The organism is Aquimarina litoralis (assembly GCF_019295435.1).
Lineage (GTDB): Bacteria > Bacteroidota > Bacteroidia > Flavobacteriales > Flavobacteriaceae > Aquimarina > Aquimarina litoralis_A.
In genome coordinates, this window is the sequence record NZ_WEKL01000029.1 from 1 (window position 1) to 57671 (window position 57671).

50 protein-coding genes (1 of these 50 running past the window's edge) are annotated in these 57671 nt (G+C 32.5%); 27 read left to right on the forward strand and 23 right to left on the reverse strand.

Annotated elements, in window-relative coordinates; genetic code table 11:
- A partial coding sequence (locus GBO31_RS15330; RefSeq protein WP_219009242.1) for an NAD(P)H-hydrate dehydratase occupies window positions 1-1535 on the reverse strand: 1535 nt, incomplete at its 3' end.
- A gap of 396 nt (window positions 1536-1931) precedes the next feature.
- Between GBO31_RS15330 and thrA the strand changes: the two genes are divergently transcribed.
- Genes thrA through thrC form a run of 4 tightly spaced genes read left to right on the forward strand, consistent with a single transcriptional unit; the run spans window position 1932 to window position 6989 of the window.
- A complete protein-coding gene (thrA, locus tag GBO31_RS15335) occupies window positions 1932-4376 on the forward strand; it encodes a bifunctional aspartate kinase/homoserine dehydrogenase I (RefSeq protein ID WP_219009243.1) in 2445 nt (814 codons plus the stop codon).
- Window positions 4377-4382: 6 nt separating this feature from the next.
- Entirely contained in the window at window positions 4383-5318 is a 936-nt protein-coding gene (locus tag GBO31_RS15340) for a homoserine kinase (RefSeq protein WP_219009244.1), read from the forward strand.
- Window positions 5319-5320: 2 nt separating this feature from the next.
- Window positions 5321-5686, forward strand: a complete 366-nt coding sequence (locus GBO31_RS15345; protein WP_219009245.1) for a RidA family protein — start codon at window positions 5321-5323, stop codon at window positions 5684-5686.
- A 13-nt stretch (window positions 5687-5699) separates the two neighbouring features.
- Window positions 5700-6989, forward strand: a complete 1290-nt coding sequence (thrC, locus tag GBO31_RS15350; protein ID WP_219009246.1) for a threonine synthase — start codon at window positions 5700-5702, stop codon at window positions 6987-6989.
- 66 nt (window positions 6990-7055) lie between these two features.
- Here thrC and GBO31_RS15355 read toward each other — a convergent pair whose 3' ends face one another.
- Entirely contained in the window at window positions 7056-7949 is an 894-nt protein-coding gene (locus tag GBO31_RS15355; RefSeq protein ID WP_219009247.1) for a M28 family metallopeptidase, read from the reverse strand.
- 109 nt (window positions 7950-8058) lie between these two features.
- Between GBO31_RS15355 and GBO31_RS15360 the strand changes: the two genes are divergently transcribed.
- From GBO31_RS15360 to GBO31_RS15380, 5 genes are all read left to right on the forward strand, one after another.
- A complete protein-coding gene (locus GBO31_RS15360; protein ID WP_219009248.1) occupies window positions 8059-8649 on the forward strand; it encodes a hypothetical protein in 591 nt (196 codons plus the stop codon).
- Window positions 8650-8739: 90 nt separating this feature from the next.
- The gene (gene gshB / locus GBO31_RS15365) at window positions 8740-9771 is read left to right on the forward strand and encodes a glutathione synthase (RefSeq protein ID WP_219009249.1); all 1032 of its coding nucleotides are present in this window, start codon (window positions 8740-8742) and stop codon (window positions 9769-9771) included.
- Window positions 9764-10600 carry an N-formylglutamate amidohydrolase gene (locus GBO31_RS15370; protein ID WP_219009250.1) on the forward strand — a complete coding sequence of 279 codons (837 nt, stop codon included), beginning with the start codon at window positions 9764-9766 and terminating at the stop codon, window positions 10598-10600. The genes gshB and GBO31_RS15370 overlap by 8 nt, the downstream gene beginning before the upstream one ends.
- Before the next feature lie 51 nt (window positions 10601-10651).
- Window positions 10652-11809 (forward strand): flavohemoglobin expression-modulating QEGLA motif protein, encoded by a 1158-nt coding sequence (locus GBO31_RS15375; RefSeq protein WP_219009251.1) that lies wholly within the window; start codon window positions 10652-10654, stop codon window positions 11807-11809.
- A gap of 83 nt (window positions 11810-11892) precedes the next feature.
- On the forward strand, window positions 11893-12846 hold the full coding sequence (locus GBO31_RS15380; protein ID WP_219009252.1) for a DUF547 domain-containing protein: 954 nt from the start codon (window positions 11893-11895) through the stop codon (window positions 12844-12846).
- Between the two features lie 159 nt (window positions 12847-13005).
- Here the strand turns inward: GBO31_RS15380 and GBO31_RS15385 are convergent, their stop codons facing one another.
- The 3 genes from GBO31_RS15385 to GBO31_RS15395 all read right to left on the reverse strand — a co-directional run bounded on the left by GBO31_RS15385 (window position 13006) and on the right by GBO31_RS15395 (window position 18722).
- Window positions 13006-14052, reverse strand: coding sequence for a SusE domain-containing protein (locus GBO31_RS15385; protein WP_219009253.1), 1047 nt, complete (start codon window positions 14050-14052; stop codon window positions 13006-13008).
- A 108-nt stretch (window positions 14053-14160) separates the two neighbouring features.
- Window positions 14161-15777 carry a RagB/SusD family nutrient uptake outer membrane protein gene (locus GBO31_RS15390; RefSeq protein WP_219009254.1) on the reverse strand — a complete coding sequence of 539 codons (1617 nt, stop codon included), beginning with the start codon at window positions 15775-15777 and terminating at the stop codon, window positions 14161-14163.
- A gap of 11 nt (window positions 15778-15788) precedes the next feature.
- A complete protein-coding gene (locus GBO31_RS15395) occupies window positions 15789-18722 on the reverse strand; it encodes a SusC/RagA family TonB-linked outer membrane protein (RefSeq protein WP_219009255.1) in 2934 nt (977 codons plus the stop codon).
- A 799-nt stretch (window positions 18723-19521) separates the two neighbouring features.
- On the opposite strand from GBO31_RS15395, the gene GBO31_RS15400 reads away from it, so the two are divergent.
- Together GBO31_RS15400 and GBO31_RS15405 are read left to right on the forward strand one after the other, a co-directional pair.
- Complete coding sequence (locus tag GBO31_RS15400; protein WP_219009256.1) at window positions 19522-20208, forward strand: sensor histidine kinase; 687 nt, start codon at window positions 19522-19524, stop codon at window positions 20206-20208.
- Between the two features lie 8 nt (window positions 20209-20216).
- A complete protein-coding gene (locus tag GBO31_RS15405; protein ID WP_219009257.1) occupies window positions 20217-20942 on the forward strand; it encodes a LytR/AlgR family response regulator transcription factor in 726 nt (241 codons plus the stop codon).
- Between the two features lie 8 nt (window positions 20943-20950).
- On the opposite strand, the gene GBO31_RS15410 is transcribed toward GBO31_RS15405, so the two are convergent.
- Entirely contained in the window at window positions 20951-21433 is a 483-nt protein-coding gene (locus GBO31_RS15410; protein ID WP_219009258.1) for a hypothetical protein, read from the reverse strand.
- A 181-nt stretch (window positions 21434-21614) separates the two neighbouring features.
- Window positions 21615-23201 (reverse strand): phytoene desaturase family protein, encoded by a 1587-nt coding sequence (locus tag GBO31_RS15415; RefSeq protein WP_219009259.1) that lies wholly within the window; start codon window positions 23199-23201, stop codon window positions 21615-21617.
- Window positions 23202-23508: 307 nt separating this feature from the next.
- Here GBO31_RS15415 and GBO31_RS15420 point away from each other — a divergent pair, with 307 nt between their 5' ends.
- Complete coding sequence (locus GBO31_RS15420; RefSeq protein WP_219009260.1) at window positions 23509-24024, forward strand: hypothetical protein; 516 nt, start codon at window positions 23509-23511, stop codon at window positions 24022-24024.
- Window positions 24025-24096: 72 nt separating this feature from the next.
- On the opposite strand, the gene GBO31_RS15425 is transcribed toward GBO31_RS15420, so the two are convergent.
- A complete protein-coding gene (locus GBO31_RS15425) occupies window positions 24097-24966 on the reverse strand; it encodes a DUF5694 domain-containing protein (RefSeq protein ID WP_246615888.1) in 870 nt (289 codons plus the stop codon).
- Between the two features lie 207 nt (window positions 24967-25173).
- On the opposite strand from GBO31_RS15425, the gene GBO31_RS15430 reads away from it, so the two are divergent.
- Both GBO31_RS15430 and GBO31_RS15435 read left to right on the forward strand, forming a co-directional pair.
- Entirely contained in the window at window positions 25174-26214 is a 1041-nt protein-coding gene (locus GBO31_RS15430) for a sensor histidine kinase (protein WP_219009261.1), read from the forward strand.
- Window positions 26215-26232: 18 nt separating this feature from the next.
- Complete coding sequence (locus GBO31_RS15435; protein ID WP_219009262.1) at window positions 26233-26949, forward strand: LytR/AlgR family response regulator transcription factor; 717 nt, start codon at window positions 26233-26235, stop codon at window positions 26947-26949.
- A 98-nt stretch (window positions 26950-27047) separates the two neighbouring features.
- Here GBO31_RS15435 and GBO31_RS15440 read toward each other — a convergent pair whose 3' ends face one another.
- The 4 genes from GBO31_RS15440 to GBO31_RS15455 all read right to left on the reverse strand — a co-directional run bounded on the left by GBO31_RS15440 (window position 27048) and on the right by GBO31_RS15455 (window position 33395).
- The gene (locus GBO31_RS15440; RefSeq protein WP_219009263.1) at window positions 27048-27785 is read right to left on the reverse strand and encodes a YARHG domain-containing protein; all 738 of its coding nucleotides are present in this window, start codon (window positions 27783-27785) and stop codon (window positions 27048-27050) included.
- Between the two features lie 104 nt (window positions 27786-27889).
- Complete coding sequence (locus GBO31_RS15445; protein WP_219009264.1) at window positions 27890-28939, reverse strand: tetratricopeptide repeat protein; 1050 nt, start codon at window positions 28937-28939, stop codon at window positions 27890-27892.
- A 131-nt stretch (window positions 28940-29070) separates the two neighbouring features.
- Entirely contained in the window at window positions 29071-31620 is a 2550-nt protein-coding gene (locus GBO31_RS15450) for a toxin-antitoxin system YwqK family antitoxin (protein ID WP_219009265.1), read from the reverse strand.
- A 335-nt stretch (window positions 31621-31955) separates the two neighbouring features.
- Window positions 31956-33395, reverse strand: a complete 1440-nt coding sequence (locus GBO31_RS15455; RefSeq protein WP_219009266.1) for a glycosyltransferase — start codon at window positions 33393-33395, stop codon at window positions 31956-31958.
- Between the two features lie 244 nt (window positions 33396-33639).
- Between GBO31_RS15455 and GBO31_RS15460 the strand changes: the two genes are divergently transcribed.
- Both GBO31_RS15460 and GBO31_RS15465 read left to right on the forward strand, forming a co-directional pair.
- Window positions 33640-34725, forward strand: coding sequence for an adenylate/guanylate cyclase domain-containing protein (locus tag GBO31_RS15460; RefSeq protein WP_219009267.1), 1086 nt, complete (start codon window positions 33640-33642; stop codon window positions 34723-34725).
- A gap of 162 nt (window positions 34726-34887) precedes the next feature.
- Window positions 34888-35967 carry an adenylate/guanylate cyclase domain-containing protein gene (locus tag GBO31_RS15465; RefSeq protein WP_219009268.1) on the forward strand — a complete coding sequence of 360 codons (1080 nt, stop codon included), beginning with the start codon at window positions 34888-34890 and terminating at the stop codon, window positions 35965-35967.
- Between the two features lie 293 nt (window positions 35968-36260).
- Here GBO31_RS15465 and GBO31_RS15470 read toward each other — a convergent pair whose 3' ends face one another.
- Complete coding sequence (locus GBO31_RS15470) at window positions 36261-36539, reverse strand: GIY-YIG nuclease family protein (protein WP_246615889.1); 279 nt, start codon at window positions 36537-36539, stop codon at window positions 36261-36263.
- Between the two features lie 508 nt (window positions 36540-37047).
- Window positions 37048-37425, reverse strand: a complete 378-nt coding sequence (locus GBO31_RS27045) for a DUF3592 domain-containing protein (RefSeq protein ID WP_246615890.1) — start codon at window positions 37423-37425, stop codon at window positions 37048-37050.
- A 663-nt stretch (window positions 37426-38088) separates the two neighbouring features.
- On the opposite strand from GBO31_RS27045, the gene GBO31_RS15480 reads away from it, so the two are divergent.
- The 10 genes from GBO31_RS15480 (at window position 38089) to GBO31_RS15525 (ending at window position 46049) form a co-directional block, all read left to right on the forward strand.
- Window positions 38089-38448, forward strand: a complete 360-nt coding sequence (locus GBO31_RS15480; protein ID WP_219009270.1) for a hypothetical protein — start codon at window positions 38089-38091, stop codon at window positions 38446-38448.
- Between the two features lie 8 nt (window positions 38449-38456).
- Window positions 38457-39368 (forward strand): IS3 family transposase, encoded by a 912-nt coding sequence (locus GBO31_RS15485; RefSeq protein ID WP_219009271.1) that lies wholly within the window; start codon window positions 38457-38459, stop codon window positions 39366-39368.
- 388 nt (window positions 39369-39756) lie between these two features.
- Complete coding sequence (locus tag GBO31_RS15490; RefSeq protein ID WP_219009272.1) at window positions 39757-40146, forward strand: hypothetical protein; 390 nt, start codon at window positions 39757-39759, stop codon at window positions 40144-40146.
- 526 nt (window positions 40147-40672) lie between these two features.
- The gene (locus GBO31_RS15495; RefSeq protein WP_219009273.1) at window positions 40673-41407 is read left to right on the forward strand and encodes a hypothetical protein; all 735 of its coding nucleotides are present in this window, start codon (window positions 40673-40675) and stop codon (window positions 41405-41407) included.
- Window positions 41408-41486: 79 nt separating this feature from the next.
- Entirely contained in the window at window positions 41487-42416 is a 930-nt protein-coding gene (locus GBO31_RS15500) for a hypothetical protein (RefSeq protein WP_219009274.1), read from the forward strand.
- A 4-nt stretch (window positions 42417-42420) separates the two neighbouring features.
- Complete coding sequence (locus GBO31_RS15505; RefSeq protein ID WP_219009275.1) at window positions 42421-42888, forward strand: hypothetical protein; 468 nt, start codon at window positions 42421-42423, stop codon at window positions 42886-42888.
- A 29-nt stretch (window positions 42889-42917) separates the two neighbouring features.
- The gene (locus tag GBO31_RS15510) at window positions 42918-44153 is read left to right on the forward strand and encodes a polymer-forming cytoskeletal protein (RefSeq protein ID WP_219009276.1); all 1236 of its coding nucleotides are present in this window, start codon (window positions 42918-42920) and stop codon (window positions 44151-44153) included.
- Entirely contained in the window at window positions 44141-44455 is a 315-nt protein-coding gene (locus GBO31_RS15515) for a hypothetical protein (RefSeq protein ID WP_219009277.1), read from the forward strand. Before GBO31_RS15510 ends, GBO31_RS15515 begins: the two co-directional genes overlap by 13 nt.
- Window positions 44452-44916, forward strand: a complete 465-nt coding sequence (locus GBO31_RS15520) for a PulJ/GspJ family protein (RefSeq protein WP_219009278.1) — start codon at window positions 44452-44454, stop codon at window positions 44914-44916. The genes GBO31_RS15515 and GBO31_RS15520 overlap by 4 nt, the downstream gene beginning before the upstream one ends.
- A 2-nt stretch (window positions 44917-44918) precedes the next feature.
- On the forward strand, window positions 44919-46049 hold the full coding sequence (locus GBO31_RS15525; RefSeq protein WP_219009279.1) for a type II secretion system F family protein: 1131 nt from the start codon (window positions 44919-44921) through the stop codon (window positions 46047-46049).
- An 11-nt stretch (window positions 46050-46060) separates the two neighbouring features.
- On the opposite strand, the gene GBO31_RS15530 is transcribed toward GBO31_RS15525, so the two are convergent.
- From GBO31_RS15530 to GBO31_RS15570, 9 genes are all read right to left on the reverse strand, one after another.
- Window positions 46061-46513: a hypothetical protein gene (locus GBO31_RS15530; RefSeq protein ID WP_219009280.1), complete on the reverse strand. Its 453-nt coding sequence runs from the start codon at window positions 46511-46513 to the stop codon at window positions 46061-46063.
- 520 nt (window positions 46514-47033) lie between these two features.
- Window positions 47034-47936, reverse strand: coding sequence for an aldo/keto reductase (locus GBO31_RS15535; RefSeq protein ID WP_219009281.1), 903 nt, complete (start codon window positions 47934-47936; stop codon window positions 47034-47036).
- Window positions 47937-47970: 34 nt separating this feature from the next.
- A complete protein-coding gene (locus tag GBO31_RS15540) occupies window positions 47971-50982 on the reverse strand; it encodes a glycoside hydrolase family 3 N-terminal domain-containing protein (protein ID WP_429725812.1) in 3012 nt (1003 codons plus the stop codon).
- 6 nt (window positions 50983-50988) lie between these two features.
- Complete coding sequence (locus tag GBO31_RS15545; protein WP_219009282.1) at window positions 50989-51474, reverse strand: ABC transporter ATPase; 486 nt, start codon at window positions 51472-51474, stop codon at window positions 50989-50991.
- Between the two features lie 120 nt (window positions 51475-51594).
- Complete coding sequence (locus GBO31_RS15550; RefSeq protein WP_219009283.1) at window positions 51595-52386, reverse strand: (Fe-S)-binding protein; 792 nt, start codon at window positions 52384-52386, stop codon at window positions 51595-51597.
- Window positions 52387-52442: 56 nt separating this feature from the next.
- On the reverse strand, window positions 52443-52889 hold the full coding sequence (locus GBO31_RS15555; RefSeq protein ID WP_219009284.1) for an LNS2 domain-containing protein: 447 nt from the start codon (window positions 52887-52889) through the stop codon (window positions 52443-52445).
- A 66-nt stretch (window positions 52890-52955) separates the two neighbouring features.
- On the reverse strand, window positions 52956-54275 hold the full coding sequence (locus tag GBO31_RS15560; RefSeq protein ID WP_219009285.1) for a (Fe-S)-binding protein: 1320 nt from the start codon (window positions 54273-54275) through the stop codon (window positions 52956-52958).
- 12 nt (window positions 54276-54287) lie between these two features.
- Window positions 54288-55238, reverse strand: a complete 951-nt coding sequence (locus GBO31_RS15565) for an MlaD family protein (protein ID WP_219009286.1) — start codon at window positions 55236-55238, stop codon at window positions 54288-54290.
- 85 nt (window positions 55239-55323) lie between these two features.
- On the reverse strand, window positions 55324-56460 hold the full coding sequence (locus GBO31_RS15570; protein ID WP_219009287.1) for an N-acetylmuramoyl-L-alanine amidase family protein: 1137 nt from the start codon (window positions 56458-56460) through the stop codon (window positions 55324-55326).
- Window positions 56461-56659: 199 nt separating this feature from the next.
- On the opposite strand from GBO31_RS15570, the gene GBO31_RS27050 reads away from it, so the two are divergent.
- Window positions 56660-57671 carry the 5' portion of a putative LPS assembly protein LptD gene (locus GBO31_RS27050; protein WP_246615891.1) on the forward strand. 1769 nt of this gene lie beyond the right edge of the window, so 1012 of the gene's 2781 nt are visible here — the first part of the coding sequence; the start codon lies at window positions 56660-56662; its stop codon lies beyond the right edge, outside the window.

Sequence of the window (57671 nt, forward strand, 5' to 3'; positions counted from 1 at the left end):
GCAGATTGTTGTGGAATTGGTTGCGGTTTTTTAAACAATTCTAAATATGATTTACCAATATGCCCAACGATATCACTTGCCAACAACCCTTGATATCCAGTATTTTGAATTGCTAAGTCACCAGCACTACCATGCAAATAAACGCCAAAGACTGCTGCATGTAATGGATCATAACCTTGAGCAATTAATCCGGTAATAATTCCGGTAAGTACATCTCCACTACCCGCTGTAGCCATTCCTGGATTCCCAGAAGTATTCACATAAATTTGATCTTTGTATATAATCAAACTATTAGCACCTTTTACCACCACAATACAATCATAGGCGTTAGAGAATGCTTTTACTTTTTCAATTTTATCAAAATCATCTTTCCAATCTCCGACTAATCGTTTCAGTTCTCCTGGATGAGGCGTTAACACAGATTTAGGAGGTAGATATTGTAAAAGTTCCTTTTCTAGGGATAATATATTAATAGCATCTGCGTCAATAACTAATCCAGATTTATGATTCTTTAAAAAGGCTTCAAAACCTTTGATTGTTTTCTCATGAGTTCCAAGACCAATTCCTATTCCAATTGCTGTAGGAGCTATATCATATTTTATTTCCGAAATATAATCATCTTCATCATCTGTAATCACCATTGCTTCAGGAATAGAGGTCTGTAGAATTTCATAACCACACTCAGGAATAAAACTTGTAGCCAATCCTGCACCAATTCTCAATGCAGCCTCTGTAGCTAAAACAACACTACCCATTTTCCCATAACTACCACCTACAATAAGACAATGACCATAATCACCTTTATGAGCAAATTTATGTCTTGGTCTATATAAAGAAAGTACCTCATTTTTACCTATTAACTCTGCAAAACCAGGTGTTTGCGAAATAAATTCTCTACTCAAACCTATATCAATTACTTCAAGATCTTGAGAATATTGACCAGTTTCAGGTAAGAAAAAAATCAATTTTGGCAATTGAAAAGTAACTGTTGTGGATGCATAAATAACTCCTTCTTTATCATCAGGCGCTTTATCCGCATACAAACCTGAAGGTACATCAATAGACAATGTAAAACTTCTGGCAGCATTAATATGCTTAATTAGATTAATGACCCAAGGAACAATTGGTCTATTTAATCCAATTCCGAAAATGGCATCAATTACCATATCTTGAGGACTAATTTCTGGTAAATCTTCTTCTGATTTTAGCTGTGTTGGCCATTCAGAAGCAATTTCCTTTAATCTATCGTAGTTCACTAAAAAGTTCTGAGATCTTTTATCACTAAAATTAACAATATAGGTTTTTACATGATATCCATGTTCTACTAATAATCTGGAAATAACTAAACCATCTCCGCCATTATTTCCAATACCACAAAAAACATGAATTGGAATTGGTGCACCTTGTAATCGTTGATGCAATACATTAAAAATTTGAGTTGAGGCTCTTTCCATTAAATCCAATGATGTAATGTTTTGAGTTTGTATGGTTATTTCATCTGCTTTTCGCATTTGATCTGCGGAAAATATCTTCACAAGCTTAAATTTTGATTATTAAATAGAAATATACAATAATGTAATCAATCTTTTACTTCACTTTTTTAAGAATGCTTTAACGAATCAATGTATAAATTAAAGGATCAATAAAAGTTTATGATTACGGACGTTTTTTATTTTGTTCAAAAGTAAAAAATTATACATTTGAACTTAAATATAAAGCAAACTAATGTTTAGTACGGTTTCAATCTCGGTTTTACTTTTCGCGTTAGGAACAACGGCGTCAATCGCTTATACTTCATTTACACGTACTACAACAATTATTACCCTTAGGGGTTAATTCATATATATAACATAGAAATCAAGTAGGTAGTTTGTTTTACGTAAAGAAACTCCCGAAAAAGCTTTATCAATTCATCATTATAAAAAAATATTATGAACGTTCTGAAATTTGGAGGTTCCTCTGTTGCAAATGCTGCAACTATAGAAAAAGTTATAGAAATTATAGAAAAACAATCCGCTAACAAACCTCTTTATGTGGTGGTTTCAGCACTTGGCGGTATAACAGATCTTTTAATCAAAGCTGGTGAAGAAGCTTCTTCTAACAATGAAAAATATAAGAATACACTGGCAACTATTGAAAATAGACATTTAGAAGTCGTCAAAGAATTAATTCCAGTAGTTTCTCAAAGCTCGATTATTAGCAAGGTAAAATCTGAACTAAATAAATTAGAATCTTTATGCGAAGGAGTATTTCTGTTAAGTGAGCTGTCACCAAAAACAGAATCTGTGATTACAAGCTTCGGAGAAATGCTATCATCTTTTATTATTTCTGAAGCTGCTAAAGTAAAAGAACTAGACATCGTTCTTAAAGATGCTAGAGATTATATAGTCACAACAGAAGCTACTAAAGTGACTATTGATTATGAAGAAACAAATTTTAGTATACAACGATATGCACAGGATAACAAGCATCAAATTAGTCTGTTTCCTGGATTTGTAGCAAGAACTTCTGAAGGAGAACCTACAACACTTGGAAGAGGTGGTTCTGATTTTACTGCCGCAATTTTGGCTGCTGCTGTAAAAGCCGAGAAATTACAAATATGGACTGATGTAAGTGGAATGTATACTGCCAATCCAAAACTGGTAAAACAAGCTAAGCCAGTTGCTCATATTTCATATCAAGAAGCTATGGAATTGTCACACTTTGGAGCTAAAGTAATATACCCTCCTACGATACATCCAGTTTTAGATAAGGATATTCCTATAGTTATTAAAAACACTTTTCAACCAGAAGATAAAGGGACTTTAATTACAAGAGAAGTCACTAATAGGCTTAAACCTGTAACAGGAATTAGTCACATTGACGATATTTCCATCATATCATTAGAAGGAAGTGGAATGGTTGGTATTCCGGGATTCTCTAAACGTTTGTTTGAAGCCCTGTTTTTGGAAAACATAAACGTTATACTCATCACGCAAGCTTCATCAGAACACTCTATTTGCCTTGCTGTTGATGCGGTAGATGCAGAAAGAGCTAAAGCTGTTTTGGATACCACTTTTGAGTTCGAAATCACCAAACATAAGGTGGATCCTGTAAAGATTGAGAATAATACTGCTATTGTAGCATTAGTTGGTGATAATATGTATCATCATCAAGGGCTTAGCGGTAAAATGTTTAGTACTCTTGGTAAAAACAATGTAAACATTAGAGCTATTGCGCAAGGAGCTTCAGAAAAGAATATTTCGGTGGTGATTGGTAAAAAGGACATTAAAAAAGCACTTAATATTCTGCACGAACGCTTTTTTGAAGTGAAAACAAAACAGTTAAACCTTTTTATAACTGGAGTTGGAAATGTAGGTAGTAAATTATTGGCTCAATTAGAACAACAAAAGAGTTATTTAAAAGAAAAATTGAGATTGAAAATCAGAGTTGTTGGAATATCAAACTCCAGAACAATGATTTTTGATGAACAAGGAATTAAGTTAGATGCTTGGAAAGAAAAATTAGCAGAAGGAGAACCAGCAAACTCTGAAACGTTTTTTAACACTGCTAAAGAAATGAATATTCGTAACTCTATTTTTGTGGATAATACTGCAAATCCAGATATAGCAAAAGTTTATAAGCACTATTTAGCAGAAAGTATGGCGGTAGTAACTTGTAATAAAATAGCTTGTGCAGACGAGTATGCTAATTACTCAGAATTAAAAGAACTTTCTCGTAAGTTTARTGCATCGTTTCTATATGAAACTAATGTGGGAGCTGGTTTACCTATTATTGACACTCTTAATAATCTAGTTGCTTCTGGGGATCATGTCCATAAAATTCAGGCAGTATTATCAGGAAGTCTGAATTTTGTCTTTAATAACTACAAAGAAGGAACAAGTTTTTATGATGTTGTAAAACAAGCCCAACAAGAAGGATATACAGAACCGGATCCTAAAATTGATCTTAGTGGTGTGGATGTGGCAAGAAAGATTTTGATCTTAGCTCGTGAAAGTGGTCAAATTATGGAACTGGAGGATATTGATAAAGAAGCATTTTTACCACAAGAAAGTTTGGATACATCATCTGTGGATGATTTCTTTGAAACTTTAAAAACATATGAAGCCCATTTTGAAAAAATTCTTGAAGAAGCAAATCAAAAGAATTGTCGATTAAAATATGTAGCTCAATATGAAGATGGTAAAGCAAAAGTAGGATTGCAACATATCCCTGCAGATCATCCTTTTTACAACCTAGAAGGAAGTGATAATATTGTTCTTTTCTATACGGATCGTTATCCTGTACAACCTTTAATTGTAAAAGGTGCTGGTGCAGGAGCTGAAGTAACCGCTTCTGGTATATTTGCCGATATTATAAGAATTGGTAAAAAATAATAAGTTATGCAATCACAAACAAAAAGTATAAGAGTCTTTGCTCCTGCTACAGTAGCTAATCTTTCTTGTGGCTTTGATGTCCTAGGATGTTGTTTGGATACGGTAGGAGATGAAATGGTGATTTCTATAACTTCAGAACCTGGTGTTCGCATAACAAAAATAGAAGGTGCTGACTTACCTTTAGAAACTAGAAAAAATGTTGCTGGTGTTGCTGTGGAAGCTTTACTAGAAGCTTACGAAAGTGAGGTTGGAATTGAGATAGAAATCTACAAGAATATCAAAGCTGGTAGCGGTATTGGAAGTAGTGCCGCTAGTAGTGCTGGCGCAGTTTGGGCAGTTAATCACCTTTTGGACAACCCTTTTAGTCCTCAAAAATTGGTAGAATTTGCAATGGAAGGAGAAAAATTGGCAAGTGGTAATGCGCATGCCGATAACGTTGCTCCTGCTCTTTTAGGAGGATTTACTTTGGTGCGAAGTTATGCTCCTTTGGATGTTATAAAATTACATACTCCAGAAGATTTAGTGATGACCGTAATTCATCCCCAAATTGAAGTAAAAACATCTGATGCCAGATCTGTAATTAAACAAAAGGTAACTTTACAACAAGCAATTCATCAATGGGGAAATGTTGGAGGACTAATTTCTGGGCTTTTTACAGAAAATTATGATTTAATTGGCAGAAGCTTGGAAGATGTTATTATAGAACCTATGCGTTCCATACTTATTCCAGAATTTAAAAATGTAAAAAAAGCAGCCATGGACAAAGGTGCATTAGGCTGCGGAATTTCTGGTTCTGGGCCTTCAATATTTGCGCTAAGTAAAGGTATGGAAACTGCTAAACTTGTGGCCACTGCCATTAGAGAAGTATATTCCAAAACAGGATTGGATTTTGACATTCATATTTCTAAAATAAATAGTAAAGGAATCAAAATAATCGAATAATTATGCAGGAAATTAAAAAAATAGCAACAGGATCACCTTGGGAAGATATCGTTGGATATTCCAGAGCTATAAAAATTGGAAATAGTATTGAAGTTTCTGGAACTACTGCGCCTGGTGATAATGAATACGAACAAACCGTTGCGATTATAGAATCAGTACAAAAAGTATTAATAGAATTGGGGGCTACTTTAGATAACGTAATCCGAACAAGAATATACTGTACAGATATTTCTAAATGGGAAGAAATCGGTAAAGCGCATGGAAAATATTTCGGCGAAATAAAACCCGTAACGGCAATGGTAGAAGTATCTAAGTTAATCGATCCTAACATTTTGGTGGAAATAGAATTTTCTGCCTTACTTAATTAAAAAAGCATAATTAATGCAATATTATAGTTTACATAAAAAAGCTCCCAAAGTATCTTTTTCTGAAGCTGTTGTAAGAGGATTAGCTCCTGATAAAGGATTGTATTTCCCAGAAACGATCACTCCTCTACCCGACTCTTTTTTTGAAAACATTGAAAATTCGGACAAGGTAGAAATTGGATATCAAACAATTAAACAATTTGTAGGTAATGAAATTCCTGAAGCGGATTTAAAAGAAATACTAAAAGATGTATTAAGCTTTGATTTTCCTGTAGTTGATATTACCGAAAACATTGGTACTCTAGAACTTTTCCATGGCCCTACAATGGCTTTTAAAGATGTAGGTGCACGTTTTATGGCAAGATGTTTGGGATATTTCAATAGAAATAATGAAAATAAGGTTACTGTTCTGGTTGCTACTTCTGGTGATACTGGAGGCGCTGTAGCACAAGGCTTTTTAGGTGTAAAAGGAGTTGATGTAGTCATCTTATATCCCTCTGGAAAAGTAAGTGACATTCAAGAACGACAATTAACTACTCTTGGACAAAATATTACAGCTCTAGAAGTGGATGGTGTTTTTGATGATTGCCAGGATATGGTAAAAAAGGCCTTTTTAGATCATAGTATTACAGACCATATGCAGTTAACTTCTGCAAACTCAATTAATATTGCAAGATGGTTACCACAATTGTTTTATTTTGTTTTTGCATATAAACAGTTAAAGACCAAAGGAAAAGAAATTGTATTCTCTGTGCCAAGTGGAAATTTTGGGAATATCTGTGCAGGAATTGTGGCTAATAAACTAGGGCTTCCTGTGAAGCATTTTGTTGCTTCAACTAACGTAAATGATACTGTTGTTAGGTTTATGGAGACAGAAAAATACGAGCCTAAGGCTTCTAAAGCTACAATCTCTAATGCTATGGATGTAGGAAACCCAAGTAACTTTATTAGAATACAACAACTTTTTGATAACAACTTCACTTCCTTAAAAGATCAATTTTCTGCATTTAGTTTTGATGATGATTCGACTAAAGAAGCAATGAAAGAAATCTATGAAAAATCCAACTATATTGCAGATCCACATGGTGCAGTAGGATATCTTGGACTAAAAAATTATGATTTAAAAAATGATGAATACGGTGTGTTTTTGGAGACAGCACATCCTGTTAAGTTTTTGGATATTGTTGAGGACACCTTAGATCTAAGTGTAGAAATACCGCCACAGATACAAAAAGTAATGGGCAAGGAAAAAGTAAGTATTAAAACAAATGATTACTCAAAACTAAAAGAGTTCCTTCTTAGCTAAGGAACTCTTTTATATATTTTATGAAATTATTTGTTTCTCCTCTGCATTTAGAGAAGTTACACAGCATTAATATACTTTATTAGCAAATGACTTCATTACCTTATAAACAATATATGAAGTTGATGCCAGATATCTAAAATTCACAGTAGTATACTTATCTTCCGCCTGACGCACATATGGAGAATTATCACCATTCATTAACTCTGCTGTGATGGTAATAGTTTCATATCCTAACTTCGAGAAAATTTTTGATTCTGGAGTGGATACTCTTCTTTTAAAAACAGGAACTCCAGATTCTAATCGGTAAGCAGACTCTAAACTGATATTGGATGATAATAATTCTATAGCTCTATCCTCATCATTATCCCATCCTACATAATCCGCTCGATGCATAGAGCTAACATTATACTTATCTTCTTTTAATTTTTGTACGAACATCCTACAACCAATCATATTGGTTTCCTGCTGATCAAAGAATACGACTATAAAGTTAACTTTTCTTTCCTGTAATTTTGTAAGCTCCTCCGCTACATATAAAGCAAGAGCCACTCCTGTAGCATTATGAACCGCACCAGGACTTCCTTTAGCAGTATCATAATGAGCGGTTAGTACCACATATTCATCACTACCATTGGTAGCAGGAATTTCTGTGTAAATGTTATTTCCATTATACGTATTTCCTTTCTTATCCTGAACATTGTAGTTATTCTTCTGAGGTTTCAGCCCAATACCTTTAATATAATTCGACAAATAATCGGCTGTAATTCGTCTTTCAGAAGGTGTAGCACGACTGGCAAGTTTTTTCTTCCCTTTTATCGGTACATGTCCTGTTAACTTTCCAACAATATCTTTTTGAACATTAATAATTGCAGCTTCTTCTTGATCCGTTAAGGCCTGAGCCATTGAGATCTGAACGCCGAAAATAAATAATAGTAGTATTTTAAACGTATATAATTTCATTTTTAGTTTTTTGTATTCTTAATTTTTTCCTTCCTTCTAACAAATTTATAAAATTCAATAAATAATTTTACAATTAGTATTTTTATTCCCTAAAAAAAGTGTTTTTTATATGACATTTTCAAAAATCATACCATATTTTGCTATTATCTTTTTCTTTTTACAAGGATGTAAACGGGAAAATACCACACTCAACCCATTATTAGCTCCAGATAATTGGAGAAAGGAAACTTTAGTGTTTCCCTTATCTTTTGCTCCTACTCTTTCTTATAAAGGTACAGAATATGTACGATTTGCACCAGGATGGGGTAAAAAAGGTACAGAAGACTATTTTACGTACGCGTTTTTATGGTATTTAGATGAGAAACCCACATTAGATAGCAAAACTTTAGAAACTGATATGGAAGCTTATTTTAATGGATTAATGCAAATAGTTTCCAAATCTGAAGAAAACTCTTCTACAACAATTCCTAAGGCAAAGGCATTTTTTGAGCAACTTGACGAGTCTTCATATGCAGGTAAAGTAATAACCTATGACGCTTTTATCACCAAAAAAGAAGTTACGCTTAACGTAATTGCAACCTATAGTAATTGCCCTGAACTAGAAAAACATTTGGTTTTATTTAAATTGTCTCCTCAAAAGATAGATCATCAGGTTTGGTCAAAGTTAGATGCTATTCAGTTGGATTTAGATTGCGATTAATATTATGATTGATTGGAGAAATTAAATATCGTTTTTAAATCATCTAATCATAAAATTTATTATTTTTCTTCTCTAAAATACTTACAGCTCATGAATGTTTGTTTTCTAATGTATCCTTGGGAGGAGATTGATCCTGAAAATGACACAAGTCTTACTCTAATTCACGAATTTGCGAAGCGAAAACATGGCGTTGCCTTAGCAACACCTTCGAATCTTACTATACGTGATAGTGTAACCTACTCTTTCTGTAAAGTTCTAAATAGGCAAGATAAAGTATCATCTTCTATGAAATCTTTTTACGGAAAAGCCTCTTTTAGAGATGAAATGTTGCCATTAGCAGGTTTTGATGTTATTATATTAAGAAGTAATCCTCCATTAGATATGATAATGCTTAATTTTTTAGACTCCATTAAGGATGATGTATTTATCATGAATGATATTGACGGTATTCGAAGATCGAATAACAAATTATATACTGCTGCATTTGATGATATAGACACTCATTTTATTCCAAGAACTCATGTTACGAAAAACAAGGATTATTTAATAAAAATGATCAAAGAGTCAACGGATGATAAAATGATTCTTAAACCACTTAATGGTTTTGGAGGTTCTGGTGTTATTTTGATAGAAAAGAGAGCGATGACAAGTATTCGATCATTGTTAGACTTTTATATTGATAATAAAGATGGAACAACAAATTATGTTATTCTTCAAGATTATATCGAAGGAGCCGATCAAGGCGATGTACGTATTTTAATTCTTAATGGAAAACCAATTGGTGCCATGAGAAGAATTCCTGGGGAGGATGATCATAGATCCAATGTTACTGCAGGTGGTTCTGTTGTAAAACATTCTCTTACAAAGCAAGAAAAAGAACTTTGTAGACTTATTGGACCTAAATTAGTTAAGGATGGTTTATACTTTGTGGGTATTGATGTGATCAATGGTATGCTTGTCGAGGTAAATGTTATGAGTCCTGGAGGGATTACATATATCAATAAAAAATATAAAGTAAGACTGCAAGAAAAAGTTGTCGATTTTATCGAAGATAAAGTAGTGCAGAGAGTCAATAGATTTGATAGAAAAGCAAAACTTCGAAAAACTGTTGACGATGCTTAAACTATCTATAGCAGATATCATAGCTAAAATACAAGCAGAAGAACCTTTTCATGCCGTTACCGAAGATTACTCTTTTACTATTAAGATTGATTCTTACGCTTATTATATATGTGCTGCCGTACATGATGGGCATCAATTCAGAAAAGAACTTTGGGAACATTGTATACATACCGAGTATGAACGTTGGTATGAAGAAGATCCAGCGACTAAACAAATGGTTCAAAGTCATCCAATCATAATTGCAGGATGTGATTCTAGGTTTGAATATGATCTAAATAGAGATCCTGAGAATGCTATATACAAAGATGCTTGGGGAAAGCAACTCTGGAAAAAGCCCTTATCGGAAGATATCGAAGAACGCTCTTTATCAAAACATCAAAATTTTTATAAGGTAATTCAAGAGCTTGTTCATAAAATTGAATCAAAGTATGGTGCTTCTATTATTTATGATATGCACTCTTATAACTGGAAACGTTGGAAACGAGAAGTACCTATTATTAATTTAGGCACTGCTAATATTGATCAAGATCGTTTTGGAGCTTTTGCATCTTCTTGGTGTGATAGTTTATCAAAGATTAAATTACCATATCATGAAAAAACTTCTGCCGCCATTAATGATACATTTCAAGGGAATGGGTACTTTCTAAAATATATTACTAAAAACTTTAAGAATAGCTTAGTATTGGCTACTGAGTTTTCTAAAATTTATTGTGATGAATTATCATATGTTATGTACCCGGAAGTAGTTGATTGCATAGAAAACGAACTCAAAGAGAAGATTCCTGAGCATGCCTCCTCATTTTATAAAAGCTTTATTGATCTAAAATAGTGTTTCTGAAAGCTTAATCTATTATTTTTGCAACCTAGCTAAAATTATGATATGATAGAAGATGTAGTAGATATATATACAGATCTATTTAAAATTGATCAAAATCTGGATAGATTAGTAAAGAATATTGAACTTCTTAATTATCTTAATCCACTTAATATAGAACAAGAAAAGAAGAATTTCTTCGCCAGTAAGTACCGTTTCAATCCAAAATTTAAGTATCGGAAAATTAAATTTGATCCTTATCGATTACAAAGATTATTTTTTAGTCAACGATTAGAGCGAATTGAAGATGAAGAAATTAGAATTCTATATCAAGATATTATTTACGAATATTCTGGATTAATCCATTGCATTGAAACTATAGGAAGCGGAAAAAACTTTTATTATAATTCCTTAAAAGTATTTGGAACTCCTAAAGAGCGTGATGTAGAAAACGCTAGATTTATCTTGCATTTTGAAGACGAAGAACCTGGAGAGGAAATGCTAAAAAAACATTCTGCAATAGATGCAGAAGCGTATTTTAAAAAATTTGCTGAACGATATGATTTTGATTTTACTATTAAAAAATCGACAAACATTTCAGCTTCTGCAATGGTACTAAATGCCTCTGAAACGTTATTATTAAAGAAAAACTATCGATTTAGTGATAATGAGCTACAAGTTTTGGCCAATCATGAAATTGGTGTTCATATGGTGACTACCTTTAATGGGAAAAGCCAACCTTTAAAAATTTTCTCTAATGGTTTTGTTAACAACACAGAAACTCAAGAAGGTTTAGCAGTTTTTAGTGAATATATGTCTGGTTGTCTAACATTGAAACGAATGAAGGAACTAGCTTATCGTGTAATTGCTGCGGATAGTTTAATCAAAGGGTATGATTTTAAAGATACTTTCGATTTACTGTATAGTCAATATAAATTAGATCGAGAAGCCGCTTGGCAAATCACTTTAAGAGCACATCGCGGAGGTGGATTTACAAAAGATTATTTATATCTAACCGGACTTAAAAAAATATACGATTACTATCATACCAACGATGACATAAATCTTCTACTAACTGGTAAAGTAACCTTAGAGAACAAAGTAACTATTAAAAGACTACAAGAATTAGGATTAGCCAATACGGGTACACATATTACAGACTCTTTTGCAGCAAATTTGAATACTAACAAAAAGTTAGATTTTATTCTTAGTAATTTGAAATAGTACATTACAGCTATATTTGGCACATCATAGTTGCGTGTGGGAATAATTACCCTTATATTAGGTATACCTAAAAGTCCCAAACTATGAAAATTGCCCTTCAATTTCTTTTACTTAGCATTATTTATGGATGTAATTCTTCTTCACAAGAAAAGAAGATTAACTCAAAGGAAAATGTAGATACATTAGCTGTAAATCAAATTATTGACGAGCAAAAACAAGATCAAAAAATAATAGACACTGCTATTACTGATACTTTTTCTATCAAAAAGGACACACTTGAGGGAAAGATTGTTGATTCCATCCAAGATGATATCACTTCAACATCAGAAAAAAAGGAAATAATAGTCTCAAAAAAGCCAAAAGAAAAGAAAGATAAAAAAGTACAAAAAATAAGACCTAATCATACGATATGGGATCAACTAACAAAAAAATATGTTTCCTCAACAGGAAAGGTAAATTATAAAGGTTTTAAATCCAATATCTCAAAAATCGATCAGTATTTAGCCCATCTACAAAAGGTATATCCAAAAAAGGGTTGGACAAAAAATGAAAAATTAGCCTATTGGTTTAATCTATATAATGCGGCCACTATTCGCCTGGTAGCTAATACATATCCAGTAAAGAGCATTAAAGATATTAATTCAGGGAAACCGTGGGATAAAAAATTTATCAAGTCTGGTTCGAAAGTATATTCGCTAAATCAAATAGAAAACACAATTGTACGCCCCAATTATAATGAACCTAGATTGCATGTAGCTTTTAATTGTGCTGCTGTTTCCTGTCCTAAGCTATTGAAAGGTGCATTTTTTCCTTCAAAATTAAATTATCAGTTAGAAAAGCTTTCTAAAAACTGGATTAATGACACTTCTAAAAATAAAATTCAATCAGATAAGGTAGTAATCAGCAAAATATTTGAATGGTATGCTGTAGATTTCAAAAAAGGAGTAATTCCTTTTATCAATACATATGCGACTACTAAAGCAAAGGAATCCGCAAAAATTCAATATTTAGAGTACAATTGGAATCTTAATGATTAAGGAAATATAAAACATTAAAAAAGGGACTATTTCGTGGTCAATAGTCCCTTTTAAGTTGAAATGAAAACTAATTCAACACAAACAAACAGGTTTTACTAAAAACAATTAAAAAATAAAACCTACTTACTATCATGAATAGTACTCGATATTCTTTGTTGATTAATTTTGTTTCAAGCCATATTCCAATGTAGTAGGGTTAAATGTAACAGTATAGTTTCCAGCGGTTATTGGTATATTATTATTAAGTGTTCCTGGTTCTAATATCCCATCATTTTCTGTATCTCCGTAGTTGATTTCCCAATCGTTATTAAATCTAATTTTTAAATTTCCATTTTGTAGCGTAACCTCAGCTGTCCAATTGTCAAATAAAGGATTATACGTCAATGGCATATCGGGTCCATCCCAACCATTTACTGTAGCATCTCCAACCAATCCCCAAGAATAAGGTTCAATAGAATACTCAAGGGAATTCTCATTAAATAAGATTTTATAAGTCCCTGCAGATACTAAAATATCATTACCTCCTGATTCTAATGTAGTATCCGGTTCATTATCTCCATAATTTATCGTCCAATCATTATCAGCTCTAATTTTAATAGCTCCATCAATAAGATCGACGTATGCTACAAACGTTCCTGCGGGTTCATTGCTATCTGTAGATTGATAAAAAGGCATATCAGGACCATCCCAACCATTAATCGTAGCGCTTCCTACTAATCCCCATCTTGATGACAAATCCAATGCCGACATATACGGAGTTACCATTATGGATTCAACATCAGAAAACCAACTAGTATCATTGGATAATACAGTTTCTACCTTTACAAAAACTTCTGTTTCCTCTTCTGGTTCAGCTCCAAGGTTAATTAAAACCTGATTAAGCTGTGCTGTGGTAAAAGTTATTGCAAAACCATTAGTCACTGAAACAATCTCTGGCGAGCTAAAATTACCTTCTTCCAAATCAAACAAGAGTTGATAACTAATGGATCCTGCATTGAATCCAAAATCTGGTTCTTGGAATGTAATCGTAAGCACTTCTTCATCTTCATTAGCATTGTCCAATTGCAAATTGTTAACCGAAAATACAGGAGCTCCTGTTGTAGCATCCGAATTAGCCACTATTAGATCATCATTATTTTCACAAGAAGTAATACTCATCAGAATAACAAGCATTACAATTATTCTATTAATAACTATATTTTTCATCAGTTCTTTTTATTATTTTTTATTGTCAAATGAAAGTCTCCACCGATCATTGCTGGAACTATCCAGCAAATTTGTTTGGTTCATTTCATTATTTAAAAAGGTATTTAATTAATATCCAGGAGTTGGAACTAGATTTGGGTTTGCGTTTAACTCTGCACTAGGCATAGGATAAAGATCCCTAAACTTTTCCGTTGTTCTTCCGGCAGCAATATTTCCTTTCCAAGGCCATACACCTTGGTCTGAAAATTGACTAAAACGAATGAGATCTGTTCTTCTGTGGCATTCCCAATACAACTCTCGTGATCTTTCATCTAGAATAAAATCTAATGTCAAGTCTGCAATAGTGACATTTCCACTTGTATCGCCATAAGCGCGTTCTCTAAGTTGGTTAATATAGCCAAGTGCTGTATTAGCATCTCCTCCTCCTCCTCTAAGAAAAATTTCAGCATACATTAAATAAGCGTCTGCTAACCTAAATACTGGAAAATTAACATCAACATTGTTACCAGAAGCGTCAGAACCGATATCACCATTTACATCAATATTTCTATATTTTGTTACAGCATATCCTTGTGTAAAATCAAATGGATTTTGTATTTCCAATGTTTGTCCATCAGTATGAAACTTAGCTCTGGTATCTGTGTTTCCACTAATATCATCAAACTTACCAACAAAAGCACTAGTACTTCTTAGACCTGCCCATCCATTATTGACACCAAATTCTGTAGCATTCATTGTACCACCAATCGAAGCATGAACTAGGTATGTTGTTCCTCCAAAAGATCCATTGGCAATTCCATCAAAGAGAACTGGATAAATGATTTCATCTTCCGCTCCATTTCGATCATTATCTGCTAAAAACAAATAACTATAATCTGGAACTAATGAATATCCAGCATTTAGAATTCTCTCTGTATATTCAAATGCATCTGCATAACGATTTGTATTGGCATATACTTCTGCATTTAAATATAACTTAGCTAACAACATCCAAACAAAAGCCTTATCCGCTCTTCCGTATTCATTTTGACGAGGATTAGGCAAACGACTTTCTATATCCAATAATTCTGATTCTAGATACTCAAACATTTCTGCTCTTGATGTTTGTTCTGGAAAAAATGCACCTACTGGATCATTTTCATCAACCAAAGGTATATCTCCAAACATATCTATTCCATGCCAGTAGCTAAAAGCTCTCATAAAACGAGCTTCATCCCTAAATCCTGCTATTTCTTCTCTTAAGGCAGCATCAACATTCCCCCTACTATCCAATACTGATGGTTCTGTTTCTCTTAAGAACTGATTTACTAATCCTATTTGAAAATAAACTCTAGCATACATTGCGGTAATAAAAATATCAGAAGATGTCCATACATGATTATGGATATTGTGTATCGTTTGATCATTCCATGCTATAATAGATTCATCAGTAGCAAGTTCTTGTGTTGTAAAAAGCAAGCGAAGGTAATTGGAAAAATTTCCATTAATTCCAGCTATATCATCAAAATTACCACTGGTATCCTGACCTGTTAATGATATTCCTCCATAAATCTTGGCTAAAAACTGTTTATAAGCATCTGGGTTCTGAAAAGTAATTTCAGAAGTCTGCGAACTTAATGGATCTAAATCTAACTCGTCTGCGCAAGAAGCCAGTAATAATAGCATTAAAACGATAAGTAATGCCGAAATACTGGTCAAGCTGTTTAATATTTTAATTGCTTTCATATTCGTTTTTTTTAAAAGTTCATATTTGCTCCAAATACAATATTTCTTGGTCTTGGGAAGAAGTTGTTATCAATACCTCCAGCTATTTCAGGATCAATACCATCATAGCCTGTTATAGTAAATACGTTTTGTAAGGTAAACTGAAGACGTAAACCGATTTTATCGTCTTTAATAATATCTCGGAAATTATAACCAAGGGTGATATTATCCATTTTTAAAAATGAAGCGTCTTCTAAATAATAATCTGATAGTAATTGATTGTTTCTAAAACCAGTTTCTAGTATAGAGACATGGACATTTCTATTAGACCCTAATGACTGTAAACCAAATTCATTTCCTGTAGAAGAGGCTACATTATTATAGACATAATTGCCTAAACTTGCTCTCATGGTAAAACTTAGATCCCAGTTTTTATAGGTAGTACTAGAAGATAATCCGAAAAGATAATCTGCAGCTGGATTTTCTCTAATAGCTAAATCTTCAGAATCAATAACACCATCATCATTGATATCTTCATAAACACCTTCTATAGGTCTTCCGTCGGTATCATAAACCTGTCTATATAGTAAAAATGAACGTTGTGGTGATCCGACTCTATGAATTTGTACCGTATTTCCTATACCACCTGTAATAAACCCTGTAGGAACGCCAATGAAAGAAGGATCATCAACGATATTTAGTTTTAGAATTTTGTTGGTAAGATATGAGGCATTAAAACTTACATTCCAATTAAAATCAGTACTTCTAACAAGATCCGAGCTTATCGTAAATTCAAATCCACTATTTTCCAAATCTCCAATATTAGTAGTTAATTGGTTAGTAAGGTTTGTTCCTGAAGGAATTGGGATAAGGTTTAAAACATCATTGGTTTCTCTGGTAAAATATTCAATACTTCCTGAAATTCTATTATCAAGAAAACCATAGTCTAAACCGATATTATAAGTTTCTGATTCTTCCCATTTAATGTTTTCATCAAAACCTTGTGGACGTACAGTGTTATAAAACGTGCTTCCTAATTGATATTGCTGATTATCTGCTCCATTGACATATACTGGCAGATAGCCAAAGTCAACACCTATCTCTTGTTGTCCAGTTTCTCCATAACCTAATCGTAGTTTTAAATTGGAAATAGTTTTAGAATCCTTTAAAAAACTTTCCTCGCTAATATTCCAGGCCAAGGCAGCGGCAAAAAAATTACCCCAACGATTATCCTCGCTAAATCTAGAAGAACCGTCAGATCGATAACTAACCGTTAGTAAATATCTACTATCATAAGAATATCTCAACCTAGTTACATATGATTCTATGGCATTTTGCGTTTCAAAACTGTTTGCTACTGGAGTACCGACGGTTGGAGTATTGCTGTTAAAGTTTTTCCTGTAAAATTTCTGAAATGTATGTCCTGCTGTGAGCTCTATACTACTTCTAATACTTTCAATATCCTTTTTATAATTTAAAAAGAAATCAATCAATGTACTTCTTCTTATACTTCCATAATCTCCCACTGTTCCTTGAGTAAAGAACCCTACAGCAGAAGAAGCAGGAGTATCCGTGACTCCATTAACTTCGTTATAATCAAATCCTAAGTTAATATTAGCATTCAATCCCGGTAAAAAAGGAGCATTGTAATCTAATTTGATATTACCCAATGCTCTTTCTGTTTCAGCCGTATTATTCAATTGTTGTAATAATCCCACAGGATTTCTAGGTGCTAACGGTAGTGGATCTCCATTTGGTTGCAACCATTCCCAGAAACCACCAAAGTTTTCTGAGCCACTAAACACCGATTGCGTAGGATCAAATAGTGAGGCTGATCCTAATGCTCCACCATTTGCAAAATCATCTTGAGTAAGTGCTCCACGAATGTTTAGATCTATGGATAAACTATTATCAAACAATTTTTGCAACAAATTAATAGAAGCAGAACTTCTTTCGAATCTAGACGTTTTTACCAATCCTTCTTGGGTGGTATATCCAGCAGATACTCTATATGATGTACTTCCAAAACCCTGCGAAAGTGTAACATTAGTATCTGTTCCTAGTGCTTCCTGAAAAATTTCATCTTGCCAATCTGTATTACTATTTCCTAGAAGTGGTACTATTAAAGATGCATTTTGACTATTGGCAGCTACTTCCCTATACTGTTCTGCATTCAAAACCTCGTTTGTTCTTTGTACCATCCCAATAGATCCGGTCGTATTCACTTGAATTTTAAAAGGAGAACTTAATTTTCCGCTTTTGGTAGTAATTAAAATAACTCCTGCGGATGCTCTAGAACCATAGATAGCTGTAGAAGAAGCATCTTTTAACACAACAAAACTTTCTATATCATTTGGATTAATTGAATTTAGTGCTGAAACCCCATTTCCTCCGGTTGTTCCTTGGTCAATAGGAACGCCATCAATTACCACCAAAGGACTATTATTAGCAGATAATGAAGAGTTTCCTCCTCTTATACTAATGGTACCTGCTTGTCCTGGTTGTCCTCCTGGAGGGATTACATTTACACCAGCAGTTTTCCCTGTTATTAGTTGTTCAGGAGAAGTTATTGCTCCTGGATTAAATTCTTCAGAGGTTACTTTTTCTATAGCGCCGGTTGCATCCTTGACTGTAGTAGTACCGTATCCTATAATCACTACCTCATCTAATGTAGCGGCATCTTCCTCAAGAGCGACATTCATAGTGCTTGTAGTAACGACTACTTCTAGGTTTTTAAATCCGATATAGGAAAACAAGAGTACATCACCTATAGATGCATCTATTATGTAATTTCCATCAAAATCAGAGACAGCGCCATTCGCAGTACCTTTAATGATAACATTAACACCTGGTATTGGATTTCCTGTAGACTTTTCGGTTATAACTCCATTAATCATATCTTGGGAATAAACCCCAATTGATACAATGGTAATTAAAAATAATACTAGTTTTTGTTTTGGTTTCATTTGTTTGTTATTTGTGATCTGATATAATTATTCCTCTCGGTTATGAAATAGATTAGTTGGTTATTGAGCCTTACTAGTTCTAGGTCTAATTCCTGTTATGTTTTGGGAAATATTGAAATTGAAAATTGTATTGTAGATTGTTTCTTAAAAGCTTCTTTTTTATACATGAATCCATAGATGTTTTGTGCTAATTGTTTGAATTTGAGCACATATTAAACAAAAACGTTTTCGGAATAAAACTCTTTGAACAAACGACCAGTTATCTTGCCGAAAAACAACTTATTAGCGTTTTTTATCCATAAAATTATTTTTTAAGAGTATCCTAATTTTTGTAGATAGTAATGTGTCGTTGGTATACACTAAACTGTAATTCGTTTACATACATAGAAAACGTAGGAACATTTTGAGATTTTATGCTTACTTTTCGGTTCTAAGATTACCAATGACCAATTTTTTTTATAGCAACCAACTCAAGTATAGAATCCCTAGACATCTGATCTATTGGTTAGGATTTTACTTTTCATTAGTTTTAATTTGGTCCAGTACTAATCATAATTTTCAAGTTCATTTATTGATACAAGCAGCATTACTACCGGCTAGACTATTTCTTGTATATGGGACGATTTATTTTTTAATCCCAAAATTTTACTTTAAAAAGAACTTACTAGTTTTCGGTATTAGTTATCTAATCTGGCTTATCTTAGTTACCATCTTCATACAACGTCCAATGTGGGCGTTAACTATACCAATATTTTTCCATGAATGGACGAATTATGAGATGTTCAATTTTTTAGAAATCATGGGTAATATCTTCGATATCAATCGCGCAGCCATTATACCTATAATTTTTGTTTTCGTTAGATTCTATAATAGAGAGCAAAAAAGAACATTAACCTTAGAACGAGAACAATTTAAATCAGAATTAACCCAATTAAGAAATCAAATACATCCTCATTTTCTTTTTAATACGTTAAACAATCTATATTCTCTTATTATTAAAAAATCAGACGCTGCTGAAGATGCTTTGATCAGGTTATCTGGATTAATGAGATATATGTTATATGAAGCTAATGTTCCTAAAGTTTCTTTATCAAAGGAAATAGAGTATCTAAGAAACTATATTGATCTGGAAAAATTAAGATTGAATAATACGAATACGATTCATTTTACAACGAGTATGAATAAGGACAATGAGATTGCTCCATTTATCTTAATGCCTTTTGTAGAAAATGCTTTTAAACACGGTATTAGTAATGACAAAAAATCATCTATAGAGATAAGCGTAAAAGCGGATAAAGATGTGTTAACAATGTCTGTATACAATACAAAGAAAATAAATGCCCATAAGGATCAAGGCGAGAAAATTGGTGTTGGTATGGTAAACGTAAAAAAACGTCTGGAACTATTATATAAGGATAACTATGAGCTTCATAAAGAAGAAACTGATTCCTACTATAAAGTAATTCTGAAATTAAATCTTATCTAGTTTCACCTATGAAAAATCAAAAAATAAGATGTTTAGTTGTTGATGATGAGCCTTTGGCTAGAGATGTTATCGAAAATTTTATTTTGCGAATTGATAATCTTGATTTAATTGCAAAATGTAGTAGCGCCCATGAGGCTTTTAATGTTCTCCATAAAGAAGCAATAGATCTTATCTTCTTGGATATACAGATGCCTGAGATTACAGGAATCGAATTTCTTAAGGATCTATCTCCTGCTCCTACAGTAATCTTTACTACAGCATATAAAGATCATGCGATAGATGCCTATAATCTGGATGCCATAGATTATCTTTTAAAACCTATTGAATTTTCAAGGTTTTTAAAATCAGTAAATAAAGTATACAGACAATCAAAACCTAATTCAGAAACGAATATAGAAACTCCTATAACAAACGTAATACCCAAACCATATATCTATTTAAAAGTATTAAAGAAGATGCAGAAAGTCTATCTGGATGATATTTTATATATAGAAAGTATTAAGAGTTATATACGTGTAAAAACCACCACAAAAGAAATCATAGCGCATCGACCTATTTCATCTATCATTAGTGAATTACCAACTAAAAAATTCTTGAGAGTTCATAGATCATTTCTTATTTCTGTAGATCATATTGATGCTTTTTCTCCAACAGAAATAGAATTAAAAGGAAATAAAGTTCCGGTAGGCAGAAAATATAAAGAGACGGTAAAAGAAGTGTTAGGTTATTTCTAAGTTGCTTTTTAGTTCTGAAGCCAATCCTCAGTTACTGGAGGTGGTGGCGGTGGTGGTATAATTCCGTAACTATCGGCCCATAAATTTCGTCTGCAAGAATTCTCAGAATAAGAGCGCATAAATGAAAACCACCATGTTTTAAATCCAACATGATCTTTTAAAACCCTATAATTCTCTACAGAAACCTTCTGAGTAGCATCATCAAAAACAAAAGCAATCTGAAAAACGAATAAATAATCTCCTAATCCCCAATCCGTTCCGTTGTCTATCCATTTACTTGCATAGATGGTATAGATATATTGATTTTTAAAAGGATTATAAAAAATATTTGGTTGATTCAATTCATAATTTTCATACTTCATTATTTCGTCATCCAAAACCTCAAACAAATACTCCATTTGATAACCATCTACAAAAACTTTTTTTAATTTTTCTGTATTAGAAGATGCAATAAGATCTGAAATTTCTATGCCTTTATCTAAACAACTCACTAAAGCTTTTTTATCACTATGTTCGCTAAGTAAACCATTGCAACCTGCAATAAATAGTAAGAAAATAGTATAGCAAGAGAACTTACATAAGGTATATCGTATTATTTTAGAGAACAAAAACATCAAATAATTTATGAGTCAATAATGATTCTTCATGTAAGTATCAAAACTAACCAAATTGTTACCCAAAAATCTTATTTTTAAAATTAATTCCTGTAGCCGCAGATGCGGTAACAACACCTGCAAATAGGGCTCCGCCAACTCCTGCAGTAACTATATCTTGTCCTGTAAGATACAATCCTTTAATAGGTGTTCTAGGTTGTAAAAACTTTTGTCGGAAACGTTCTGGTGTATGATCAATTCCATATATTTCACCTTTCTCATAATTCACAAAGTGTTCTGTGCTTAATGGTGTGGAAAGCTCATAATGATCTACTTTACCTTCTAAGTGAGGTAATTGCTTAAAAAGTTCCTTCATTAAGCGTTGCGAAATATTTTCTTTCCAAGCTTCATAGGCATCTCCTCTTTTCATCCATCGGGTATCTTTCCATTGCGATACAGATTCATAGGGAACCAAAGTAATGATATCAATGGTGCTACGATTTGGGTACCTATTAGACCAATCTGGGTCCTTAGCCGAAGGAAATGATACATATACCACAGGGAAAGGAGCGTTTTGATCCTTTAAATACCTATCTACACATGTATCATGATCGACATCTTCCGGATATATCCAAAAATTCGTTTTAGGCAGTTCAAGATCTTCAGGGCTATATTTAAAACCCATATATAAACAAGCATGAGATACAGATGGTGTTACTTTTTGTAAGTTGTCTAATAACTTATGTTCTTTAATTACCGTATCTGGAAGTAATTTTTGAAAAGTATTAAATACACCTGCTCCACTAATAATGGTATCCGCATAAAACTCCTTACCATCAATCATTTTAACCCCTTTGGCTCTAGTATTTTCTACTATTACTTCGGCTACTTCTGCATTGGTCAAAATGGTTCCTAAAGAAGCTTCTATTACTGGATCGATAGTGTCTACAATTTTTGATGATCCGCCAATTGGAAAATTACCACCACCAAAATAGTGTCGTGCTACTGATGCATGCATTGCAAAACTACTTTGCTTAGGAGGCAAACCATAATCTCCATATTGAGCAGTTAATACCTTAATCAATTGTTGATTCTTGGTTAGTTTCTGTAATACTCCGTAGGTAGTTTGATCAGAATACTTCCAATAAGGTCTTTTCAGAAAACCACCTATCAAAAACCTAATAAAAGAAGGCAAAGCTTTTTCTTTATAGAAAGCACCCATCGCCTTATTAGCCTTAAAGACAAGATCTATATAGGTATCAATAGCTCTTTCTTCTTCAGGAAAATAGGATACCATCTTATTTCTAAAATTCTCCACTCCCTTTACAAAATCATAAGAATCATCTCCAATAATAATCCGATCATATACTTCACCCATATCAGCCCACTTGAGTTGATGATTTGAAACATAATCAAATAGCTTACGTATGGGACTCTTTTCTTGTTGTACTCCTCCTATATAATGTATTCCTACATCCCATTCGTATCCTTTACGTTTAAAAATATGTGTAAACCCTCCTGCAGTATAATGACGTTCCAGAATAAGTACTTTCTTTCCTTCTTTTGCTAAAATAGCTCCAACAGTCAGGCTTCCCATTCCTGATCCGATGATAATAGCATCATATTTTTCTTCTAAAACAGGACGTTGTTTATAGGATTGTATCATAAATTATATAAGGTTATAAGTTGCTTACCAAATCTAAGAAGAATCTCTGGATCTTTACTTTCGAATATTTAAAATGCTCTTTATCAATTTATTTATACAGAATTAAAGTGCTCTATTTATAAAATTATTAGTGTTTATAGGGGCTACTACTTCTTATGTTATCTACATTTTATTTTTGTATTACAAAAAGTTGAAATTTCCCCTTTTTAAAACATAAAATATTCACATTTTCTTAAAAAATAATAGCCTCTCTCTTAGCAGTTCAATGGTTACTTTTATTTCAACTTTTAACCTTAAATTCATAACAATGAAATCAACTTTCAAATCCATTTTGGGAACATTATTCGTATCCTTACTTATCATTTCATGTAGCGATGATACAGATTTAAACCAACCTACAGAATCTGTAGACAGAACAGCTATTTTTGACCTTGTAGGTACAGAAGAACAAAGAACTGCTTCTGCAGAAGAGTTAAACGAAATACCAGAATTTATTGAAAAAGCGAATTGTACATTAAGCGGAGACGAAGGATGTTCTGATAATGCTTCTTCCGAATTCGAAAGATATGTACGTGAATGTACAAGTTATACCAGAAACTGGCCTCCATCTGGTGCTGTAAATACGTACTATAGAAGTATGGTATATTATGTGGATGGAGATAGCGATATCAATCTAGATCACTATCAGGATGATTTACAAGCTCAAGTATCTCAAATTGTAGGATCTGGTGGTGCTGCATTTGTAGATGCAGATATCATATACTGGGAATGCAATGACAGACAAAACAACTCTTGCGTGATTCAATACTCCGTTTATAGATAACTGGTAATTTCATTACCACAAAAAAAGCAGGTCTCAAGACCTGCTTTTCATTTTTTGATTGATGTTTAAAATCTATAAGCTACTAAATTCTACGAATTCATATTCAGGAGAATACTCAATCATATGCCTTAATACAGAAGCATGCCCGTTACCGACAATTACCAATATCCTATCCTCATCGGTATGTTCTATTTCTTGAATTTTTCGAAACATTCTTAAATTTCTATTGTACCACCAAATTGATAAAAAATCTGCGCCTCTGTTATTATCCAATTTGAAATCACCTACAAAGTATGCTCCGTAATTATTCCAGTGCCCTTCTACTGTATTCATATATTTTATGTAGTCTAGGATTTTCACTTTTGCCGGCAAAACGGTCGAGGCATTAAAAGACTTTTCTACCATTTTATTATAAGGATCATCTGATTGAAAATCATAACCTTTACTAAGCTCTTTCATCATTTTAGGATATTTCTTTTCCAGATCTGTACTAAAGGTAGTAGCATCAATAGAGTGAATCTTATCTAAATTCAAATCATTGGCAATGCGCATTCCTAATTGGTAGCTTTCATTTCTTTTATCTCTATGTTTTCCTTTTTTATACTCTTCATACATCTTATCCATTCCCCAATCTTCCTTAGCTTCAATAGCTACCTTAGTAGGTTTAAATTTCTTGATATAAGCAACCAACTCTGCTACCTCAGATTTTTTCGGTTCTTTTAGTACATCAATTTTATCTTCTTCTTTGGTTTTGGTATAGTCCAAACCTGGGTATGAGAAATGAAAAGTCCCTACAACCAGAATTTTTGTTTTTTGCTTTGGATAATAACTAGCATAGGGTTTTAGATATTCTTGGTTATGTTCAGATACTTGTTGGGCATTTGTTTTGTTTGCTAATAACCCAATACTTATAGCGATACATAATAATAGACGATGTTTCATGGTATGTAATTTTTAAAATTCACAACAATAATATATCGTATCCAAAGATCAGATATAGATTTTACACCAAACAGTAGTATTATTCAGTGAACACGGTATATGATAAAACGTATATATATGTTGTACAAAAAGTATTATTGGTTTTATAAAAATGATAGTTGGTCATATCTAATAAAAACAAAAGTATTTTCACCTTACTTTTGAGCCATGGACACGAGAAAAGAGTTTTTATATAATGGTATTATTATCACCATTATTTTTTTAGTGGATCTTTTAGGGGATTATATTATTTCTAATCGAGATATTTTTTCTACAAATCCTCCATTTTTCCTATTTAAAACTGCCTTTATCATCGCATTACTTTCGGTATATGCTGTGAACTATTTATATAATGTTCCAAGGTTTCTATTTAAAAAGAAGTATCTCCTATACAGCTTATCATTTATTGGTATGATTCTACTATTTGGAGGTTTACGATTTTTATTGGAAGAGGTTGTGTTATATCATATTACTGGAATTCATAATTACCATTTTGATGTACCTGTTTCACAATTGATTACAACCTATTCTCTCGATTCTTTTTATTATACACTAAGGGCCTGTCTAGTAAGTACAGCTATTTGTTTGTTTTTTAGGTACAGTGAAAACAAAGAACAAATACATCATCTAAATATAGCTCATGAAAGAGCGAAACTTTCTGCTTTAAAATCTCAAATAAGTCCTCATTTCCTATTTAACACTTTAAACAACTTTTATGAAGAGTTATATGATGATAAACCTGAAACTGCCAATGACATACTAAAACTATCCGAATTACTACGATATGTTACTTATGAAACCAATGAAGATGTGACTTTCTTAAGTAAAGAAATTACTTTTATTGAAGACTATTTGTATTTCTTTAAACGTAGATATGAGGATAATTTTCATGTATCGCTACATATTGACGGTATGGTACATCTTCAAAAAATTCCGTCTTTGATGTTAATTCATTTCGTAGAAAATGTGTGTAAACATGGTATTATTAATGATGTAAAAAGACCTGCCTCGATTAGACTAAACATTCAGGAAGGCAGCTTAATATTAAGAACAGAGAATTATATCAATACTTCTGAGCAACATACCGAAACTGGTATAGGTACAGAAAATATTAAACAGCGATTGGAGGTTTTATATCAGGATAATTTTATTTTAGAGCATACAAACAGAGACAATCAATTTGAAGCCTTTTTAGAACTTAGGTTCTAATTCAACTAATTTCTATCCATGGAAAAAAGATTTACTTGTGTATTAATAGACGATGAACCTGCAGCAATTCGATTGTTAGAGAAGTATTGTGCTAAAGTATCATTCTTAGCAGTAAAAAATACATTTACAAATCCATTAGAAGGGTTAAATTACCTTGAACAAGAACCGATTRATCTAGTATTTCTAGATATTCAAATGCCAGAAATCACAGGTATTCAGTTATCTAAAATCATCAATGCTAGCACGAAAATTATTTTTACAACTGCTTATCCGCAATTTGCTTTAGATAGTTATGAAGTAGCAGCTCTGGATTACTTACTGAAACCTATAGCTTTTGATCGTTTTTATAAAGCTGTTTCAAAAATTAAAGGGAATACCCTTTCTGAAGCCGAAACAAAGCATCAAAATTCAGATGAGTTTTTCTTTTTCAAAACGGATGGAAAAAACAAGTACGCTAAGGTATTTTTAAAGGATATTATCTATGTAGAAAGCTTAAAAAACTATATTGCTATTCATCTGAAAGATCAACAAATCATTACCTATAATACCTTAAAACATTTTAAAGAAACCMTACCAATAGTACAATTCATTCAAATCCATAAATCATATATTATTTCTATTCAGCATATCGATAAAATCAGTAATGATGCTGTATGGATTCAAGATAAAGAATTACCTATTGGAAACACCTATCGAAAGTCATTTTTCGACACTATAGGGAAGCATCAATTGTAGCTAGAAATAGAAAATCATATAATTATGAATTGAAAATCGAGTTGTTATAAGTCTTCGACAAGCTCAGGCTGACAATCAGAATGCTTAACTAAATAACACTATCCAGCTACTTCATGCCTTTCCAGTCGTAATTGCTGACCATCAAACTTAAAAATCCAGAAAGAACTATACTCATTTTCAGAATAGTAATTACTACCATATTTAAAAGGTTCTTTCATAATTTCAGAATGAGTCACATCTCCTCTGCCTAAAATAACTTCACTTCCATCGATTCTTAAGGAAGTTTCGATAATTGAAAAACCATTATCAGTAGAAACTTTATACAATGCCTCATTACGATACCAGTTAACATCTTTTAGGTTTATTTTAGAAAAAATGGATTTCAATTCATTAAGTGCTACTTCTGGATTCACTTCATCTCTAAGCCCATTATCCAAGAATAAATTAATGGTGATCGTATCGTTTACTGTTAATACTCTTTTCAATTCCTTTAGTTCAGAAATCAATCGTTTCCTCTTGCTTTTAATATTCGATTCAGCACTTTTAATAAGTGCTATATTCGCATTCTCTATATCATTCAATGTTATTTCTGGCGGATTGTTATAATCTGGTTGATACCAAGAATAATCCTGAAAATGTTCTAATAAACGTTCGTCTTTAAAAATATACTGATGTCGAGCGAAAATTTCATTGCGTAGTAATTGAAGGTCATATAGACTTTTCTTTGCAAAATCCTTTTTAGTATATTTTTGTGTATCACAAGCTGAACAATCTTCTAATTGTGCTTGTAGCAACAAAGAGAAGAATAAAAGAAATAGAAGTATGGTATTCTTCATAAGAAAAGAGATTGGTTAGTTAGTACCACAAATATACTATTTGTAGTAGAACGTCACTCACTATCTTATTCATTTTCAGTATTCTTATTACAAAGCTAAGTTTTCTATTCCTCTTTAGATTTTCGCTTTGCTATTTCTAAAAACATAGTAAACTGTGGTTGTTGTGTAGATTGATATACTTCTTCGTACAATTTTATGGACTCTTCATAAGCTCCTTTAGTTTCTAATACCCAAGCAAGAAAAAACTTAGCCTTAAAATCATCTGGTTTTTCCTGGATACAATCTCGAAAATCTTTCTCTGCTTTTTCTAGTTCATTAAATGCAAAATATCTGGTCCCACGTTCCCAAAGAAAATCAAGATTATTAGTAGTCTTTATCAATTGACTTAGTGAATCAATCACTACTTCTTCCGTTTCTTTATCTCTTACTGACTGCATTCCCTTCTCACGCATTGCTTCCAGATACTTATAATACGGATCACATTGGTGAATTAATTGTTTTTGCATATCATACATTAATTCTTGTCCCATTGAATACCCTTGAGTATATGCATCTAAACTATCCACAGCGCTATGCAAAACCATCTTATCAATATCGTCTTTATAATGTTTTACTTGTTCTGTAAAACAGCTTACAAAAAAATCCTTTTTTACTTCTTTTGTTATATCAGCCTTTGAAAAACAATCACAAATGTCTTTCCCGAATTGTTCTCTAAAAGAATCTAAATTTTCTAAGGAGGTAACACCATTCATAATATCGTTAAACTCTTTCTCCGAAATCTTTTTCACTTCACTTTCCAGAGCAAGATCACTATTGACMATGGAACTTCGTTGTCTGTATCCATCTTCAGAAATTTCAAGAATCTCTACATTTAATGTAAATTTTTCAATAAGATCCTTATTAGGGTTTTCCAAAATTTTATTTAGCGCGAGCGTGTATACACATTTCTCAGACCAATCGACCGTTAACTCTATTTTCACTCCTGTTAATGCTCCATATTCAATTTGTTTATCCCCAGACCTATGCATTACAGAAAGTCCATATTTTGGATGGTCAATCTTGAAAAAACCTTCTTTAAATTGATGACAATCTTTTACCTGTGCATTGGTTATTAAGGATATCATTAAGATTCCCCATAGTATGTGTATTTTCATTTGATATTTTTATTTTTCAGTGTAAGTAGCATATAAACATTTGCATCAAAAATTAGAATTCAATCATTTTAAAGCCTTATTATGTAACCTCACTATTATATTAAAGTATCTTATTTACCATTTTAGGAATGTCAAAAAAACATATTAGGTACAATATAATCTATATTTAATCCTAAGTTAAACGTGTTTTTGTAGATTCCATATTCATTCGCTTTTTCCGTTAGCTCGAGCATAATTTCATTATCACTTCTAAAACATTTCATTTGTAGTGTACCATTGTTCATCTTAATCCAAATCTTTTCGAATGCATCCAATTTATAGGAATTTTCCTTAATTAGGATTTCTCCAGATTTCATTACACCTTTTTCAAATATCGATGTATACATTATTTTCCCTTCTTTATTATACTTAATAACCTTTCCGTTCAATCTATAGTTTAGTAATGTATACTCATATTTTTTTAGTTTTCTTTGAGAATCATAAATAACAACATTTTGACTTTTTTCTGTGTTATAGGAAGTTTCAGTTATACCATCATTATTAGTTTTAATAATTTTCGAAATATTTCCATTTTTATAAAAGATCTCTTCATCTCCTTTTATTTCCTTACCTTCTACAGGGATGTCTTTTGAATATGTTAAACTACTAATAGCTTTTCCATTTCTATCATAATAGGTAGAAGTACCTTCAAGCATATCATTCTTGTAATTACTTACTTTTATTTTGTTTCCACTGTAATCAAATGAAACAAAAGCTCCTTCCTTTACATCGTTCACATAATTTCCTTTTTCCAGAATCATTCCATTATTCTGTAATCTCTTATAAAGTCCGTTTTTTTCTCCATTTGCAAAAGCATAATACTTCAGTGTTTTATGATCATAAGCTGTTCCGCTAAATGGTTTCTTATTTTTAAATAAAAGTTCTGCCACAATATCTCCATTTTCTGTATAATAGGTAGCTTTGTTATTAACATCAATGTCCTCTATTAGAACATATTCGTAGTTATTAAATGCATTGGGATTATGTTTCTTATCATATTTTTTACTACGTACAATGGTGCCATTATCCTCTTCTTTATACTTACGAATTATGTCTGTGTCATAGAAATATGTAAGTAAAGTACCACTCTTAAGATTGTAATCATATCTGCCTGTCTCGTTCCCTTTTCGATCATAAAAAATCACTTTGTCTTTATTCCCATTACGATAAGACAATACAGAACGTTTTTTCTGAACATTATGATAATAATATATCTGTTTCACTAGGTAATACCCGTCATGATATCGTTCTTCTATCCCAACTTTGCTGGAGTCTTTATCAAAATACTTGAACTTTTTCTCATAAGTAGCTTTATTATTTACATATTGTACCTTACTTATTATTCTACCTTTATAATCAATAGAGAATCCTGTACCCTTTTCCGGATTTAAAAAGTCTTTAGAACTAGATATAACCTCTCCGATTAAATTATCTTTTTTATCAAAATAAGTGATGATACCATTTTCAAAAACACTGAACTTATTATTTGACTGTGGATAGAATTCAGTTTCTTTAATTATAACACCTTCTTTATAGACAAGTTCTCTATTTTTTTGTTTAAAAATCCCTTCATAAGGTTGATATCCTTTGTATTGCAATCGACTGGTTTCTTTGCCGCTTTCATCATAATTAATGATCTCCTTTTTTATATTATTCTCATGATATATCTTTGACTTAGGTTTTTGGTTCTCATAAAAATATTGTTTGAATATAATTTTACCATTTGCATCTAACTTCTCAATATATTCGATCAGATGCACCTTATCTTCAATATCATTCGAGTAGAACTTAACTTTTGTTCCATCTTTTAAATCCCATGACTTATTAGAGCTTTCAAATTTTACGGCATGTAGAAATTTTCCGTTTCGATCAAAATACTCGATATTATTCTTTTTCTTAACATCTACTTGTTCCCGAACTACCCCATTAGGATAATAAAAAGCTGTTACTATTCCGTTTTTATAAGCATAATCTCTAATCTGTTTTACGCGAAGTGGATTTTGATAATATATAACCGAAATGCCCTTATACTTACCTTTATCATCAGTTGATAAAGCTCCTAAATACTCTCCACTATTTCCATAGTATTTAACTTCGATTTCTTTTGGATAGGTATCTGTTATTTTTTTTATACTTTCATATCTAATTCCCTTTAAATCTTTATTGTAAGTAACCTCTCGAATAATACTATCTTTTATTTCTGTATATTGCTGTATACCCGAGAAAACAAAATTATTCTTTCCAGAAATTAGCTTTCCGTTTTTATAGTTGGCTACAAGTTTTTGATCTTTATAATATGTAATCATATCCCCATCAAAAAAACCATCTTTGTATGAAACAATTTGTGAAATTTTTCCAGTTTCGGTATACCAAGTCACTTCACCTTCCCAAATAGATTCTTCATCATTGCTTCTAGATAGACCTTCCATTTGTAAAGTACCATCTATATAATAATCTTTAATGAGGTAAAGAGAATCTTTTTTAATAGCTGGAGGACGAAAAAAAGAAGCATTTTCTTTACCTATCAACTTCCAGTTTTTATCATACCAGATGGTATCTTTTTGAGCAATAGCTCTATATAACAAACAGTTAGACATCAAAAAGAAAAGCAAAATAGATTTCTTGAGTAAGGAAGTTTTCATAACAATACTTTGCATAAACATATTTTCGTAAAATTATGCATCAAGATTGTAATGACTATCCCTGAAAACAATGATAATTAGATCCCTGAAAAAAGAGAATTACAATAGCAAAAGCTCCTCTAATTTGGGGAAAGAGGAGCTTTTAGGTAGGTTGGTTATCAGTAGTAAATTGATAAGCAAAAAAAGAGTGTAGTTGAGTTTGGAGTTATTGTAAATGTTTCTCAGTAATGTAAGCTTATCTCCGCGGGTCTGATTGCCTATTGGAAAAAACACTCAGACCCATTGCAGAAATAAAATGATTGGTTAATTGAAATAAATGGGTAATTGATTTTATGTTAAGAAACAGAAACTGATTGCTGTTTCTTTAATTCTTTTTTGGTTAAATCTCTTGTAAGCCATCCGCTTCTTCCTGCAGTAGCAATTGCATAAGGAGTAATCCAGAATAAGGTAAATGCATAGAATAAACTATAAGGATACGCCCATAACGATTCTGAAGCACTATGTTTTTTAGCATAAAAGAAAGCTTGAATACTAGAAAATACTAGAATACTCATCATCGTTGAGCTAATAAATAGTATGGGATAGGTAAAAATGAAATATAACATTAATAATGTTGCAGGATATGCCATCACCATTTTAAGCCACTGATTCATCAATAGTATTCTGGTTCCTGTCTTAGTGCCTTCTCTAAAATTTCCAAAAGCGAATTTACTCATAGCAATATTTTCTCTAATATTACTGCGCTCCCATCTGATAAACATTTTGTATAGATTTTTATAGCGCTCTGGTGTATTCGTATATACATATGCGTTCTTCTGAAAAAACACTTTATATCCTTGTTTCAATATCATATTGGTCATAGCACGATCTTCCCCAATTTTAGATACTTGTCCTAAAAAGGTTTGCGTAATCCATGCTGCGCGACAGTTCATAACTGCTTCTCTTCGATATGCTGATAAGGCACCAGGTGTACATAATACGGATCCGATAGCACTCTGAGCAGAGCGTATAAATTCAAAACTAAAAGCAAAACTTACATTTAGCATTCTTGGAATTAGCGCTTTATCTCTATTTAAAACGCGCACATTACCAGCTACTGCTCCACATTCCTCATTTACTACAAAAGGAGAAGCCATTGTACGTAATGTATCTTTTTTAACAATAGAATCACTATCTACCGTGATAAATACATCTCCCATTCCTAGATTAAATCCTCTGTACAGCGCATGTCTTTTCCCTCTATTCTCTGGTTGTTGATAGATAGAAACCCGATTTCCTAATTCCTTTTTAGCTTGTTGCATCCATTGCCAAGTGTCATCCTGGCTACCATCATCTATAGATATGATTTGTAATTTCTCGATCGGATAATCGCTTTCTGCAAGACTATGTAATGTTTTATACACCAATTCGCCTTCATTGTATGCTGGCACAATCACTGTACATAGCGGTAATTCTTTATCAGATACCGTGGCAATTGTTTTATAACGGAGATATAAAAACAAAATATACACTAAGAAACTTACTTTGATCAACAATAATGTTACTCCAGAAATCATCAACGTAATTCCCCATGCAGTGTTCATTCTTTGTAAATGAATTTCTTCAAAATAAGGTTGTAAAAAATACAATAAAGATGCTGATCCGAATAATATTAAAAACGTAACTAACAAGATAAAAGAAGACGAAGCATTCTGAATTTTATACTTCAAACGATTCCCTAATGAATCCTCTATTATTGGTGTTTCCGTTATTCCTATCGATCTTGATATTTCCATAGTGTTTTTTTATTTCCACACTAGCAAACCAAAATTGATACCATTTGCAAAGTTCCTTGAAATACAAGGTTTTAAAGAATATGCCAAAAAATAAAAGTGTGTATTTTTTACACAACTGTGTATTTGCACCACAATAATTCCACAGTTCTGAGGGTAAAAAAATGAAAGTTTTCTACAAGTATTACAAATACCAATTCATTCAACTAACATCAGAATGTTTTGTTATTTTTGTGATATCTAACAAATGAAACGACGACTAAAAAAATACCTACGCCTCTTATGGCAATCTGTACTCTTCTGGGCAATAGCTATGGGATTGTTCTCAATCTTTAGGTATTATGGAATTGATGAAGAAGAAGGTTTTACGGTGATTCCCGAATATAGTGGTCCTCAAGGAACATTAAGAGCATTAATGGGATTTAGCAGTATAGGAGCACTTTTGGGTATCGTGTATGCAACCATAGATATGTTCTTTGATAAATACAGTTCTAATAGGATTTCATTAGTCTACAATATTATCATCCAAACGCTGCTCTATTTCATAACTACAGTCATCATATTTACCATTATTATGGATATTTTTTCTGAGCTTTATAATCTCAAACTCAATACGGATACTGGTTGGTGGAGAAGTAACAAATCTTTTTGGGCTACAATTCTTTATATGGTGATGTTGTCTTTTGTATTTTCTTTTATTACAATTGCTGCCGAAAAGTTTGGAAGAGGTGTATTTATTAAAATGCTTTTTGGAAAATATAAAAATCCACAAGAAGAGAAACGCATTTTTATGTTCTTGGATCTTAAAGATTCGACTACCATTGCAGAGCAGCTTGGACATTTTAAATACAGTCAATTCATACAAGATTGTTTTTATGATCTCAATACGGTAGTTCCTAAGCATGAAGCTGAAATCTATCAGTATGTTGGCGATGAAGCAGTCTTAAGCTGGCCTTATAAAAAAGGATTGGCCAATAATAACTGTGTCAATTTATTTTTTGCCTTTCAACAAAGGAAACAACAAAAAGCAGATTACTACAAAAAGAAGTATGGTATCATTCCAGAGTTTAAAGCTGGATTGCATGGAGGCGTTTTAATGGTTACCGAAGTGGGTGTCATTAAAAAAGAAATCGCCTATCATGGGGATGTAATTAATACTTCTGCCAGAATTCAAGCAGAATGTAATAATCATAAGGTAAAACTTTTGATTTCTGAAGATCTATTGAAAGATATGAGTTTTACAACTTCATTAACTACCAAATTCTTAGGAAGTGTACTGCTCAAAGGGAAACAACATGAGGTAAATATCCATACGATAAAAAAAGTTTTTTAATTTTTTTATTACTCAAAATCAAACACTTACATTCAAAAACCAACAATTCTTACATTTTTCTGTAGGAAAAAAGTAGGGTGTATTTCTATCCATATGTTTTAGGTACAGAAACAGGGTCATTGATGATTACAAAATTTATGACTCATTAAATCTGAAATAATTATGAATCGTACACTAAAACAACATTTGCAGTATAGTTCGCAATCCGTACTTTATTGGTCTATTGCAATGGTATTATACGCTATATTCAGATTTTATGGAATTGAAGAAGAAGAAGGACTTACTATTATCAAAAAATATGAAGGAACTTTTGGAGTAATTCATTACACCATTAAGTTCATTAATATTGGTATTCTTATTGGATTATTGTATGCGGCAATAGATTTTATATTCGATACCATTTCTAGTAAAGTATCACTTACTAATGATATCATATTTAGAACATTCTTTCACTTCTTAGTCACACTCATAGTATTTACCAACATAAAAGATATATATGCTGGAATCTCAACTATAGAACATCAAAAATATAATGATTGGTGGATATCAGATAAATCCTTTTGGACCTTCTTATTGTTTATCATTATAGGATCTCTTGTCTTTTCTTTCTTGAAAATTGCTAATGAAAAATTTGGTAAGGGAGTTTTTATCAAGATGCTTTTAGGAAAGTATAAAAATCCACAAGAAGAGAAACGTATTTTTATGTTTCTAGATCTAAAGGACTCCACCACAATTGCTGAAAAACTAGGACATTTCAAGTACAGCCAGTTGATACAAGATTGTTTTTATGATCTAAACAAGGTAGTCCCCAGACATAATGCAGAAATCTATCAGTATGTTGGAGATGAAGTGGTATTGAGTTGGCCTTATAAAAAAGGATTAGCAGATAATAACTGCGTCAATCTATTCTTTGCTTTTCAGCAACGAAAACAACATAAATCAGCATATTATCTCAAAAAATATGGAGTAGTTCCTGAATTTAAAGCAGGATTACATGGAGGAAAATTAATGGTTACCGAAGTAGGATTGATCAAAAAGGAAATTGCATATCATGGAGATGTCATCAATACATCTGCACGTATCCAAGGGCAGTGCAATGCTTATCAAGTTCCTTTATTGATATCTGAAAAGGTAATTCAAGATCTTAAGATCAGTGCAAATCTTACGTGTCAGTTTATAGGAAGTGTGTTGCTAAAGGGTAAGCAACAAGAGGTAAACATCCATACTATAGCGAGGGTTTAGATTGCGAGGGTTCTGGGGAGGATCCAAGCAAGCCGAGGCTTACGATTTGTTGTAGGCTTCGGTTTTTTTGTTTTAGGGGGTGATTGGTATAATTTGATCACCCTTCGAGTAACACTTAGACAAGCTCAATGTGACATCTCAGGGTTCGAATATGCACGAGGGCTGAGGCTCTCGAAGCCCGGCAAGCTAAAATAGTATCATTAGACTCAATAATATCACCCTTCAAGGACCTTAGGGTTCGAATATGCACGAGGACTGAGGTTCTCGAAGCCCGGTGCCGCAACCAATAAAGACTAGAATTTATCTCTATATGCCATAGATAATCCAGGTAATGTATCAAGCTCTCCTCTTATTAAAGCTTCTTTTTTAGCTCTATTCCAGCCTTGTACTTGCTTTTCTCTATAGAACGCAGTATCAATTCTATCATACTCTTCATAGTATATCAACTTTACAGGAAGTCGTTTTTTAGTATGATTTGCTCCTTGACCATTTTGATGTTCTTCTAATCTTTTCTCTAAACATTTTGTACTTCCAGTATAATAACTCCCATCATTACACTCAAGTATATACATATAACCCTTCATTTATTACTTAACTAAATGTTCTATCATTATATGTTTTGAAAAGAAATTGTGTTACCCTGCTTCATTCATTAGGAGTAATTAGACTACTTTTCGAGTAACCTAAGGGTTCGAGAGCCTCACCCTTTTATAACATCCAAGGGCTGTACTTCGACTATCGATAGCTATAGGGAGAGCTAACACGAAGCTTAGTTCTAAACTAAATAAAGAATACATAATTCAGGGTTCGAGAGCCTCACCCTTCGATAAATTACGAGGTCCTCACCCTTCGAGCGACCTCAGGGTTCGAATATACACGAGGGCTGAGGCTCTCGAAGCCCGCATGACAAGCTCAGAAAATATCATAGAACTCAACAACATCACCCTTCGAGTAGCACTTCGACAAGCTCAGTGTGACACCTCAGGGTTCGAATAAATCTGAAGACCGAGATCCCTCCTTAGGCGGACACGCCTCGAAGCCCGGCAGACCTAAGTTATTTCTCGAAATCTTCTATTTCAATTATAAAAAATAAGACGCAACAGCGGCTATGATGAGTAGTGCCAGTGCAATGATCACTCTTTGCAAACGTACCTGATCAGAGTGAATCGTACATTTCTGGGGATTGTTTTTTAACACTTGTAGAGGCACGCTACTACCAATCTTTACATTGTCAATATCACTGGTAGTTTTCACTTCCGAGTAATTTTTTCCATCAATAGTATAAGACAACCCTATTTTAATAGCCTTTTTGCCACCTTTCAAGACTTTATCAGCTTGACTCAATACAACGATAGCATTTACAGTAACCGACTGATATTTAAAAACAAAAAATAAATATCCTACATACAAAGTGTACGATAACAACAGGGCTACTATGATCGTCATATAAATGGTCATAAATTCTTAGTCTAGGGCATATACATATAATCCGTGCATTTTTGCAAGGTTTCGTTTTCCCTTCATGATTCGGTGCATACAATGATTGAATTAGTAGTAAACAAGCACATGCAACTAAACAACCATTACCTATACAAAGATACGGTTTATTACCATAGAAGTAAACAGCTGCTAAACAGGGATTTAATAAAAAATTACTAAAAAACACATTTTATTTTTTAACACCGGTTAACATATAATCCAATAAAATGAGGATCATGCAAACTGCCGTCATTATTTGATATTCATTCCCGATGACTCGAAATACTACTAACAAAACTCGAATACATCTCAAAATAACCCATCTTAACTTTAGAACGTCTTTATAAAAACAAGATTTGAGCTAAGCCAACCAGCGAATCCGTTAAAAAATTAACACTTTTTAATCGTATGGGGGTACCCTATAAGGTACCCTCCACCCACCTTCGAGGTACCTAGGGGTACCTTCTGAACTAGGTAGTACGAAGGTTTGAGGTAAGTGCCACTATGCTCCAAGGTTCGTTTCACTATGCTTTTTGGTAGGCGGTTGCTAGCTTTGGGGTACCCCATACCACTATTTGAGGTACCCCTAACGAAGCTCCGAGGTGTCTTGTCCTGAAATAGGTTTACACAAAAAGTGTAAAAATGGATAGATATTTAAAGACAACAAAGATTAGATACAGCGAAGATTTCAAGCTATTTATTTGCAAGGAATTCATGACTGGGAATTATTCTCTGACTTCTCTTAGGAAGAGATATGATATTGGTGGTAAAACTACGATTTCCAAATGGCTAAAGAAATATGGTTATTTAACTCCTAAATTAGTATCTTCCTGTGGTATGGCAGCTGAAGAACCAAAACCATCTAATCCGGATAAATCTCGCTCTCAATTAGAGAAAGAATTGCAGGAAGCTAACTTATTGGCTAAAGCTTATAAAAAGATGATTGAGATTGCTGAACAAGAGCTTAAAATCAAGATCATAAAAAAGTCCAATACCAAGTAATCCAAGAGATGAAAAACACGTATCCAAAGATAAGTTTAGGCAGAATCTGCCGATTACTTGGTGTTACTCGTCAAGCATATTATCAATATTTTTGGTATCGAGAACAACTTTCTTTTGAAGAAGATTTAATTGTATCTGAAGTTCATAGGATACGAAAAAATCATCGTCATATGGGAGGCAGAAAACTCTATGAACTTTTACAGCCATTTCTTATGGAACATCAAATAAAAATAGGTAGAGATCGATTATTTGATATTTTATCTGCCAACAATCTTTTAGTTAGGCGTAAAAAGAAACAAACAATAACTACAAACTCTTTTCATAGGTTTAAAAAATACCCAAATCTTATCAGAGAGTTTATTGCTAGCAAACCTAATCAATTATGGGTAAGTGATATTACCTATTGGAAAATCAAATCAGGTTTTGTTTATATTAGTTTGATTACAGACGCATATTCTAGAAAAATAGTAGGATATCATTTAGCAGATAATTTACAAACTTCAGAGACTATTAAAGCACTACAAATGGCTATAGGAAGCATACATGAAAATAATAGTCTCAAATCCAAATTAATACATCACTCCGATAGAGGAACACAATATTGTAGTAATGAATATGTAAAGTTATTACAAAATACTAATATCAATATTAGTATGACTGAAAATGGAGATCCTCTAGAAAATGCAATCGCAGAAAGAGTTAATGGAATTATTAAAGATGAATACCTTAATCACTATCAAATAGAACATTTCGAAGATGCAAAAGAAACAATAGATATAGTTATTAATTTATATAATAATGAAAGACCACATATGAGTATTGGAAACCTAACTCCAGATCAAGTACATCAAAACAACATAAAAACTGAAAAATTATGGAAAAATTATTACCTAAAAAGTCCTGTCATTGTAAACCAATAATAGGATTAAAAATATGTGTAAAGTTATTTTAGGATTAATATAAAATATGTAAACTTTTTTTAGGACGACACACTATAAACTATGATAAGGGTACCTCTAATCCTCGGATAGGGTACCCCAAAGCTAAGAACAACCTAGCAAAAAGCATAGTGACACCAACTTCAAAGCTTCGTACTACTTACCTCAGAGATACTTAGGGGGTACCTCTGAGGTAGGGAGAGGGTACCCTTTAGGTACCCTAAACAACCTATCAATTGTTAATTTTTTAAGAAATCATTACCATGATACTCCTCGAAGTTTGTAACTTCGAGGAGTATTCGAGAAAAAAAGTTCAAACAATAAAATCAAAGACACATTCCCGATAACGCTTATTAAAATTAGTTTTAATATGAGATATTTTATATTATCTTTTTTTATAATACTAAGTTCCTGTAATACGGAAAACAATAATTGTAATCAAAATAATTGTGATGAATTAATTCTAACAAACAAAACAATTAAGACTGTTAATGGTATAAATTCAATTTACTTAAAAGATAAAGAAAGCTTAACTAATATTTGTAATCTTCTAAACAACCATAATAAAGGTATAAATGTAGAAGTCAGAAATAATAAAGGCTTTATTGAGGTAGCTTGTGCGAAGAACCGAGAAACATATTTTCATATAATTTTTTCAAAAGCTAATGGTCCTATCATAAGATATCAAAGAAAATATTATAAAAATGATGAACTTGTAAATCTTATAGGATCTCATTTATATCCTGATAAAGCTTTCTAGCACCTCACAACCTAAACCAGAAGCCTAAAATCCGATACCTGACTACAAAAGGAAGAAAGGAGTTAGTGAACGGAATACTGAAGTTACAAGCAGAAAAATGAAATTGAAAACCCTCAGACACCTGACACCAGACATTCAACTTAACCGGACTTCGAGAACATTTCGACAAGCTCAATGTAACACCTCAGTCCTCGGACATACAACACCCAACACCTAAAACCTAACTCCCAATACCTCTCATCCGACATTCAACTTAACCGCACTTCGAGAACATTTCGACAAGCTCAATGTGACACCTCAGTCCTCGGATATCCGACACCAAACACCAGAAACCAGATACCTAACATTAAAAATCAATAAAAAAATACCTTTTTTGGTGGTAACATTTTTGTGGTTCATGACACTATATAGTAGGAAACCATTTGTAAGAGGAAAACCATCACAATAATCGATTGCTTTTTAGTATAATTTATAAGCTTCTATTATCTTTGGCGGCTCATTTTGTGGTAGATACAAAACATAATTTATGAAGTATAAAAAGTTAATTGTTATAGTAATTAGTGCCGTAAGTATTGTTAGTTGTAGAAGCATTTCTGTAAATAAATCTGCTATGCATACAGCTACCACTACACCAGTAGCTTTGGGAGTGATTGGAATTCACGAAAATCAAATGCGTAACACCGATTTTCAAGTAACAACAATACCTAACTATAAACAAAACATTCGCGTAGGAGTTACTTCTGTTCATTTTGATAATACTACCTTCAAAGCATATCTACAAAGGTCTTCACAAAACAAACAACAAATCAAATACGTTGATTCTTTAGAAAAGAAACCTCAGTTTATAAAATTAGAAATCATCGATTGGGTTGGTCTCATCTCAGAATTAGAGCAGGATCATAACCAACAAACAATTAGCTATTTAAAGAGACAAAAAGATGCAGAGATTATTGCTTCTGTATCTATGGCAGTAAATCAACAAATCCTTTCAGATATACAAAAAGCTGAGGCTGTGTTTTTAGTAAATAAAAACTACAAACAATACGAATTAGCATTGGTAAAAAATGGAAATACCTATAAAACCATAGATTTTGCAGATACTGCCCTATTCGGTTATCGATTATCTTATTTCTGTTGGGGAGAAAACGAAAAAAGAAGAGTATCCTTATTTGATATTGTAGATGAAAATGATAAATGTCCTAAGAATACCTATAAAAATGCAGAAAAAGCAAGAGAAAAAATAAATTATTTTAAACTTTAAAAGTCTATCCAGTAGATGAATTGACTTAGTTTTCAATTCAGAATGAAAGCGAAGGCCTATTAAAATTATATAGAAACACATGAAAAAGCAGTTCTTATATATAACAATACTATTACTCTCACTATACGGCTGTGAAGAGATTCTATTTGAAGAAGATATTACAGAAGACACTGTATCCCTAATCGCTCCATCAGATGGTACACAGGTAGAAAATACTTCACTAAACTTTAGCTGGAATACCGTAGATCAAGCAACTTCGTATCGATTACAGATTGCAAGACCTACTTTTGAAAATGCAGAACAGATCGTAGAAGATACTACAGTTACTACTGCTAGTTTTAGTACTACATTGACAAAAAACAACTATCAATGGCGAGTACGAGCTCAAAATTCTGGTTCTCAAACAGCATATACAACAGCAAGTTTTAGCATTATAGAAAGTGAAGATTTTTCTGCTAGAGAAGTACTATTATCTTCTCCAGCCGATAATATGATTTCAAACAATACTTCCGTAAACTTGCAATGGCAAGCCGTAACCGATGCTACTGCGTACAGAGTTCAGCTGGTAGATGATAGTGATCAAGTAATCTCTGAAGAAACTACTGCCAATACCACTATTCAACTAACGTTCCCTGAAGGAGTAACCACTTGGCAAGTTCGTGCTGAAAACGATACTCAAAACACTTTGTATTTTAGTAGAACTCTTACTATAGATAGTATGAATCCATTAAAACCAGTTACTACTGCTCCTGCAGATCTGGCTACGCTTACAGACACAGCAGTATCCTTTACCTGGACAAGAGAAGCTCTGGAAGGAACTACAGAATTTGATAGCATTTATATCTATAGAAATGAACAACTAACGGATTTGGTTATTAAGGATCAAGTAACATCTCCTGCGGATATTACACTCGAAGCTAGTAATACTTATTATTGGTTTATAAAAGCTTTTGATGAAGCGGGTAATCAAAGTGAAGCTAGTGATACGACAAGTTTTACCATAAATTAATCATATGCTAAAAGGTAAAAAAGGAATATATGTATTGCTACCATTAGTGGTATTTATTTGGGGAGCTATTATTTATCAGGTAGTAGATGCTTTTTCTGATGAAGATCCTGAAATTGCAGATATCACCAATGTATCTTTTGCCAAAATAGAAACGAAAGAACGAGAGAAATTCCAGATTAGCACTGTGAATAGAGATCCTTTTTTAGGAACTATATACAAACCTAAAAAAGTAGTACCCAAAACAACGACTCATGTAAAAAAACAGGAAATAACTTGGCCCTCTATACAATATAAAGGTTATGTAGCTGCTCAAAACAGGTCTTCTACGATCTTCTTAATAGAAATTAACGGATCAGAACAGCTACTAAAAATCAATGATACTTTTGCTGATGTCAAACTAATAAAAGGATCATCGACTACAGTTAAACTGCGATATAAAGGTAAGAACAAACAGTTCCAAATTTTGAATTGAAAGTCTCTTATAAAATAAAAGCTCAGGCAATGCAATTTGCATTGTTAGTATCGGTAATTATTGCCATACTACTCAGTGCATTTTTATTACTAACCCATGTACAGTCTTTTTTTAGGATAAAATCACAAGAACTAATCTCGGCTACTGAATTGGCCAACAATCAGTTATTAGCTTCTTTACAAACACCTACAATATCAGATGATACCATCCAGAATACTTTAGATTCAAAAACCACAAAACTGATCTCGAATTATCATGGTGTTTGGACCAAAACGGTATCAGATGTTATCGTCAAAAACAGAAAAGTGAGTAAAGTTGCTTTTTCAGGATCTGAAACAGATATCAAAACACCTAATATATACCTAGCTAATAAAAATGCTCCACTAGTGATTGTAGGCAACACACGATTAGAAGGTAATAGCTACTTGCCTACTCAAGGTATCAAAGCAGGAAATATTTCTGGTAATTATTATCAAGGATCTTCTTTATATTATGGTAATGTGTATGAAAGCAAAGAAACCATTCCAACACTTGAAGATACTTGGATTTCATATATAGAATCTCTTACGAAAGGTATACTGATCGATGAAGAATTGATGATTCCCTTAGCAAACGAAGTGTTGAATTCGTTTTATAATACCCCTAAATTAATTTATAGTACGGAAACTATCTTTTTAGGAAACGAAAGAATAGCTGGTAATGTCATCGTACAATCAGCCTCCAAAATAATCGTTGGTAGTGCAGCAAAACTTACGGATGTCATATTAATTGCTCCAAATATTGAAGTTCAAAATAATGTAGTAGGTAGTTTTCAAGCTATTGCAACAAAAAAAATAACAATCGGAAAAAGGTGTCTCCTCTCCTATCCTTCTGCATTAGTACTATTGGACAAAAACAAAATGAATACGAATCAGGATAACGCTGCATTACATAAAAATCCAGATTTTACGATTCACAAGAACACACAGATTGAAGGTACTATAGTCTATATCAAACTAAAAGAAGAGGTGCAAAACAGAACGAAATCCCATATAAAAGTTGATGAAAATGTGAACGTTATTGGAGAGATTTATTGTGATGGAAATATAGAGTTTTCAGGCGTTGTAAAAGGTTCTTTATATGCACAGCAATTTGTAACGAAAGCTTCCGGATCGATCTATCTGAATCATTTATATAACGGAAAAGTGTTGAAGAATCCTATTATAAAATATGCAGGATTACCTTTTACAGAAACTAAAAAAAATGTGGCTAAATGGTTATACTAAAAAAAATACGTGCAGCTACGCTTATTGAAACGTTGACAGCTTCGGTACTGATCATCATTGTCTTTATGATTGCTAGCCTTAGTTTTAATAATATTTTTAGTAATCACTTAAGCGGAGATCGAAGTGCTATCGAAAATAGAATTAAAGAATTAGAATATCAGGTATTACATCAAAACATAAAATTACCCTATACTGAGGATTTTGATACTTGGGAAATAGAAATCACAACCAAAAACAATACTCATATTCTGAAATATAGTCAAAAAGAAAATACATACGAAAAACAATTAATAACACCTTGAACACTTCTTCTCATAAAATAAAAGCATTTACATTGACCGAAATGATGGTGGTATTGGTAATTACTGCTATTGTTGTTGGTTTGGCTTTTTCTGTATTGAGTTTGGTACAGAAAAATATGAGAAGTATTGAAAATAATTATGAGTATCAATCAAATATACAATCATTAGAAGTTGCCTTAACTATAGCTTTTAATCGATATCCTTTGGTAACATGGAATGCTAAGAATACTACTTTATCCTTCTCTTCACCAACTCAAGAAATACACTATATTTTCACAAAGGATAGTATCTATAATGATAAGAGTTCTTTCAAGCTACAAACAAAAAATATTCAGTATTTTTTTGAAGGTAAAGAAGTGAATAACGGAAGTATTGACGCTATTAAATTGAAATTTATGAATACTTCCGATACGCATAGTACATTTGTATATAAACGCAATGATCCAACAATCTATTTCTGAATATGGGAATTAAAATACAAAATACAAAGCAAGCAGCTACTGAAGAGAGTTCTTTTGATATTTCAGAAATATTAACCAAAGAGATTACCCTATTTGGAAATGCTTTTAACAATAAGAAAAAAGAGCAATGGTATGCGGAACTAAGTGTATTACTAAAATCTGGTATTGATTTAAAAAGTGGTTTAGAGTTATTATCAGAAACTCAGAACAAGGAAAAAGACAAAAAACTGATGAGTACCATGTTATCAAAATTAATTGATGGAACGTCTTTTTCGGAAATTCTAAAAGCCGATAAAAACTTTACGGATTACGAATATTATGCTGTTAAGATCGGAGAACAAACAGGAGAATTAGCTCAGATCACCTTAGAATTAAGTGATTTTTATAAAAGAAAAAATGATCTTAAAAGAGAAATCATTTCTGCACTTACTTATCCTGTTATCGTACTATTAACAGCATTGGTTGTTATATTTTTTATGTTACGATATGTGGTACCCATGTTCGTAGACATATTTAAACAAAATAAAGTAGACCTTCCTGGAATTACAGAATCTATTATCAGTTTCTCCAATTTCTTCGGAAAACATGGCTGGATAATTTTAGGAGTTATCATTGTTATTCCAATCATTATCTCTTTTATATCCAAAAAGAAATGGTATCGAAAGATAGTCGGTACTATGCAGTTAAAAGTACCTATTTTAGGAAATTATGTGAAACGAATTTATATGGCGCAGTTCACGCAAGCTTTATCGTTATTAACGTATGCGAAAGTACCAATGGTAGATAGTATCGATCTTGTAAAAAATATGATTAATTTTTATCCACTTCAGCAGGCATTACACAAGACCAATCAAGCTGTAATAGCAGGTGATAAATTAAGTGATTCTTTTGCTAAAAGTAGCATCTTCGATAAAAAATTGATCGCTATGATTCGAGTGGCGGAAGAAACAAATCAAACAGAGTTTATTTTTCAGAAACTAAATGAACAATACAACCAACAGGTAAAACATCAATCACAAGTAATATCCAATGTATTAAACCCAATACTTACTATTTTGGTTGGTATCATTGTAGGTGTAATCCTTATTTCTATGTATTTACCAATGTTTAGACTAAGTAGTGTTATTGGATAACTTTAATAGAATCAAGCAGACATGACACTAGTTCTAATAGAATACTCATCGATACTAGATAAATTGCTCAATGAGTGTATTTGATCAGACGTATTACTGATGATATCTTCATAGTATGCTAATGTTTTAGCATCAAAACCAGGTGTATCCTCTGCCGTAATTTTGAAAATATCCATTTGATATATAAAATTATTCAGGATATGGTGACTAGAAGATAACATAGCTTTGTAAATTCTAAGTTTCGCTTTTTCTAATTTTAATTCTTTAATGCGCCTGCGGGTATCCAGCGCTAGAAAAATACCAAATATTAATAAAGGGAGAATAAGTTCATCGAATCGCAACCGCTCAATTTTAGAAAGTGCTATGACAATATATTTGAAAATATCTAATTCTAAAAAAACAGAAGTGAAATACACGAAAATGGATAGTGCCAATCCAATAATCGTAAGCTTGTAGTTGTTCATTATAGGGGTAACCAGTTTAAATTAATGACGATTTGTGACATGTTTTAATACCGTATGATACATCTATTTTAGAAATAATATCATATAAAGATCCAATGTTAAGCTTGATAAATGTACACAAAAAAATAATAAAAAAGCATTTTAGACATAATTTATTAACAATGCATGCATAGTTATTCACAATTTCTATCTAAAGTATTTTCCTAAAAGAAGAGAAGACTATAATACTCACTCAAGCCTAAACATTTTATTTTCAGATATATATAAAAAAAATCGACTACGGTACACATACCCCTATGAAACCGTAGTCATTGATTTATAAGCAAAATTGTTTATTTGATTAAATGCCTACCTTATTTATCAAAATCAATGTTTGCTATATATATGTGTCATTTGTAACAATTATGTTACCCCCATTTTTCATCTTTTTTCGTTTTTTTTCAAAAAAACTTTTTCAAAGGATAAAAAGTAATGGTAAAAAGTAAAATGCAAGGCCGTTATGTCTCCAATTTTCAGATTATTATGCTACTTCTTCTCCTATTGAAGCTTCCCAAATTCGAAACCATTCTTCATCAGAAATTTGAACTGCTAAGGAATCTACGGCAGATTGAATTCGATTTATTTTAGTAGATCCTATGATTGGAAGTATTCCTGATGGGTGTTTCAACATCCAAGCGGTTAATATTTGATCAGCTGGGACATTATATTTACCCGATAATTCATCAACAACTTTATTAATCCTAACTATCTTTTCTTCTGGTTCTTTAGCAAAGAACTTTCCACCTGCTAAAGTTGAATATGCCATAGGCTTTATATGATGCTTTATACACTGATCTAATGAACCATCAATAAAAGGTTGTAAATGTATCGGCGAAATTTCAATTTGATTTGTTTGTAAAGGAAACGAACTATGCAACATTTCAAACTGAGTTGTGGTAAAATTAGAAACTCCAAAATGTAATACTTTACCATCAGCCTTTAAACCTTCAAACGCCTCCGCAATTTCCATAGGATTCATTAACGGGCTTGGTCTATGAATCAACAACATATCTATATAATCTGTTCGCAAGTTTTTTAGTGATTGCTCCACAGATTCAATGATATAGTTTTTTGTTGTTTTATAAGATTTTATGTGATTATCCGGTCTATTTGGAGTAACCAAACGGATACCACATTTAGTAACTAGTTGTATTTTTTCTCTTAATGCATTGTCTTTAGCGATGGCATTACCAAACAAAGCTTCTGTAGTATAATGACCGTATATATCAGCATGATCAAAAGTAGTTACTCCAATAGACACACAATCTTTAATTAACTGTTTAGATTGATCTACTGTTAGATTTGCTCCCCAAGCTCCCCAATTCATGCATCCTGCTACTATTCTTGAAAATATAGGGCCGTTATCTGAAACTTTTGTTTTCATGACGTTCAATTTAAATATTTGGTTGTGGTTAATTTTAATAATTTATTGCCTCATAAATCAATCGCTGAATCTCAGATCGAATATCATTAGAGATCAATTTCCGATTCGCAGAATCAGGGAAAGTTCGATTACTTAGAAATACATAAATAATTTCTTCATCGGGATCTGCCCAAGTAAATGTTCCTGTAAAACCACTATGACCGTAACTGTTCATAGAAATACAGCCACATGTAGGACCAACATCTCCTAATTGTGGTTTATCAAACCCTATTCCTCTTCGAACTTTCTTATGACAATACGAGCAAGTATTAAATTCGGCAATAGTTTGACTGGAAATGTATTGTTTGCCACCATAATATCCACCATTCAAGTACATCTGCATCATTTTAGTGACATCATTCGCATTTGCAAACAAACCTGCATGCCCACCAATACCTCCGAACATAGCTGCTCCTTGGTCATGGACATAACCATGAATAATTTCTTTTCGATACGCCTGATCATTTTCTGTTGGAACAATTCGCTTTTTATCGAATTTATTAAGAGGAAGATATCCCATATTATTTGCCCCCAAAGCTTTATACACATGTTGTTGGGTTAAAGCATCCAAGTTATTCCCATAATGTTCCTCAATAAAAGATTTCATTAAGTAATAAGGCAGATCACTGTATTTATAACTTAATCTACTTCTAAGTTCACTATCTTTAATACGCAACATCAAAGAATCTTTCATATCACTTCTGAGATATAAATTACCTGTTACTCTGATATTAAAGTCATCTGACTTTTTGTTACGATAATACTTTTTGTCAGGTTTTGTAGTAACACTATCTAGTGTTTTTAAGAAAAACGGAATCCATGCTCTTAAACGAGCATAATGAGATAACATAGATCTTACCGTAATATCCTTCTTATTAGAATCTTCAAAAGAAGGTAATAACTCTCCTACTCTACTATCTAAGGAAATAATTCCTTTGTCCTTCAACTCCATTGTAAGCGGCAAAGTAGCGAGAATTTTAGTTAACGAAGCAAGGTCATAAATATCTGAGCTCTTAACTTTTCGGGACTTTGCATAAGTATGATATCCATAATTCTTATTAAAAATAACTTTACCTTTTCTCGCAACCATTAGTTGAACGCCTGGAGTCATGTTCTCTTTAAGCGCAATATCCACAATAGAATCAATTCGCTGCAGTTTATGACTGTTCATACCAACAGTTTCAGGTATTCCATAGGTAAGACGTTTTAACGATCTTGTTTCTAAACCTGTTCCCAAAGGAAAATCTGTTCCTAGACTTACTGGAAGTTTTCCTTTGGCTTCTAATGCTCCAAAAAGTAATTGCGCTGCTTTTTCTTGAGCAACATCACTGTTTTGATAGGCCATCAAAATCCCTTCAAAATTTGTTGTCGTTTGAAGGTCGAGCATCGCATAAGGTCTAGAAAATATACTAAGCACTGTATTGTTGAGTCTTGCGATTTCGTATAACCAGACCAGTTCTTTATCCTTGAATTTATAATCTTTCCAGGGATTATCGTTTGACTTATGCAAACCAACAATTACATAATTATAGTTTTTAAGTTGATCTAATATATCCGGAAGCTGATTACCTTTTACCCAATCGACCTTAGCGTATTTGTTCAATTCTTCTAGAAAAACTTCTCCAGAATCATCTCCTAACGACACATATGCTATTTTTTTGAGATCTAAATTTTTCACTGGTAAAATAGCACGTTCGTTTTTCAACAAAGTCAAAGAATTTTCTACTAATTTGTGATGCAATACTTCATTTGCTACACTATTTAATTCTTCAATAAGATACTCAGATTTTATAGGCTTATAAGAATGCAAACCAGCTTTGTACTTGGCCATCAAAATCTTTTTAACAGAACGTGCTAATCGTTGTTCTGTAATTTCTCCTGCATAATATGCAGAAACAATCTTTTGCGAAGCCAAAGGCACATCTTCAGATATCAATAATATATCATTCCCTGCTTTGAAAGCTGCTAAATCAATATCTCCTGGAGCTTTAAAATTTGAGGCTCCTTTCATATTTAAAGCATCAGTAATAATCAATCCCTCAAAACCTAGAGTGTCTTGTAATATATTGGTAACTACGTTTTCTGAGATAGAAGAAGGATATCCGGATCTTGGTTCTAGACTTGGTATATTCAAATGTGCTACCATAACACTAGACAATCCCTCTTTTATTAATTTTCGATAAGGGTACAACTCTATACTATCAATTCTCTTTTGATCAAAATTTATCGTTGGCAATGTCTTATGAGAATCACTATCCGTATCTCCATGACCTGGAAAATGCTTCGCRCTAGCTAGCACCCCTTCCTTTTGCATTCCTTTCATAAATGCCAGCGCCTTCTCTGTAACGTTGTCTTTATCCTCTCCGAAAGAACGGTTACCAATAATAGGGTTCTTAGGATTAGTATTCATATCTACTACAGGAGCAAAATTAAAATGAACTCCGAGTCGTTTGCAGTGTTTAGCAATTTGGCGACCTGTTTCTTCTATCAAACTATTATCTTGGATCGCTCCCAAAGTCATATTCCAGGGAAACGCTTTGGTGGAATCTAATCTCATTGCCAATCCCCATTCGGCATCCATTCCAATGAGCAATGGAACCTTGGATAATTCCTGATACTCATTATTTAATTTAGCTTGACGTTGTGGACCACCTTTTGAAAATATAATTCCACCTATGTGAAATTCTTCTATTAACTTTTTTATTTTATCTGTTTCTTTCTTCGGCTTGGATGAAAACACATCTACCATAAAAAGCTGCCCAACTTTTTCTTTTAAAGTCATTTTATTATAGATACTATCCACCCAAAATCGTTGATGATCATAATCATCTTTTACGATTAATGGATTGACTTGAATAGTATCAACAGTTACATCGGAATTTGTAGAATCAATGTTTTTTAAAGCAACGGTATCCTGAATAGTCGGAATATCAGATTCTTGCGAAAAAACCGAGATAGTGAAGATAAAGACTAAAACAGAAAGGTATTTGGTAAACGTATATCGCACTAAGAATTAATTTAAAAATCGGTTATGCCAACTATCTTTTGCGGGTACTTCCCAATCTGTTTTGTATTCAGCTATATTAGTAACTAGATTATTAAAAACAATTGTATTTGGAGATACAGACCTGTTTTTTGCCATTTTTCTAAAATCTGTAAGCGATTTATAAGCTACGAACTCTCCTTGTTTATAGGAAACATTCATTTTGTCCATTAAATCCACATTATAATCACTTTCTAATTTTTGAATAAAATGCACAGAGGCATCTATAGAACACCCTGTTGCTTGATTCAAATTTTGATCTAACCCAATAGTGATAAAACGTTTATACTTGATATCAAAACCTGCTTTTAGATTTGCTCCATGAGCAGTCCATTGATTTATAAAGGTTTCTAGTTTTTCTTTTATTTCTTCTAACTCTTCTTTTGTAAAAGATCTGTTGGCCTGATAAATCCAAACTCTTGATGTATCTGGCAACTCATTAAAATCTACTAACATCTACTTTCTTTTTATTTCATAAAATAACAAAAAGTATTCCTAATTGTTGCAACAAAAAAGAGTTAATATGAACAAACATATCAACTCTTCCTTTATTTTTAGAAATCTTTAAAGTTCTAACTATAAATCTTGAGCATTCGCAATTAATTCTGCGACATCTAACACCTCAATACTATCCTCTTTTTCCTTATTCTTTACTCCATCTGTCATCATGGTATTACAAAAAGGACAACCTGCTGCGATAATATCAGGTTTCGTTTCTAATGCATCTTCTGTTCTTTCAATATTTACATCTTTGTTACCTGGTTCAGGTTCTTTAAACATTTGCGCTCCACCAGCTCCACAACAAAGTCCATTGCGTCTACTACGCTTCATCTCTGTAAGTTCTACTTCTAATTTTTGAAGTAGCTCTCTAGGAGCTTCGTACACATTGTTAGCTCTACCCAAGTAGCAAGGATCATGAAAAGTTATTCTCTTTCCTTTAAACTTTCCTCCTTCTACAGTTAATCTACCATCATCTAACAGTGATTTCAAAAACTGTGTATGATGCATAACTTCATAGTTCCCTCCTAATGAAGGATATTCATTTTTCAACGTATTAAAACAATGAGGACAGGCGGTAACTACTTTTTTGATTTCATAAGCATTCATTACCTCGATGTTGGTAACTGCTTGCATTTGAAATAAAAATTCATTTCCTGATCTTTTTGCTGGATCTCCTGTACAGCTTTCTTCGGTTCCTAATACAGCAAAGTCTACTTTGGAACTATGTAATAATTTTACAAAAGCTTTTGTGATTTTCTTAGCTCTATCATCAAAACTTCCAGCACATCCTACCCAAAATAAAACCTCAGGCATTTTGCCTTCAGCCATATACTCTGCCATTGTTGGCACCTTTACCGCTTCACTCATATGTTTATACTATTTATATATCAATTTGTTAGAAAAATTTTCTAACAAAAATTTATTTAATCGTGTTTTCCATCATCAAAAACCTCAATAGTCACAACTCTTTCTACTAATTCAGTAAACTTACCAGTATATCTAGTTGCTTTTACCAAGTGATTATCTATCCAATGATAGTTTCCTCCTCTAGGTTTCCCCATTAAAAGGCTATGGTATTTAAATCCATGCTTGTTTAACCAAGTTTCAGTCACATCTCTGTGCTCTTCAGTTCTTGAGGTAAAGAAACAAATGATATGACCTTCCTCGTACCATTTATTCAAAGTGGCTAAAGCATCTGGAAAAGGTTCGCAAGTTACCATACGCTCTGGTTCTTCGTTAGGAACATCTTCTGTGATTGTTCCATCGATATCAATAAGGTAATTTTTGATACCTTCAGGTAAAACAGGACTGATATGTTCACCAGCTTCTACCTTTTCATGCAATAATTTCTCTACTTCTTCCTTCTTCATAATTTCTAAATTCTCTTAATTTTTAAATATTTATGGTTAATAGTTAAGGTTAATATTCACAAAAATTTATTCCTGACTCCAATTTAATCTGTCCATTTGGTTAAATGGCCATGGAGCGCCGTTATTTTCAATATTAGACATCATGTTGTTTAGATCCATTGGTGCAGCACTTTGCTCCATTACTAAATATCTTCTCATATCCAAAATTATCGACAACGGACTTATACTTACAGGACAAGCTTCTACACAAGCATTACAACTTGTACACGCCCATAATTCTTCTGTGGTTATATAATCATTTAACAATTGTTTCCCGTCGTCAACAAAGCTACCGTTCTTATCAATATTATCTCCTACTTCTTGAAGGCGATCTCTGGTGTCCATCATGATTTTTCTAGGGGATAACTTCTTCCCTGTCTGGTTTGCGGGACATTCGCTAGTACAACGCCCACACTCAGTACAAGTATAAGAATTTAGCAATTGCACCCAGTTTAAATCCGTAACATCAGAGGCTCCAAACTTTTCTGGTTCTGCTTCTGGTTCATCTCCTGCTGGAGCCGCAAAAGGATCAGCATTAGGATCCATCATTAACATTACCTCATCTGTAACGGCTTTTAAATTATCCATTTGACCTTTTGGATTTAAATCTCCATAATAGGTATTAGGAAATGCTAAAAGAATGTGTAAATGCTTTGAGAAATATAAATAGTTTAGGAAAATCAATATACCGATAATGTGTAACCACCAAGCTCCTCTTTCTAAAAGAACTAGCGAACCTTCAGACATACCATTAAACAAAGGAGAAATAAACTGACTGATCGGATACGCACCTGCTTTTGCATAATGATCTGCTCCTATATTTTGTAACTGTAAATCTGCTGCATTCATTGTTAAGAACAATGTCATTAATACAACTTCAAAATACAAAATGATATTACCATCATTTTTTGGCCATCCTTTTAATGTTTTGAATCTTCTAATATTAATTACATTTCTTCTGATCCAAAATATGAATACACTTACTAAAACCAAAAGTGCTAAAACTTCAAAAGATCCTATTAAAAAGTCATACAATCCTCCTAGAAAGGCAAAAATTCTATGGGTCCCTAAGATACCATCAATAATAATTTCCAGAACTTCAATATTTATAATAATGAAACCAAGGTATACAATAATGTGAAGTATTCCGGCGATAGGTCTTCTTACCATTTTGGATTGTCCCAAAGCGATACGAGCCATATTATTAAAGCGTTCTTTCTTATTATCCGTTCGATCTACATCCTTCCCTAATTTAATATTACGAATAAGTTTACGAACGTTTTTTGTAAAATATCCTATTCCTGCGATTAAAATAATTACAAAAATGATATTAGGTATATATTGCATAGTTTAGTGTAGTTAGTTTATTGAGTCTGCCGGCTTCACATATGGCTTATTCTTCTTACCAAAAACCGATATATTTACGTATCGAGTTGGATTCAACCTAAGGTCTTGTAATAGTAATTCCAACTCTTTACTTGCTTTATCCAAATTAGTATACAATTGGTCATCTTTTAATAGCTTACCAGCTGTACCTTTCCCTACTTCTAAATCTTTAGAAATCTTTTCAAAATTAGCTAGAACTTTGTCTAAATCATTGACCAGTTTACCTATATTCACTTTTGATAAGGAATCTGAAAACTGACTCAAATTTGTAGACATTTTATCCAAATTAGAAAGTGTCGTATTCAGCTTATCTTCATTACCAGATAATATATTGTTCAAAGAACCGGATGCTCCTTTAAAGTTTCGAACGGTAATACTTAAATCTTTAAAAATAGAGTTCAGATTATTCTTATTATCTGCATTAAGAATTCCATTAACCGAAGTTAATAAAGTATCCGCATCCTTGATAGCAGATTCTAGTTTGAGCTGCAAGGGAGTTAACTGTTCATTTACCAATTCTAACAAACCAGCTTTCACTCTTCCTGGAAGCGTATCTTTATCTTTTGCTTCCATTCCTGCTTCATAAATTGGATTAATAGCTAAAGATTTTCCTCCAATTAAATCTCCACCATAAACCATGGCTTCACTATTTTTAGAAAACGAAAAGTCGCTACTTACATTAAATTCTACAATTAGATTTCCTATTTTATCAGCGAATTTGATGGAAACCACTTTACCTACAACTAATCCATTTATAGTTACTGGAGAAGAAGGAATCAATCCTTCTACATTATCATAGACTGCATAAAACGTTCTATCACTTTCCAAAAGGTTTTTTCCTTTCAAGAAACTATATCCAAAGATCAAAAGTGCTATAGCAGCTAATGCTAAAATTCCAGTTTTAACTTCACGAGTAAATTTCAAAATAGCATATATTTAGGACACAAATTTAGAATAAAAAATATACTTCCAAAGATTATAATGAACGATTTATCAGTATTTATTTAGATTAATTCGACGGAGTATCCGTTTTTAATGCTTCATTAAGCGGAATTAACTCATTATCTTTAAAAGCAACGACAAAACAAGAGGTATATCCCTTCTCTACCGCCACACTTCTTAACTCCTTGATTAAATTATAATTAGAAGTACTCCCAAAATAATATTTATAAATCTCACCAAACTGAACTTTTGATAATTGATCCAGTCCATTAAAGTTTTTAGGCTCTAAAACTATATCGTTAGAGCCAGCAGCGATTTGTACTTTAAAAGTGATATCATCATATAGTTCTTCTCCTACTATTTTGGTTATGGAATCATTCGCAACCGTTTCAGGAGTTTTAGATTCGGGAACATAATAGGTTGCATCCAAACTCTCTTTATAATCTACTATAGATTTGATAATAGATTTAGACATTTCATCCTGTCCTTTTTTGGAGTTCAGGTATTTTCCTTCTTTATTATTAGTTAAAAAACCTAGTTCTATTAAAACACTGGGCATATACGTTTGATGTAACACAACAAAACCAGCTTGCTTTACGCCTCTACTCTTTCTTTTTAGCCTTTTAGAAAATCTTCTTTGCACATAACTAGCAAGTGTTAAACTTTGTTCTAGGTATTCTTCTTGCATTAACGTCAAACCAATTATTGATTCTGGAGAATTTGGATCAAAACCATCATAATTAGCTTCATAATTATCTTCCATTAATATCACAGAATTTTCCTTTTTAGCTACATTAAAATTTTCATCATTGGCATGTAACCCTAAAACAAAGGTCTCTGTACCAAAAGCTTGTGATCTATGGGAGTTACAATGAATTGATATAAACAGATCCGCTTTCGCCTTGTTTGCTATTTTACCTCTTTCATGTAGTTCTATGAACTTATCGGTTTTTCTTGTATATACTACTTTAAAACGGTCATCTTTCTCTAAAGCCGCTCCAACGGCTAAAACTACTTTTAATGCGATATCTTTTTCTTTATATCCATTACCTCGATTTCCTGGATCGTGTCCTCCATGACCAGCATCCAGTACTACTACAAACTTTTCTTTATTCTCAATTTTGGATCTATTGGTAAATGAAAATGCAGACAACACTACTATCAGTGTAATCAATACAATACTATATCCTATTTTCTTCTTCATAATTATCAAAATTATAGCTCAGCTTGAAACATTACGTAATTGTTTCCGTATTTAGTATRATAATTCTAAAATCATATGGTTATGATCTTGGAATTTACTAGACATCGTTTCATTAAAAAATAACATTAGAGTGTCGTATTTGATATAATTATTTATTTTTTTCTCAATTACAATCTCTACATAAAAAATATATGTAATTTTGGCACTTCAAAAACTAAGCCATAGTTTTACAAAAATAGGATATAAACCATTGCAAACAACGGTACGTAACATACTTTATTCACTAAGTTTTTCACTATTTTGTATTTGTTTTACAACTGCACAAGAGTTTGATAAAACCACGAAGAAACCTGTACAGACTCCAAAGGACTCTATTGTATTACCAAAAACAGTAACAGAACCTAAGTCTGAACTACTTGAAAATGAAAAAGATCAGGATACTACGAAGAAGGATAGCGTTGTGGAGCCTCCTCAATTATTAACAGATAAAGTTACTTATAAATCCAAAGATTATATGAGGCTAAGTCGTAGAGAAAACAAAATGTATCTCTACAATGAAGCAGAAATTATCTATGGAGAAATGCAGATAAATGCTGGATTAATTATTGTCGATAATGCCAAGAATGAGGTATATGCTTATGGTATTAAAGATTCTGTAGGTGATTATACACAAACTCCTGTTTTTAAACAGGCTCAGAATGTAGTTGAACCAGATTCTATCCGATTTAATTTTGATACAGAAAAAGCGCTTATTTACAACTCTAGGACCAAACAAGGTGAGATGAATGTAAAAGGAGAAGTTTCTAAAAGGGTAAATGACTCTGTTATTTATATGAGTAATGTGAAATTTACCACTGCTGAAGATGTGGATAATGCGGATTATTACTTCTATGCTCGAAGAATTAAACTAGTACCAAAAAAGAAAATTGTTACGGGACTAGTAAACATGTTTATTGCAGATGTACCTACACCTCTAGGATTACCTTTTGGATATTTCCCATTACAAGAAAAAAGAACTTCTGGATTTATCATTCCTAGTTATGGTGAAGAAAATAATAGAGGATATTTTTTACAAAATGGTGGTTATTACTTTGCATTGAGCGATTATGCAGACCTCACTATTACCGGAGATTATTATACCAATGGAAGTTATACCTTATTAGGAGAAACATCTTATGCAGTTCGCTATAAATATAGAGGTAATTTAAGGT

Excerpts from the sequence above, each read along its gene's own strand:
- GBO31_RS15340 (WP_219009244.1), top strand. The coding sequence starts at position 4,383 with ATGCAATCACAAACAAAAAGTATAAGAGTCTTTGCTCCTGCTACAGTA.
- GBO31_RS15345 (WP_219009245.1), top strand. The coding sequence starts at position 5,321 with ATGCAGGAAATTAAAAAAATAGCAACAGGATCACCTTGGGAAGATATC.
- thrC (WP_219009246.1), top strand. The coding sequence starts at position 5,700 with ATGCAATATTATAGTTTACATAAAAAAGCTCCCAAAGTATCTTTTTCT.
- GBO31_RS15355 (WP_219009247.1), bottom strand. The coding sequence starts at position 7,949 with ATGAAATTATATACGTTTAAAATACTACTATTATTTATTTTCGGCGTT.
- GBO31_RS15360 (WP_219009248.1), top strand. The coding sequence starts at position 8,059 with ATGACATTTTCAAAAATCATACCATATTTTGCTATTATCTTTTTCTTT.
- gshB (WP_219009249.1), top strand. The coding sequence starts at position 8,740 with ATGAATGTTTGTTTTCTAATGTATCCTTGGGAGGAGATTGATCCTGAA.
- GBO31_RS15370 (WP_219009250.1), top strand. The coding sequence starts at position 9,764 with ATGCTTAAACTATCTATAGCAGATATCATAGCTAAAATACAAGCAGAA.
- GBO31_RS15375 (WP_219009251.1), top strand. The coding sequence starts at position 10,652 with ATGATAGAAGATGTAGTAGATATATATACAGATCTATTTAAAATTGAT.
- GBO31_RS15380 (WP_219009252.1), top strand. The coding sequence starts at position 11,893 with ATGAAAATTGCCCTTCAATTTCTTTTACTTAGCATTATTTATGGATGT.
- GBO31_RS15385 (WP_219009253.1), bottom strand. The coding sequence starts at position 14,052 with ATGAAAAATATAGTTATTAATAGAATAATTGTAATGCTTGTTATTCTG.
- GBO31_RS15390 (WP_219009254.1), bottom strand. The coding sequence starts at position 15,777 with ATGAAAGCAATTAAAATATTAAACAGCTTGACCAGTATTTCGGCATTA.
- GBO31_RS15395 (WP_219009255.1), bottom strand. The coding sequence starts at position 18,722 with ATGAAACCAAAACAAAAACTAGTATTATTTTTAATTACCATTGTATCA.
- GBO31_RS15400 (WP_219009256.1), top strand. The coding sequence starts at position 19,522 with ATGGGTAATATCTTCGATATCAATCGCGCAGCCATTATACCTATAATT.
- GBO31_RS15405 (WP_219009257.1), top strand. The coding sequence starts at position 20,217 with ATGAAAAATCAAAAAATAAGATGTTTAGTTGTTGATGATGAGCCTTTG.
- GBO31_RS15415 (WP_219009259.1), bottom strand. The coding sequence starts at position 23,201 with ATGATACAATCCTATAAACAACGTCCTGTTTTAGAAGAAAAATATGAT.
- GBO31_RS15420 (WP_219009260.1), top strand. The coding sequence starts at position 23,509 with ATGAAATCAACTTTCAAATCCATTTTGGGAACATTATTCGTATCCTTA.
- GBO31_RS15425 (WP_246615888.1), bottom strand. The coding sequence starts at position 24,966 with ATGAAACATCGTCTATTATTATGTATCGCTATAAGTATTGGGTTATTA.
- GBO31_RS15430 (WP_219009261.1), top strand. The coding sequence starts at position 25,174 with ATGGACACGAGAAAAGAGTTTTTATATAATGGTATTATTATCACCATT.
- GBO31_RS15440 (WP_219009263.1), bottom strand. The coding sequence starts at position 27,785 with ATGAAGAATACCATACTTCTATTTCTTTTATTCTTCTCTTTGTTGCTA.
- GBO31_RS15450 (WP_219009265.1), bottom strand. The coding sequence starts at position 31,620 with ATGAAAACTTCCTTACTCAAGAAATCTATTTTGCTTTTCTTTTTGATG.
- GBO31_RS15455 (WP_219009266.1), bottom strand. The coding sequence starts at position 33,395 with ATGGAAATATCAAGATCGATAGGAATAACGGAAACACCAATAATAGAG.
- GBO31_RS15460 (WP_219009267.1), top strand. The coding sequence starts at position 33,640 with ATGAAACGACGACTAAAAAAATACCTACGCCTCTTATGGCAATCTGTA.
- GBO31_RS15465 (WP_219009268.1), top strand. The coding sequence starts at position 34,888 with ATGAATCGTACACTAAAACAACATTTGCAGTATAGTTCGCAATCCGTA.
- GBO31_RS15470 (WP_246615889.1), bottom strand. The coding sequence starts at position 36,539 with ATGTATATACTTGAGTGTAATGATGGGAGTTATTATACTGGAAGTACA.
- GBO31_RS27045 (WP_246615890.1), bottom strand. The coding sequence starts at position 37,425 with ATGACCATTTATATGACGATCATAGTAGCCCTGTTGTTATCGTACACT.
- GBO31_RS15480 (WP_219009270.1), top strand. The coding sequence starts at position 38,089 with ATGGATAGATATTTAAAGACAACAAAGATTAGATACAGCGAAGATTTC.
- GBO31_RS15485 (WP_219009271.1), top strand. The coding sequence starts at position 38,457 with ATGAAAAACACGTATCCAAAGATAAGTTTAGGCAGAATCTGCCGATTA.
- GBO31_RS15490 (WP_219009272.1), top strand. The coding sequence starts at position 39,757 with ATGAGATATTTTATATTATCTTTTTTTATAATACTAAGTTCCTGTAAT.
- GBO31_RS15495 (WP_219009273.1), top strand. The coding sequence starts at position 40,673 with ATGAAGTATAAAAAGTTAATTGTTATAGTAATTAGTGCCGTAAGTATT.
- GBO31_RS15500 (WP_219009274.1), top strand. The coding sequence starts at position 41,487 with ATGAAAAAGCAGTTCTTATATATAACAATACTATTACTCTCACTATAC.
- GBO31_RS15505 (WP_219009275.1), top strand. The coding sequence starts at position 42,421 with ATGCTAAAAGGTAAAAAAGGAATATATGTATTGCTACCATTAGTGGTA.
- GBO31_RS15510 (WP_219009276.1), top strand. The coding sequence starts at position 42,918 with ATGCAATTTGCATTGTTAGTATCGGTAATTATTGCCATACTACTCAGT.
- GBO31_RS15515 (WP_219009277.1), top strand. The coding sequence starts at position 44,141 with ATGGTTATACTAAAAAAAATACGTGCAGCTACGCTTATTGAAACGTTG.
- GBO31_RS15525 (WP_219009279.1), top strand. The coding sequence starts at position 44,919 with ATGGGAATTAAAATACAAAATACAAAGCAAGCAGCTACTGAAGAGAGT.
- GBO31_RS15530 (WP_219009280.1), bottom strand. The coding sequence starts at position 46,513 with ATGAACAACTACAAGCTTACGATTATTGGATTGGCACTATCCATTTTC.
- GBO31_RS15535 (WP_219009281.1), bottom strand. The coding sequence starts at position 47,936 with ATGAAAACAAAAGTTTCAGATAACGGCCCTATATTTTCAAGAATAGTA.
- GBO31_RS15545 (WP_219009282.1), bottom strand. The coding sequence starts at position 51,474 with ATGTTAGTAGATTTTAATGAGTTGCCAGATACATCAAGAGTTTGGATT.
- GBO31_RS15550 (WP_219009283.1), bottom strand. The coding sequence starts at position 52,386 with ATGAGTGAAGCGGTAAAGGTGCCAACAATGGCAGAGTATATGGCTGAA.
- GBO31_RS15555 (WP_219009284.1), bottom strand. The coding sequence starts at position 52,889 with ATGAAGAAGGAAGAAGTAGAGAAATTATTGCATGAAAAGGTAGAAGCT.
- GBO31_RS15560 (WP_219009285.1), bottom strand. The coding sequence starts at position 54,275 with ATGCAATATATACCTAATATCATTTTTGTAATTATTTTAATCGCAGGA.
- GBO31_RS15570 (WP_219009287.1), bottom strand. The coding sequence starts at position 56,460 with ATGAAGAAGAAAATAGGATATAGTATTGTATTGATTACACTGATAGTA.